Raw genomic sequence first — 57,671 nt, 5'->3', positions numbered from 1 at the left:
CCGAGGTACATCCCGATGGCAGTGTATCAATGATTGATGTCGCCTGATAAAGAGCAGCACGTAAAATCTTCAGAAGAGGTACAGAACCTCTCTGAAGTATCTGAGAATTTGCAGAACAAAAAAATAGGTGCCTTGCAAATTTTCAGTGCCACCTGTGCCGGCCAACGCCGGCACAACGACGATGCCTGTGCAGTGCGGCTACCAAAGGGGATAGAATTCAAGCGCTATGGTGCGCTCGCCGCTGTTGCCGATGGTGTCGCCAGCGCTGAGGCTGGCGGGGAGGCCGCTCGCGCAGCCATCAATGGTTTTTTCTCCGATTATTACAGCACCCCGGAAACCTGGTCTACCCGCCACGCAGTAGCGCGGGTTCTCCACTCCCTCAATAGCTGGCTATATCGGCAAAGCGGAGGCAGTGTAGAAATTCAGCGTGGCTGGCTCACCACTTTCTCTGCCATTATTATTAAAGGTACCAGCGCCCATTTAGTGCATGTTGGGGATACACGCATCTACCGTCTGCGCGACGGCAAACTTGAGTGTCTCAGCCGCGATCATAGCCACCAACTGTCTCCTGGGCGCACTTTTCTCAGCCGGGCACTAGGTATGGATGTCCACATCGATGTGGACTATCGCTGTGAAGCGCTACTACCCGATGATATTTATTTGCTGAGTAGCGATGGGATACACGATTTCTTGCCCGAAACCTCTATCCAGGAAAGACTCGCTAATTTTGACAGGACCACACCGCAACAGCTGGTTGATGCGGCCCTGAAGGCTGGCTCAAGCGATAATCTGAGTGCAGTCGCTGCCAGGGTCAATCGCCTGAACCTCCCCCAGTGCGACGAACTGGCAATGCACGGCCAGAAGCTGCCCTTTGCCCCGGATTTAAATCCCGGTCAAAAACTCGATGGCTTCCTTATTCTGCAAGAACTTTATGCCAGCAAGCGCAGTCACCTGTATTTGGCCCAGGATCTTGAATCCGGTGCACTTCGTGCTCTTAAAACCCCGTCAGTAAATTACTGCGATGACCCGCATTATATCGAGCGCTTTATCGCCGAGGAGTGGACTGGCCGGCGAATCAATCACCCAGGGATTATCAAGTTATATCCCCCAAGGGCAGAGCGCGCTTGCCTTTACCATATCCTCGAATATGTCGAGGGACAGACCTTACGACAGTGGATGCAACTTAATTCCCAGCCGCAAATATCCCAGGTACGGGAGCTGCTGGCGCAGCTGGTAAGTGCCTTGCGCAGCCTGCAACGCCTGGAAATTGTGCATGGAGATCTGAAGCCAGAGAACATCATGATGCGCAGCCATGGGCGTCTGGTCATCATTGATCTGGGAGGGGTTGATGGGCCCGGTCTCCGTGAGCAATTGCATTTCTCAGAAACTGGTGCTCCAGGCAGTAAAAATTATGCGGCTCCCGAATTCTTTTTTGGGGATAGTGCCAGCCACCGTTCAGATATCTTTTCCCTTGGGGTCATCGCCTATGAATTACTTACAGGAAAATACCCTTATCCCGAGCGCCTGGGCAACTTGCACTATCAACTCAAAAGTTATCAACAAATGCGTTATATGAAAGTGTATACGCACCGTAAGGATATTCCCCATTGGGTGGATGGCGCCCTGCAAAAAGCCTGCGCTGCCGACCCCAGACAACGCTACGACAGCCTGTCGGAATTCATTCAAGATTTACAGCACCCCAACCCGGCCTTCAAACCACCCAATAGCCGCCCACTACTGGAAAGGAACCCTGTTTTATTCTGGCAACTGATAGCACTCATCCTGCTGCTTTCTCATCTCCTGTATATTTTCTAATAGCCCATCAGCGGATCTCAGTTTTACCTACCAGCAGCCCGAAAATAAATTCTCCACACCTCCAATATTCCACAGAATTTCATTAAGCACTAATACAGAGCAGAAAATTAGTTTTTCGCACCAACTTGTCGCAAGGTGTCGCAAAAATTGTGGACAATAGGCACAGATTGGCGCCATTCCAGGGCTCAATATTGGCACGGAGATTGAATACATTAAATGACCAACAAAATTCTCCCCCAATTCGAGGCAACGGCGCCTGTACTCTTCGGCAGAAGAGGAGGCGCCCCTGCCATATCAAGCGCTTCCCCTCCTGCCGAAAAAATTGACTTCAGATGGCAGGAATAGCAATGAAGGTAAAGAAAGAAAAGCAAAAGCTGGTTGTGATTGGTAACGGCATGGTCGGGCACCACTTTCTTGAACAGCTGGTAGAAAAAAATAAAAACATCGGTTTTGAAGTCACCGTCTTTTGTGCGGAAGCCAGGCCCGCTTATGACCGCGTACATTTGTCCGATTATTTCTCCGGGTGCAGCGCTGAAGATTTGGCCATGGGCCATATCGAGCAGTACCATGAATGGGGCTTCGAGCTAGAACTCAATAACCCCGTTATTGCCATTGATCGCGAAAAGCAAACCGTTACCGCCCAGAATGGAAACTTATATACATACGATCAGCTAGTACTCGCCACCGGCTCCTATCCTTTTGTACCCCCCATCCCAGGACACCAGCACGAGCGCTGCTTTGTCTACCGTACCCTCGAAGATCTGGATGCTATCCGCACAGCCGCATCTACAGCGCAAAGTGGTGTTGTTGTCGGTGGTGGCCTACTCGGTCTGGAAGCGGCAAATGCTTTAAAGGCCCTTGGACTCGAAGCCCATGTGGTGGAGTTCGCGCCGGGACTTATGGCCACTCAGCTCGACGAGGGCGGCTCCGATTTGCTGCGCAAAAAAATCGAAGCTCTCGGTGTAAAGGTACACACCAGTAGGGCCACTGAACTTATTGCAGAAGTTGATGGCCGCTTGCGCATGCAGTTTAAAGGAGGAGATGAACTGCTTACCGATATGATTGTCTTCTCCGCGGGAATTCGCCCTCAGGATGCGCTGGCAAAATCTTCGGGACTGCAGGTTGGCGAACGTGGTGGGATAGTCATCGATAACTGCTGTCGCACATCAGACCCTAAGATTTTTGCTATTGGAGAGTGCGCACTCTATGAAGGGCGGATCTTTGGTCTGGTAGCTCCGGGCTACAGCATGGCACGCACCGCCGTCGCACAACTTACCGGTGCAGAGATATTTTTTAATGGTGCCGATATGAGCACCAAATTAAAGCTGCTCGGTGTTCAGGTCGGTTCTATTGGCGATGCCCACGGGCGCAGTGAAGGTGCGGCCGCAATTACTTTTGTAGATGAGCAAGGTGGCCTTTACAAACGTATGATAACCGATGCCAAAGGCCAGAAACTGCTCGGGGCAGTGCTGGTGGGTGATACCGGGGATTACGATACTCTACTGCAATATCACCTTAATGATATTGAGCTGCCCGAGCACCCTGAGCAACTTATCCTTCCCTCAGTTGATGGAGCAGGATCTCCTCTCGGTGCCTCGGCTTTACCTGCCAGTGCCACCGTATGTTCCTGTTATAACGTGAGTAAGGGACAGATTATCGATGTGGTACACGGTGGCTGTCATACCCTAGCTGAAGTCAAGGATGTAACCAAGGCCTCCACCGGCTGTGGTGGTTGTGCGGCACTGCTAAAAAATATTGTCGATATTGAGTTAGCGGCACTAGGTATGGAGGTAAACAATCACCTCTGTGCGCATTTCCCCTATAGCCGCCAAGAGCTCTTCCATATTATTCAGGTTGGGGAAATTAAAACCTTTGATGACCTCCTCGATAAACATGGCAGCGGCCAGGGCTGTGAGGTGTGCAAACCCACCGCAGCTTCCATCTTCGCTTCTCTGTGGAATGAACATATTCTGGAACAGGCCCACGTTGGCCTGCAGGATACCAATGACACTTTTATGGCGAATATGCAGAAAAATGGCAGCTACTCTGTAGTACCGCGTATTCCCGGTGGCGAAATCACACCAGAAAAACTCATTGTGATTGGTGATGTTGCCAAACGCTATGACCTCTACACCAAAATTACCGGTGGCCAGCGTATTGATCTTTTTGGTGCTCGCCTCGAGCAGCTACCAGAGATTTGGCGAGAACTGGTTGATGCGGGATTCGAAACCGGCCATGCCTATGGAAAGTCTCTGCGTACTGTTAAGTCTTGTGTAGGCAGTACCTGGTGCCGCTTCGGGGTGCAGGACAGTGTTTCTATGGCCCTGCGCGTGGAAAACCGCTACAAGGGATTGCGCTCGCCCCACAAAATCAAGATGGCCGTATCTGGCTGTACCCGCGAGTGCGCCGAAGCGCAGAGTAAGGATGTGGGAGTTATCGCCACAGAAAAAGGGTGGAACCTATTTGTCGCCGGTAACGGCGGCATGCGCCCACGACACGCTGACCTATTCGCCACTGATCTGGATGACGAAACCCTCATTCGATATATCGATCGCTTCCTGATGTTCTATGTGCGCACCGCCGATAAATTGCAGCGCACCTCGGTCTGGCTGGAAAGCCTTGATGGTGGGCTCGACTATCTACGTGAAGTCATTGTCGATGACAAATTGGGAATCTGTGCCGAACTTGAAGCGCAAATGTCGCGCGTGGTTGATAGCTATCAATGCGAATGGAAGTCCGCCATTAACGACCCGGAAAAGCTGAAGCGTTTTCGTCAGTTTGTTAATAGCAGCGAGGGTGATGACAAAATTGTTTTTGTTAAGGAACGCGGTCAACCCCGCCCGGCGACCACCGAGGAAATATTGGAAGCTGCAGAGTCTGCCTAGTGGCGTATTCCAAAAAGTACTTCCATTTGAATGAACAAGAATTAATTTCAATTTCTGATTTTTTTCACAATCCCGTAAGGAAATTGTTATGTATCAAGCCAGCGCCAAACCAGATCCATTTAATTCTATTGCCATAACCCGCCCCCAATGGCTGCCAATCTGTCGACGCTCAGATCTGGTCAGCAATTCCGGGGTGTGCGCCCTTTGGGGCGATACCTCCTCAGAAAAAGCTGGCAACACGGTTAGATCTGAGAAGAAAAAAGGTATCGCCCTATTTTTTTTACCCGGGCAGGATCGACAGCTTTATGCCGTTGACAACTGGGATCCGATCGCACAAGCTGGGGTTATTTCGCGGGGAATAATTGCGGAGCTGGAGGGTGAATTAACTATTGCTTCACCACTTTATAAACACCATTTTCGCCTTGAAGATGGTGTTTGTATGGAAGACGCTAATATCCAGCTCGCCACTTACCCTTTGGCATTTAATGGAAATACCGTTTATATCGGTTGCAATAAGTAAGAATAATGGCAGTAAAGGAATACCTGAGCACACAGCGCTCCTGCACCACTTGTCCCTATTGCGGGGTAGGCTGCGGAGTAACAATTAACAAGGAAGAGCGGCAAAATACCTCTGTGATTTCCGTCACAGGTGATAAACAGCATCCCTCTAATTTTGGCCGACTGTGTGTAAAAGGTTCTGCCCTAGGGGAAACGCTCGGTGATCATGGGCGGCTCTTACGGCCGCACCTGCATGGCGAAGCCTGTGATTGGGATACTGCCATGTCTTATGTCGCCAGCGAATTCGCCCGCAATATCCGCGAATATGGCCCTGACTCCGTAGCTTTTTACCTTTCTGGGCAGCTGCTGACCGAAGATTATTATGTTGCCAATAAATTAATGAAGGGTTTTATTGGTAGCGCAAATATTGATACCAACTCGCGTCTTTGCATGTCCTCAGCCGTAGCAGGATATAAGCGCGCCCTAGGCGCGGATGCCGTGCCCTGTTGCTATGGAGATCTGGAAGAAGCGGACCTCATTGTTTTAATTGGCTCCAATGCCGCCTGGACCCACCCGATTCTGTTCCAGCGTATGCAGGCGGGCAAGGCCAAGCTGGTGGTGGTTGATCCGCGGGCGAGTGCTACCAGCGAGATGGCCGATCTGCACCTGGCAATAACTCCCGGCAGCGATGCCGCACTGTTTAATGGGCTGCTTAATTTCCTTGCTCAACACAACCGCCTCAATCATCACTATATCCAACAACATACTCAGGGTTTTGAGCAGGCACTGGAAGCCGCCCAGCACTGGTCCCTACAGCAAACCGCACTGAGTTGTGGAGTGCCAGCAGAAAAGTTACTGGCTTTCTTTCGCTTGTTTGCTGAAACAGAAAAAACACTCAGCTTCTATTCCCAAGGTATTAACCAATCCAGTAGTGGCACAGACAAAAATAACGCAATCCTCAACTGTCACTTGGCAACAGGGCGCATAGGCAAGGCTGGGGCGGGGCCATTCTCAATTACTGGCCAGCCCAATGCTATGGGCGGGCGCGAAGTGGGCGGTCTGGCCAATATGCTCGCCGCCCATATGGAATTTAAAGACAGTGATATAGACCGGGTGCAGCGCTTCTGGAATGCACCCAATATGGCACTGAATCCCGGATTAAAAGCCGTGGATATGTTCCGCGCAGTGGAAAGTGGGCAGATCAAAGCAATCTGGATTATGGCCACGAATCCCGCCGTGAGTATGCCGGAAGCGGAGCGTGTGACTGAAGCTCTGCGTAAATGTCCGCTAGTGATTGTTTCCGATTGTATCGCCGATACCGACACCGCCCGCTGTGCCGATGTACTGCTGCCGGCCACTGGCTGGGCCGAGAAAAATGGCACCGTCACCAATGCTGAGCGGCGCATCTCCCGGCAACGCTCCTTTCTAGAGCCCACCGGAGAGGCCCGCCACGACTGGCAGGCAATCTGCGATTTAGCCAGCCGCCTGGGGTTTGGCAAGCACTTTAATTTTGCTCACCCTGCAGAAATATTCCGTGAACATGCGCAATTGTCAGGATTCGAAAACAACAACAGCCGCGCCTTTGATATCTCCTATTTTAGTGATATCGATCGTAACGAATACGATACATTAAAGCCGGTACAGTGGCCGGTTAACCGGGAAAACCCCCAGGGCAGCGCACGACTATTTGGCGACGGAAAATTTTTCACAGAAACTGGCCGAGCCAATTTCATTGCTGTCAAACCTCGCACACCCCAACAGCAAATCGGCAACAGTTATCCCCTTTGGCTAAACAGCGGTCGTATGCGCGACCAATGGCACACCATGACCCGCACCGGCCGTGCGCGCAAATTACTGGACCACAGTGAAACTGCCGAGATTCAAATAAACCCAGTGGATGCACGCAAATATGGCGTAGATGAGGGCGCACTGGTGGAATTGCATAATGCCCAGGGTCGCATGTGTGGACGTGCAGTACTCAATAGTGGACAAAAGCCCGGTGAACTGTTCGCTCCCATTCACTGGAGCCAGACTCTGGCTCAAGAGTCGAAAGTCAGCGCCCTTACCAAAGCAGAGGTAGACCCAATTTCCGGCCAGCCGGAATTCAAACAGGTACCGGTGCAGCTGCAAGCCCTCCCTTGTAAGAGCTTTGCCACCCTTATTTGCCCGGAACCACTTGCACAAAATCTTTGGCACTGGCTGCAGACCCATCGGGAAGAAAATCTGCTGCACTGGTATCGAGTGCCCTGCCAAAACGGATATCGCTTTGAGTTGGCACTGAGCGCGCCATTAAATGGTCGCCAACTGGGCGCACAATTATTACAGGAAAGCTCAGGCGTTCACTGGCAGCAAATAGAAACATTAAACAGCCAACGTTGGCTCGCTTATAGTGAACAAATAGAACTGCTTATTTTTGCCAGTAACGATTGGCAGCTTCTCCCTGACCGGCGCACCCTGGAGCGCTATCTACAACTGGAAGCCCCAGAAAATCCTGCCCAGTTTCTCCAGGCAATTCCTCCAGGTGAACGCATAGTATGTACCTGTATGCAGATTTCCCGCCCCCAGATTGAAAAAGCTATCAGTCAGGGGATTAATTCGGTAGAGGCATTAGGTGAGGCTCTTGGCTGCGGCACCCGCTGTGGCTCTTGTAAACCGGAAATCTCCCAGCTTCTGCGTATTAAACTACAACAAAGCGTACAGAAGCAGGAAGTTGCAGCGATGCTGGAAACGGAGATTGTCAGGCCCGCAAAAGAACTGCATCCCCAAAAGGATTTAGACAAGGTTTATAGTGCTTAAGCCCAATATTGCTCATTGATTCCAAGTTCATTCAAGTGCGGAGTGCCGTTTTTCTCAACCAACACTCCGCGCGAAGTCCTCACTAGATGCCTGAGACGCCCACTTAGCCCTCCAAGCCCGCCTACACTTAGAATCGGTATAACATTGGCGCAAATCTCTAAATCAGCACTTCTTACTGCCGCATCCAACGATCTATAAAACAGTGGCGGTTTTTCCTATAAGATAATTTATTCACCAGATTAATAATCACTAAAATTTCAGGAATTCCTGTGTTTAAGATTCAACACATTGATCATGTGGTGCTGAGGGTCAAATCCCTGGCTGCCATGCGCAATTTTTATGAAGGCGTCCTCGGCTGCACCATGGAGCGAGAGAATCAGGAGTTGGGCCTCTATCAGTTGCGTGCCGGGCACGCCTTAATCGACTTGGTTCCGGTGGATCAAACTATCGGTCGTGAGGGCGGTGTCGCGCCGGGTGTCGAAGGGCGTAACTTGCATCATTTCTGTTTACGTATAGATCCATTCGAACCCGATAAAATTATTGCTTATTTAAAAGAGAAAAAAATCGAACCCTCTAAGCCACAACAGCGTTACGGTGCCGAGGGCATGGGGCCGTCGATCTATATTTCCGACCCCGAACAAAATCTGGTGGAACTCAAAGGCCCGCCAGACAAGCCTGAATAAGACCATCAATTATTCGCCAAAGAGACATGCAACAATGAAAACCGAAGAGATTGATTACGCGGTAGATGGCAAGTCCTACAGTGGTTACCTTGCTTGGGATGACAGCATTCAAGAAAAGCGCCCCGGTGTCATGCTGGTTCACGAATGGTGGGGACACAATGCCTTTGTGCGCAAGCAGGCTGAAAAGCTCGCCAGACAGGGTTACTGTGCCTTTGCGGTGGATATGTTTGGTAGTGGCAAGCAAACGGACGACCCCACCGAAGCGCAGCAGTTTCGCGATGAGGCGCTTGAAAATCCAGTCTCTCTGGAAGCCTGTTTCCGCACCGCACTTACCCTGCTGCAGCAGCACAGTGTAGTCGAGGAAAATCAAATTGCCGCACAGGGTTATTGCTTTGGCGGTGGCGTTGCCTTGACCATGGCGCGCCTCGGTGTGGAATTGCGTGGAGTAGTCAGCTATCACGGAGCCCTGGCCAGCGAGGTCCGCGCTAAAAAAGGGAAAGTCCAGGCGGAACTGCAGGTTTACACCGGCGGTGCCGACAGTATGATTCCGCCACAGCAGGTCGGGGCTTTTGTCGAGGAAATGCAGGAAGCCGGTGCTAAATTCACCCTAGTGAGCTATCCCGGAGTACTGCACGGCTTTACCAATCCCGTCGCCACCGAACGCGGTCAGAAATTTGGCTTGCCGCTGGCCTATAACCAGGAAGCGGCGCAAGATGCATGGCAGGGCACCCTGGATTTTTACCAGAAACTTTTCCAGTAACTTCAAACAATAAAAAATCGTGAGAACTTCATCATTTTCTCAAGCGTGAAGCGCACCATTTGCTTTCCATTAGCTCACCAAGTCAGCTCCCCACATCCAGGTAGCGAGCACCTGCACCCTGCTCCGCGGCTTGATCTCCTGGGTTGCGGAGCGGACAGCTCTCCATAGACAGGCAACCACAGCCAATACAGCCCTCCAAACGGTCGCGCAATTGAGTCAACTGGCGAATACGCTGGTCCAGTTCCTCGCGCCAGCTGGCGGAAAGCTTGGCCCAGTCTTTGGCGGTGGGCGTGCGTCCATCGGGCAGAGTCGCCAGGGCTTCGCGAATTTCGGCGAGGGGAATACCGGTGCTCTGCGCCACCTTGATAATGGCCACACGTCGCAATACATCCCGAGAGTAGCGGCGCTGATTACCGCTGGTGCGCCAGCTGCTGATCAGGCCTTTGCTCTCATAAAAGTGCAGTGCACTCACCGCCACATCACTGCGCTCAGCCACCTCGCCCACGGTCATCTCGCGACGGCACTTCTTATCGCCACAAGAGGACGCTTTCTTTTCACTGGTACCAGGCATCAAAACTCTCCGGCTGCTATTGACCTCAATATTACTTGAGGTTTTACACTGCGCCGCATTCCATTGCAAGCTCAGGGAGACTACCGATGATCAGGAACAGCAAACAAACCTACCCCATTACAGAACCCCCCTCTACTAACACCACTTCTCTTTTAGTGGCTGCACAAAGCCAAAGTATCAGCTTGGCCGTGCAAGAGGGGCTGTGTCTATCGGTAATCCCTTCCTTAACAAAGGTGTGCAAAGGCAAAAAAGGAATTCGCCGATGATCCCTGCCCACATAGCACCACCTCTCAGCGTGGCAAAACCCGCTATCCCGCTACAGATGCGGTTGACACTTTTGTGCCTGGCGGCGCTCACAATAATGTCTGGCGCCACAGTGGCGCCATCACTACCAGCACTGGAGGCACACTTTGCCCAATATGAAGATATTGCCCTGCTCAGCCGATTGATTTTGAGCCTACCGGCCTTAATGATTGCTCTATTCGCCCCTCTCGCCGGGTTTGTATCCGATCGCTATGGACGCAGGCGGCTGCTGTTGCTGGCGGTCACTGTTTATGCCCTGGCCGGCATCTCGGCATTGTTGCAGGACAGCCTGGCAGGACTATTGGCCAGCCGTACCCTGCTGGGTATTGCGGTAGCGGGCACCATGACTTCAGTCACCGCCCTGGTAGGTGACTATTTCAACCCCGATCAAAGGCGTACCTATATGAGTCAGCAGGGGGCCTTTATCAGTCTCGGTGGGGTTATCTTCCTTGTGGCCGGTGGGTTGTTGGCAGATATACATTGGCGCGCACCTTTTGCGATTTACGCGGCGGCACTATTCCTGATTCCAGCAGTAATACGCTACTTGCCAGAGCCTGAACGCAATAATATTGAGCGATCGTCTGACCACTTTAGTGATGAAAAACCCGACTGGATGGCCTTTGCATTATTGCTCGGCGCAGCCCTGCTAAACAGCCTGGTCTTTTTTCTGATCCCCACCCAGCTCCCCTTCCTTCTCAGGGAAATTGAAGTCGACACTCCCAGCCTCGCGGGTATTGCCATCGCCGCCAGTAATTTAATGGGCGCCCTGGCCTCACTGGTGTTCTATCCTCTGGCGCGCAACCACCTGGGGAAAAGTGGCGTTTTTATGTTGGGTTTTGCTGTTATGGCCTGCGGTATGGGGCTAATCGCCGAGGCGGATTCATTTAACGCGATTATGATTGCCACTGCGATTTATGGTTGTGGAATGGGTACCCTGATCCCCCATATCTTCGCCACCGGACTGGAATCCGCCACCCCCAATATTCGTGGGCGAATATCCGGTGCTCTCGCCGCCAGTGTCTTTATCGGACAATTTCTCTCGCCACTCATCAGCCAACCCTGGATAGAACGCTTTGGCCTCGCCAGTAGCTTTTCCGCAGCGAGCGCTGTGCTGCTGTTTTTGGCCACCATGGCGCTTTTCCTACATTGGTTGAAAGCAAAACCATCCAGTGAAATCATTTTGCAGTAGGATATAAACACGCCCAAAAGTATTTAGACCGGCTCGTTTTAGGATTTTACAAGGAGAAGAAGTGGAACCGATTATTTCCGTTAAAGGTCTCGACAAGACTTATAGTGGCGGGTTTAACGCCTTAAAAAGTATCGACTTGAATATTCAACGGGGTGAAATCTTCGCACTGCTTGGCCCTAACGGTGCCGGCAAAACCACACTGATCAGTATTATCTGTGGTATCGTGAACCCCGGTCAGGGCAGCGTTACTGTTAACGGTTACGATATCCAGCGAGATTATCGCCGTGCCCGACGCGAAATTGGCCTGGTCCCCCAGGAAATTGCCACTGATTCCTTTGAGAGCGTGTTGGGCGCAATCAAATTCAGCCGCGGCTTATTTGGCAAACCACCCAACCCATCTTACTTAGAGAAAATCCTGCGGCAGCTTTCCTTGTGGGAAAAAAGGAATAACAAGATTGTCACTCTGTCTGGCGGTATGAAGCGGCGCCTGATGATTGCCAAGGCTCTATCCCATGAACCCAGTGTGCTCTTCCTGGATGAACCCACTGCCGGTGTCGATGTGGAACTGCGCCAGGATATGTGGGAAATGGTACGAGGCCTGCGCGAATCCGGGGTAACCGTCATCCTCACCACTCACTATATTGAGGAAGCGGAAGAAATGGCCGATCGGGTCGGGGTTATTAATCGCGGTGAGTTGGTATTAGTTGAGGATAAAAAAACTCTGATGCAGAAAATGGGGGAAAAAGAGCTTAGCCTGCAACTACCCTCGCCCCTGGAAAGCATTCCCGACAGTCTCTCCGATTTGCCACTGCGTCTCAATGGCGATGGCAGCGAGCTGATTTACCGCTTTGATATTAAGAGTGAAAACACTGGCATTCCGGAATTCCTGCGCCGCCTCAGTTCGGCAAATATTGAATTTCGCGATTTATACACCCGGGAAAGCTCCCTGGAAGAAATTTTTGTCAACCTGGTGCACTCCGCACGTCACGAGGGTGAAGAGCAATTAAGTGGGGAGGCTCAGCCATGAACTGGTACGGTATAGCGGCTATCTACAAGTTTGAAATGTCGCGCACCTGGCGCACGCTGATACAAAGTGTCGCCTCGCCGGTGCTCTCCACATCTTTGTACTTTATTGTATTTGGCGCCGCCATTGGCTCGCGCATGGGGGATATTGAAGGTGTGAGCTATGGAGCCTTTATTATCCCCGGGCTGATAATGTTGGCACTCTTGGGGGAAAGTATTTCCAATGCCGCTTTCGGTATCTTTTTTCCAAAATTCTCCGGCACCATATATGAAGTCTTATCGGCACCGGTATCGCCCTTTGAAATTGTCGCTGGCTATGTGGGGGCTGCAGCCACCAAGTCGATCTTGCTCGGGCTATTAATCCTCGCCACCGCGCGCTTTTTTGTCGACTATGAAATTCTCCATCCTTTCTGGATGATCTCATTTCTGGTGCTGACCGCCGTAAGTTTTAGTTTGTTCGGCTTTATTATCGGCATCTGGGCCGACGACTTCCAAAAACTGCAAATTATTCCATTGATGATTATCACCCCACTGACTTTTCTTGGCGGAGCCTTCTATTCGATCAGTATGCTGCCGGAATTCTGGCAAAAAGTGACCCTATTTAATCCGGTGGTTTACCTAATCAGCGGTTTCCGTTGGGCTTTCTATGGCGTAGCCGATGTCAACATGGGTCTCAGTGTGGGGATGACACTGCTATTCCTCTTTCTCTGCCTGACAACGGTCTGGTGGATTTTTCGCACCGGTTACCGCATCAAAACCTGATCATTGAGGATAGGGGGATGGAGGCAATTCACGAAGGTGGCTGTGTCTGTGGTGCCGTAAGATTTCGCGCCACCGGCCAACCACGCCGGGTGAGCCTCTGTTCCTGCAGCTGGTGCCGGAAGCGCACCGGTAGCTTAATAGGCGTATCGGTGTACTTCGACAAAAACAATGTCCAGTTCATCAATGCAGAACTAAAAACCCACCGGCTTTTATCCGACGCAGGCCGCTGGATTGAGTGCCAGTTCTGTGAGCACTGCGGCAGCGCCCTCACCTGGACGCTGGAATTTCTACCGGAATATCGCGGTATTGCCGGGGGCGCCTTCGACGAGCCAATGTTTATCCAACCAGAGCGCTACGTCTACTACCAAAACAAACCGGAATGGCTGGAAATAAATGGAGATATCCAACGCTGCCCTTTAATGCCGGAAAGCCCAAGACATTAGCCTGTCAGCGGTAACCTGCATAATCAATCAGCGGTAGCTTCGCATAAATAGCGCCACAGCCCTACGCACCCTTTCACGCCGCTCCTCCTCAGCCTGTACCTCACAGCAACCGATCAATACCCGCATATGCCGGCAACCCAGCAAGATGCCCATAAAATCCTCGGCGGCCTCTGCCGGATTGGTTACCTGCAGCTTGCCCATCTCGGTAGCGCGGCGTAGTAACTGTTCAATGTCCCGAAGGATTCGCTGGGGGCCCGCATCAAAAAACAACTGGGCCAGTTTTGACTCCTGCGATTCCTGCGAAGCCAGGGCACACAAAAGCCGTAACAGGCGAATACTATCCTTGCTATCCACCATGCTTAGAAAAGCCTGACCAATGCGCTCCAGTACCTCTGCCACCGAATCGCCCTCTTTCAGGTCGAAAATGGGCAGGGGCATCATCATCTCGCAGCGGGAAGTGATCGCGGCACTGAACAGCGTCTCCTTATCGGAGAAATGACTGTACACCGTCAATTTCGAGACACCCGCAGCAGAGGCCACCGCATCCACACTGGTGGCGGCAAAACCATTGGTCAGAAACAGCTCCTTGGCTGCATCGAGAATGGCCTGGCGTTTGGCCAAGTCCTTGGGACGCCCGCGCTGGGCGGCCGTCTGAGATTGTTCAGACATAGCACTCCATATACTGGACTCACCAGTTTAATAAATTTACTATACTCGCCAGTATAACATTACCGGCCGCCCGGCCATGACTTGTCCACTTCCGGACTTACCTTGTCGCCTCGCCGCCGAGGAAGGGAGCCCCTATGTACCGACCGCTACTCTTCGCCGCACTCTCGTTCAGCCTACTGCTGTCTGCCTGTGCGCCATCGGAGTCCACCGAACAATCAGAAAAACCCCGCCCAGCGGTGATGGTCCAACCTCAGTTGGCCAGCGCCCAACTGGATTTTTATCCCGGCGAGGTACGTGCACGCTTCGAACCCGCCCTGGCCTTTCGTATCAGTGGCAAGCTGCAGCGGCGCCTGGTCAATGTGGGCGACCGCGTTGACCAGGGTCAACCACTGGCCGAGCTGGACACCGAAGACCTACTCCTGCAACTGGATTCCGCACGCGCACGCCTCACCTCTGCCGAGGCCGACCAGCGCCTGGCGCGCAGCGAGTTGGAACGCCACCGCAAACTATTAGAGCGCCAATTAGTCAGCCACTCACAGTTCGATGCGGTGGAAACCCGCTTCGAAGCCAGCGATGCGCGCCTGCAACAGGCAAAAGCACAATTAGATGTGGCCCGCAATCAGGCCGCTTACGCAGAACTGAAAGCCCCGGAGAGTGGGGTTATCGCCCGCCGCATGGCGGAGGCCGGCCAGGTTGTTGCCGCCGGCCAGGGAATTTTCGAGCTCGCCGCTGACGGTGAACGCGAAGTACGTATCGATTTGCCAGAGCAGGCGATTGGCCATTTCCGCGTCGGCCAGCCCCTGACCGTTGAACTCTGGTCACAGCCGGGCAAATCCTTTCCCGCACAGGTGCGCGAGCTCTCCCCCGCTGCGGACCCGGTATCCCGCACCTTCGAAGCGCGCGTGGCTTTTACCAATAAAACCACCGGCATTGAAATAGGCCAGAGTGCCAGAGTCTTTGTACCTAAAGCGACAACCACCGATGTTTTACAAGTGCCCATGTCGGCAGTGAGCGCCGATAACGGCAAAGCCTTTGTCTGGGTTCTCAATCGCGAGCATCAAACCCTGCATAAAACCGAGGTCACTGTGGGCCCCTATGGCCAGGAGTTTGTACCAATTTTCTCTGGCCTGCGCGCAGATGATTGGGTCGTTGCCGCCGGTACCCACCTTTTATTGGAGGGGCAACAGGTTCGCCCTGTGGATCGAATGAACCGCCCGATCGATCCAGACCGCGCCCTCGCCCAGCAGGACTAACTAACGGCTACCCCAAAAATAAGAACTGGACCGAGCGCTAAAAAACGCTCCAATGAAATTGCCGAAGCGCGGCCAGCTCAATCAGCCCGCACTTCAACACAGAGAAATTGCCATGGGTTTTAACCTTTCCGAATGGGCGCTGAAAAACCGCCCGCTGGTACTCTACGCCATGATCGTACTGGGGCTGCTGGGCGCTGCCTCTTACACGCAACTTGGGCAGAGTGAAGATCCGCCCTTCACTTTTAAGGTAATGGTGATCAACACTCTTTGGCCCGGCGCCAGCGCCGAGGAAGTCTCCCGCCAAATTACCGAGCGAGTAGAGAAAAAATTACTGGAGACCGGTGACTACCAACGCATCTCCTCTTTCTCCCGCCCCGGCCAGTCCCAAGTGCTGTTTGTCGCCCGCGACGATATGCATTCGCGGGATATCCCCGATCTGTGGTACCAGGTGCGTAAAAAGGTCAGCGACATTCGCCACACTCTACCACCCGATATCCAGGGCCCATTTTTTAATGACGAATTCGGCACGACTTTCGGCAATATCTATGCCCTGACTGGCAGCGGCTTCGATTACGCCTTAATGAAAGACTATGCCGAGCGTCTACAGCTGGCGTTACAGCGGGTTAAGAATGTGGGCAAGGTGGAATTGCTGGGCCTGCAGGATGAAAAAATTTGGGTGGAGATTTCCAACACCAAACTCGCCTCCCTCGGCATTCCCCTCAGTGCAGTGCAAAGCGCGTTGCAATCGCAAAACCAAGTTGCCGATGCAGGCTTTATTGATACGGTCAGCGACCGTGTACGTATTCGCGTTAGCGGCCAGTTTCACTCGGTCGATGAAATTCGCCGTTTTCCCATCACCGCCGGCGGGCGCACCCAGAGGCTGGGGGATATTGCCGAAGTACACCGCGGCTTCAGCGATCCCGCGCAACCCCGTATGCGCTTTATGGGAGAGGATGCCATCGGCCTGGCTGTTTCCATGAAAGAAGGTGGCGATATCCTCAAGCTGGGCAAAAAGCTGGACGCCACATTTGCCGAGCTGCAGGAAGACCTGCCTATCGGCATGCAGTTACGCAAGGTATCCGACCAACCCGCGGCGGTGAAGCGCGGTGTGGGTGAATTCCTGCAGGTGTTGGCGGAGGCGCTGGGCATTGTCCTGCTGGTGAGCTTTTTCTCCCTCGGCACCCGCCCCGGCTTGATCGTAGCGCTATCGATACCATTGGTGCTGGCCATGACCTTCGCACTGATGAGTTACTTCAATATCGGCCTGCACAAGATTTCCCTGGGCGCATTGGTACTCGCCCTTGGCCTGATGGTGGACGACGCCATTATCGCCGTAGAGATGATGGCCATTAAAATGGAACAGGGGCTCAGCCGGCTAAAAGCAGCCGGCTTCGCCTGGACCAGTACCGCCTTCCCCATGCTCACCGGTACCCTAATTACCGCCGCCGGTTTCCTGCCAATTGCCACAGCCGAGTCCGGCACCGGGGAGTACACCCGCTCGATCTTCCAGGTGGTCACGCTGTCACTGATCGTTTCCTGGATTGCCGCGGTAATATTCGTACCCTACCTTGGGCATTACCTGTTGCCCAATCTGGCGCGCCACGATCACAGTGGTGAGGTTCGAGACCCCTACCAGAAACCCTTCTACCAGCGCTTACGCCGCCTGATCACCTGGTGCCTGCGCCACCGCAAAACCGTCATAGTGGCAACCCTGGCGATCTTTATTGGCTCCCTCGCCTTGTTCCGCCTGGTGCCGCAGCAATTCTTCCCCTCTTCCGGGCGTTTGGAACTGCTGGTAGATCTCAAGCTGGCCGAGGGCGCATCATTGAAATCCACCGAGTTTCAAGCCAGACGCCTGGAGGCACTGCTGGATAAAAATGAGCAGGTAGAAAACTACGTGGTCTATGTGGGCACCGGCTCGCCCCGTTTCTACCTGCCATTGGACCAGCAATTACCGGCAGCTAGCTTTGCCCAGTTTGTGTTGATGACCCGCAGTGTTGAGGAGCGTGAACAGGTGCGCAGCTGGTTGATCGAAACCATGCAGGAGGAGTTCCCCACCCTGCGCAGCCGCATCTCCCGCCTGGAAAACGGACCCCCGGTTGGCTATCCGGTGCAGTTTCGCATCTCTGGTGAGCATATTGGTGAGGTTCGCAGCCTGGCCCGCCAGGTGGCCGAGCGCATTCGTGATAATTCGAAAGTGACCAACGTGCACCTGGACTGGGAGGAACCCAGCAAAACGGTCAACCTGAATATCGATCAGGACCGAGCCCGTGCCATGGGCGTGAACAGCGCCTCGCTCTCCCGTGCCCTGCAAAGCTCTCTCACCGGAATCACCGTAAGTCAGTACCGCGAGGACAATGAGCTGATTGATGTGCGCGTGCGCGGTGATGAACAGGAGCGCTACGCCCTCAGCCAACTGGGCAGCCTGGCAGTACAAACCAGTAGCGGTCGCAGTGTCCCCCTAAACCAGATCGCCACCCTGGAATACGGCTTTGAGGAAGGCATTATCTGGCACCGCGATCGCCTGCCCACGGTGACCGTGCGTGCCGATATCTACGGTGAGGAGCTGCCCGCAACGATAGTGAAAGAAGTCTGGCCGCGCCTGCAGAGTATTCGCGATCAGTTGCCACCCGGCTACTTGCTGGAAGTGGGCGGCACTGTGGAGGAATCCGAACGGGGGCAGAAATCGGTTAACGCCGGCATGCCGCTATTTGTATTGGTGGTGTTCACTCTGCTGATGCTGCAACTGCGCAGCATGTCCCTATCCGCCATGGTGTTCCTCACCGCCCCCTTGGGATTGATCGGGGTCACCTTGTTCCTATTGCTGTTCGGCAAGCCATTCGGCTTTGTCGCCATGCTCGGTACCATCGCCCTGGCCGGCATGATTATGCGTAACTCAGTGATTCTGGTGGACCAGATACAGCAGGACATCAGCCAGGGCCTGAGTGCCTGGGAAGCGATCGTTGAGTCCACTATAAGGCGTTTCCGCCCCATCGTGTTAACCGCCCTCACTGCGGTACTGGCGATGATTCCGTTGTCACGCAGTGACTTCTTCGGCCCCATGGCAGTTGCCATTATGGGCGGGCTGATCGTGGCTACCGGCTTGACCCTGATCTTTCTACCAGCACTGTATGCAGCCTGGTTCCGGGTGCGTGAAGAAAGCACAGAAACAGCAGTAGAAGATTCATCAGATTTAAATGGTGCTGAGCCCCAGGCGTCCTAATAATTTTTGGTATCTTCATTAAAAGACTCAAGCAAACGCCAAAGCAGAAGGCCCGGGTATTTCACTCCGGGCCTTTTTTTATCTCAACAGTTTTTTCCGACTTTAAATAGTCGGCCTCGAAGTATGGTCAGGACTTCTTGGATTTTGCAGCCAGGGAGTCGTAAACAATTCCAGTCCAAATATCCGGGGTCATAAAGCCCTTGCCATACTGCTCATCAAAATCCTTGGTCGGCTTGGCGGCAAGCACTTGGTCGCGGCTTTTACCACTATCGACCAGTTTCTGGATGCGATCCCGTAGGGTCTCCAGCATATCCCGTTGCACTTTTAACTCGGCAGGATTACTCAGAGGACCATGCCCGGGAATAATTTTGGTATTTGGTCCAGATAGCGCCAATGCAGTATCCATAGCTTCAATCACGCCATCCACCGAGCCGCCAGACGACAGATCGATAAATGGATAGGTACCGTTGAAATAGATATCGCCCATATGAATCACGTCAGCTTTGGCAAAATGCACAATGGAATCACCATCGGTATGAGCCGGGCCGACATGCTGCACCTTCACCTCATCATCATTCCAATAAAAAGTAGTGGCATCGGTAAAGGTAATTACCGGCAGTGCTGTCGGCGGTGAGGGCTCAACCTTGCGCTTGAAAGCTTCAATAAATTGCTCTGTATTCATACGCTTGCGCACATTTTCATGGGCGACGATCAGGGCACCGCTTTTACCCAGGTTTTCATTGCCGCCGGTGTGATCACCATGCCAGTGGGTATTGATCACAAAGCGCAACGGCAGATTTGCCAGACCTTCCACCGCTTTCTGTATCTTAGTAGTGAGTGGCGCATACTGGTCATCCACCATAAAGGTACCGTCCTCTCCAACCAGCACTGCGATGTTGCCGCCAGCCCCCTGGAGCATATATACATTACCTGCCACCGGTTCACTGCTGATTTCAACCTTGGCAAAACGGTCCTCCGCCAATATCGGCGTGCCTATTAATGACGCCGCCAGCGCCGCAATAGCTGCGATCTTTTTCATAAAGGTTTCTCTGTTTTTATAGTCATATTGTTATTGTGACAGTGCTCAATTCAGGAGGTCTGCTCGAGCAGCTTAGTCTCTGTTTTCGTCTCCCGGCCGGGCAACATGGCTATTAATAAATCCGGGCGGTCGGTAACAATACCATCCACACCCAGGTCGATATAGCGTTGTAGATCCGCCCGTCCGTTTACGGTCCACACAGAGACATGCAAATTGAGTTTATGGGCTGCCCGCAGGGTACCCCTGGTGACGACATCTAACCCCCAGAAGAACATGGATAATTGCATTGTCTGGTAGCGGGGCGCCAGCAAGCTCTCTGCCCGCAGCAGCTGGGCAAAAAATAAAAGACCCGCCTCCCAGCTAGTAGAACCTGTCGCCGTATCCGGGCTCAAGCGCCGAAATTCTTGAATAACCCTGTGGTTAAAAGAGGAGACAATAACCTGACTCTTCTTACCACTAGATTCCAGCACATCACTCAAAACATGGGCAGCTCGTAGTTGCTCACTTTTTATATCCAAAATTAGCGGTATCGAACCTACTAACTCAAAGGCTTCCTCTAGGGTGAGGATTCTTAAGGGCTTTTGGCGGTAGGGATAGGTCTCATCATCCCTACTCCAGTGGTAAGCGGCATTTAAATTGCGTAAATCAGCCAGGGTTCTATCTTCAATAAAACCACTGCCATCCGTTGAATCTTCCAGATCCGGGTCGTGACGCAACACCAAATGCCCATCGGCACTGAGCCAGAGGTCTATTTCAATGGCATCTACTCCCAATGCCACCATATTCTGCAGATATTCCTGCGTATTCCCTGGAAAAAATCCATTACCGCAGTCATTGCCATGGGCTATGACCATAGGTCCTTTGCACGAGGAAAGTTTTAGTGCAGATTCAGGAGCGACACCGGAGCGTGCATAAAAGAAAAGCACGAGTAACAACACACAGAAAATAAAAAGCATCCACATCTATTTCAGTCACCTAAACTTAATAAAACGGAAAGACCTTAAGCCTATTTATCCAAGCATCACCCCTCAAACATTTAGGCACCAGCGGTTTGCCCGGCAGGTACACTTTCTCCAACCGTTTCCTTATGATTATATCCATTTATCTGCACTTCATTTTGTGCCACCACAGTATCCGGTCTTGATGTATTGCGAGCTTGCCAGTAGGCTCGCTGCAGCCAAAGTGGCAGGAATATAATGAGATCATAGGTACGGTTGAGCAAAATGCCACAATGCATTGAGAGAGTCGCTAAAAGGCGTAAGCCCGTGGCTAATAAATCCAGGAATAACACCCATAAACACCCAAATACGGTACGTGCAGAGTTTATGAACTGCTCCAGTGGTATTGCTATAAAAGCAAGAACCAGAGGAAGAATAAAACCCAGCAGCATTTGTACCAGCCCGAGCGCCCAGTAGCTTCTTGCCCCCTCAAACCTAGGTTCGCTCACCCCAGGTATACCAGTAAGTAACTGATCGCCTTGCAATAATAGGTCCCTTGAGAGTGACAACCCCGCCTCAACACTGGAAAAACACAGCAGTAGGAATAAAGCGGACCATAGTATGCGTTTGCGTATAGGGTCTGCCAGTGAAGCAATAGAGGGAAACAAACGCGAAATCCGCAGAGATTCCATAATTACAAGGCCAACAAGGATTTGCAGGAAAATCAAAATTGAGGCAGCAATATCGGCTGTCGAGTAACTCCCCAGAAAGCCACCACTTCCAATAATCTCTGTCATTGGTCGTGCGATTAATTGATGATTCAGCCAAATCCCTGCTACTGCCACGAACATCACTAGTGAGGAAATTAAAAAGCGACTAAAAGAAGAAACGGATAGAAGGTGTAAGCTGCGGTCGCTCTCCTGCAAAATATCCTCGTAGCGTGACATATGCTCATCCAACACTTTGCTACGGTGAATTACAGACTCCACGCTCCTATTAATTCGCCCCAGGTTTTTTAGCATTGCGCGCCAACCGGGCATCATCCGCTTCAGTAACTGATGGCGTTCCCTTATAGACTCCCGGTAAGCTTCCAGGGCTTTACTTTCAGCCTTACGCATTGAGTGATTGATAGTCTCTAACACATCCGCCACAACCGTATCATCTGGAGTGGGAATTTCCGCGACAGAGCGAATCGCCCTAGCCCAATTTGACGGCTCGGGAGGCACCTCTGCGCTGCGCACATAGTCATCATCAATAACCGCCAACTGCTCACAGAGTTGGCGATGTAGCGAAGGATATTGCGTCAGCTCGCGCCTCAGGGAGTCTTCTATTCGCTCAAACTCCCGCTCAATTTGCCACTCTGTCATCTCGCGGCCTGTGGCAAGTAGCACTTCCCGATTGCGCTCACGCAGGCTCTGTCCGGCTAGCCCCACCGAGTTAGCAGCAAACAATAAAGAGCGGTGACATAACCTTGCAAGTGAGTAAATCGTTCGATGAACAGGTTTTCTAAGGAAAAATAACGAAACAACCGCCAAACCAGCCCACAACCAAAGTGGTAGTAACTCTAATAAGTAACTCATGACATCACTTTTCCTATAGAACCGTGCGATAGGCCATCCTAACAGCTGAAGCAACGACAATCGTCCCAAATGTCACACTTTATGTTGCTTTATTGCGACACTCGTCTACAGCGTTCATTTCACACAACGATGATTTACCCGGAGATAAAGAATTCCAGGCTTTCCTGGTTCAACTTCGGCATACGCTTGGACCATCATCCGAATTAAGCCTTTTGGCAATTTTCATAGCTTTAGTACAACCCTAACCGCCCCACCCAACGCCTAAATACCGAGGCAGCAATCCAATCAAACCCAAATAGAACCAAATATTTACCTTGAAACTCATTAAGAGTGAAATCATGCCTTCGATATAAAAATCCCCAGAATATTTATTTCTGAAAAACAACTCACCATCTAAGGATAAAATGAGCTACCAGACATAAATTTTTCGTCATCCTCATTCCTACAAACACTCGCAATATCAGCAGCAATAGAAATAAGTGACACATATAAAACTGTACAATAAAAGCTGAAAAACCTTGCACGCTCAGTTAACTCAACGAATTAAACAGCTAGACGACACCCGCCCTTGATGAACATTTTTAATACAAAATAAGGCATCTTTTTTTCCAGACGCCCTCACGCCCACGACTACACTCCAAACTAAATTCTCACCAAGTAAGTCATTTTCCCTAAAACAAAGAGGTACTTTGCGTTAGCAGCGATATTTTCTAGAGATCATGAAGATCAACCAGGAAACTTTTACGACAGGAGTCGATAACGGATCCAGCTCTTAGTGATGGGAGCGGTCCATCTGTTTCAAGGAGAGGTACGAGGTATATGCCGGTTCTTTTTTTTAGCAATTCCGGCCTTCAGGGCGATCTTTTATTTTCACTGTTTTCTCAGTCCATTCCCATGCCATGGGAGAAAGCCTGCATAGGAAAACAGAGACACTGTCTACAACACTACGAGGCAATCATAATCGACTGCTGGCAGATAGGCATCAACAGCTGCTCCAAGGATTTTATCTCTGACTTAAAGAAAATCAGGCACCCAAAAGCGATTCTCATCAACTTTCCCGCGGACTTACCAAACCACATCTCAGAAAAACTCCGCCAGAATGGCTTCTACTTGTTGTGTGACAGCAACATCAGCCAGGAAAAACTTATTCAGAGGCTCAACATTGCTATCCACAGCTGTGAAAGTAGCCACTCTGAAGGTATGCAGAACCCCTTACCCCTTACACGAAGAGAACAGGAAATCCTTGGGCAACTAACCACAGGAGAACCCAATAGTGTGATCGCAACCAAATTACATTTGAGTGAGCATACTGTTAAAAATCACATGTATAACATTTTTCGGAAAATCGGCGTAAAGAATCGCTTGCAAGCCAGCAACTGGGCAAAACTCAATCTCCAGGAAGAGCGAATATGAGATTAAGCCCGCTGATTTTCGCCTTCTTTATAGTTGCTGGAGTTGCTCAGGATGACACCACAGTCCCTGAAGCAGACACCGATTCAGGCAGACTGGAAGACGAAATCAGCGGGTTTAACATCGATCGAACAATTACCCGGACAGGTCATGATTTTGCTAGGTATCTCAGTGAATACAGAAATCTAAATTATCCAGATGCAACTTATAACTTAACCATTTATGAGCGTCCCTCAGCTCGCTGGGGGAACCTGATATGGGTTACCTATAACGACAAAATAGTATTTCGACGCTTTATCAGCCCAAGCACCAACAATATCCATCGCTTGGCCGATGAAGCCGCTCAATATATTCATCAGGCGGTGTTAAAAGACCGGGTAAGCAGTGCCTTTATAGATAATTTTGATTTGGGAAAGGACGAATTCTAATGAACCAAAAGTGCCTCATTTATCCGACATTATTGGCGGCCAACTTATTTACCTGTAGTGCTGCGCTTGCAACCGAATTAATTTATGAACCGGTTAACCCGAATTTTGGTGGCAACCCATTAAACGGTACTTACTTATTACAAAATGCTCAGTCGCAAGATGATCATGATGACCCGGATAAGCATGACAGCATTTACGAACAACCTAGCGCCCTGGACCGCTTTACCGACTCCCTAGAGACACGACTACTCAACCAGCTCTTGACGGATGTCGGCGATGGAAACAGTGGAGAATTAATTACCGACGATTTCGTCGTACAGATTGTCGACAATGACGGTGTTCTCACCGTGTTGATTACTGACAGAAACACGGGAGATAAAAGCGAGATTGTTGTTAGTGGGCTCAACCCCACAAACTAGATAAGAATCAACTCTGAAGGAAAACTGGCAATGCGCAATGCAATAAAAAAAGCCCTAGCCTTGCCCGCACTGGCGTTCACACTCACTCTAAGCGGGTGTTCTGCAGTAAAAAGTGTTGGTGATGCGCTCTTTGGTCCTGGGCGGACCGATGCCATGCTAACCCCACGTATGAACACTTTTCGGGATTTGATAAATCTTCCCGAGCCCAAGGGGAAAATCCTGGCTGCTGTATACAGCTTCCGCGATCAGACCGGACAATACAAACCCGCTCCTAACAGCAGTTTCTCCACCGCAGTTACCCAGGGTGGTGCAGCCATGTTGATGGATGTGCTCAACGAGTCTGGCTGGTTTATCGCTTTAGAGCGTGAGGGCTTACAAAACCTGTTAACTGAACGCAAGATTATCCGCGCGGGGCTCAGTAAACCGGATGCGCCAGCCAATAATAGTATTCCGCTGCCAACCCTAATTGCAGCCAACGTACTCCTTGAGGGTGGCATAGTCGCTTACGATCAAAATATCCAAACTGGTGGTGCCGGGGCGAGGTACTTTGGCATCGGTGCTGATGAGCAGTATCGTGTTGATCAGGTAACGGTTAACCTGCGTGCGATAGATATACGTTCGGGCAGAATATTACACTCAGTATTGACATCAAAAACGGTCTATTCCAAAGCAATCAGTGCCGATGTATTTCGCTATGTGAAGTTCCGGCGCCTATTAGAAATGGAAGCTGGAGTAACCTATAACGAGCCCGCTCAGCTTGCTATGCTTTCAGCGATGGAATCTGCGGTGATTCACCTGATCAGCGAGGGCATTGTGCACAACTCCTGGGCATTGGCGAATCCCGATGATATCAACAACCCTATACTGCAATACTATCTAAACGACAGCACAGTTATTATGTAGCCTCGTGATGGGTATCAGTAGTTAACAGTGATAGAGGGAACTATGCCAAGCAGTCATAAATATCCTGTTTTACTCGCAACCGCTTTTTTCAGTTTATTCACAGAGGTGTGTGCCGCCACTGATCTTGATACCAACAGCGAGCTCGCCATAAGTAGCGAATTGAGTTCGGCGAACCTACTGTCCGTTTCCAACCTCACGGTAATAAACCAAGAAGGTGGCGTGAACAATGTTAATGTACGCCAGTCAGGGAGAACCAATTACACATCTGCCCACCAAGATGGCAATAGGAACAATCTTTCGGTGACACAGACCGGTGAAAATAACGTTGTACTTTCACGTCAAGTAGGCGAACAAAACCTTAGCGGGCTAATCCAGGTGGGCTATGAAAACCTGATAGATATTGAACAATATGGTGTAGGTAACTCCGCAGGAATTACCCAGTTCGGTATGCAAAACAGCGCCCATGTGGAGGAAATCGGAATGCTACACAAGGTAAACATCTACCAGAGTGGCCATGGATTACATACCTCAGTCACCGTGATGGGTACAGCAACTACAACTTATATCCGCCAATTCGATTAAGTATACTTAACTTACAAAGGCACGTGGTCTCAAAAAAATCACTGAAGACTTTCCCAGAAAACGTCCCACAAAGATGCCAGGCCTGTCAGCCTGGCTTCTTCTGACAAACCTCAGCAGAATATTCTCTCTACCCACCTATTAGAATTCTTCTCGATTTTCATCATGAAAAGCTTCTAGTAGGTGATCCAATAAAATTGAATTACGTAAAAACGTGGGTATCCAATTTTCACTTCACTTTTATCCAAGCAAACGGCATGAAATCAACTTAAAACCTAACCCGAGCTTCCCACTAAAGAGTCAGTAAAAATAAAAGAACTATATTCCTATTTTTTAGTGACTTATGTCCTATAGCGAACCGCTCTATAAGCAGCAAAACTCTATACATATCTGATCGAATGTTGTTTTACACCTCTTGGACATTTTGTCATGCAGACATTAGGTTGTTTAGAGATCAAAATCTCAAAGCCAAACTGGCCCTCTCTCAAGAGTGGTCCCCAATGCAGTATCTGGGAGACAACTAACCTCCCCCATCGGCAAAAGAGCAGTTAAGCCATCCAAGTAAAGTAAATTGGTAGATTGAAGTACTAATCGCTGATTATTTTATTCAGCAAGAATTCAACGATGCAGCTTTTCCAGGAGTAAAGAAATCCTGCATTGTGAATCCATGACATCTGGAAGATGTCAGTAATTTCAGCACAGTGTGTGCTGAATCTAAAACGTCCAGAGTAAAGGAGTATCGCATGAAGGCGTTAACACCCATCGCAGCCGCTATTCTGATCGCCACAAGTGGCAGTGTATTTGCGGCCAATAATACCACCGTGCAAAATCAAGCTGGCCTGGGCAACCTGGCTGTATCTACACAGGTAGGACCAGGAAATGATGACAACACGGTTCTTCAAACTCAAATAGGGAATTTTAACTTCTCTAATGCACTGCAAACTGGCGGTAGTGATACCAACCTTATCAATCATTTACAAACCGGCAATGCCAACAGTGCAAATTCCTTCCAAATTGGTGGAAGCCTAAATACGGCATCGGTTATTCAGGCAGGTAATGGTAACTTCGCTATTACTACCCAGGCAGCGCCAGCACTTGCATCAGCAGCACTTGTCAATCAAGCCGGGGATGCAAACTTTGGCTCGGTGTTCCAAACAGCCTCCGCCGGTGATGTTGGTACAGTTAATCAATTGGGCACTCTAAACTTTGCAACAGTCACTCAAATACTTAGTGCTGGAAACAGCGCACTTGTCAATCAGGCTGGCACTGCAAACATTGCCAATATGGCTCAGGTTTTAGCCGTTGGGAATACTGCTGTCGCTAATCAGGCTGGCACCCTCAATATTGCAACCCACGCTCAATCAGGACTACTCAATAGCTCTAATTCATCACAGCTTGGCACGCTGAACCTTGCTACAGTCCTCCAGGCCGGTCTGGGCAACGACTCAACCACTCTCCAAGCTGGTTTTGGCAATATCTCAACCCATGCACAGGCAGGCTCATTTAACGATGCACTTACCGCGCAAGCTGGCACAATCAATATTTCCACCATTGCGCAAGCCGGTTTTGGACACAGTGCACAAACCTCACAGGCTGGACTGCTGAATGTGCATACCACTACCCAACTCGGGTCCAACGAAACAGCTATAGCAAATCAAGCTGGAGCATTTAACGTCGGTTTCATTTTCCAGTAGCTCTTACTGTAGCTTCTTAGAGAGAGAATATCTTGCGGCGGTCATCATTTGACCGCCTTTTTTTGTACAAAATATCTTGCCAGTAAGAAAACTTCTTGTGACTCTATTAAAGCCAGTGGTCCAGAAAGATGGACAACCACCAATTATTTTCACCAAATCCATTGCCCTATAGCTCGCTGCTATTTAAGTAAAAACTCTGTGACACTCGATTACCTGCCTGGATGAAAAACACACTTTCTTCCTAGGTGATCGAAACTTATCTCCTATGGCTGTTTCGTGCTTTCCCCACAAGACTCTACTCAGCATCAAGCTGAATTCCACGAGGTACCCATGCTTTTTCCTAGAACTCAATACGGTGCTAGCGCCCAATTGAAACTCTTGGAAAAAACCCTCAACGATTTTTCCCCATACCAGGAAAAGCAATTTTCACGCAAGCTTCCGATGCTGTTTTGATAGTCTCTATAGCAAAAAAGTTTTCAAGCTAAACCTGATATCTCTAAGGAGTAACCGATGAAAAAGTACACCCCGATTGCTGCAGGTGTTTTCCTGGCAATTGCCGCCAGTGGCGCCATGGCCAATACCATAATTCTCAATCAGATTGGTACTGGAAACATGGCAACCCCAACTCAGGAACCCGGTGTTACCAATAGCAATATTGTGATCAACCAGACTGGTGATTTTAATAAATCCAATCCCGATCAAACAAACGGCACAAGCTTCGGCACAATTAATCATAACCAGATCGGCGACATGAATATGGCAGACTCTTTACAGAGTGCCTCTGTTGCTTCAGTTGCAACGATTACTCAGGTGGGCGACAATCACGATGCTGCCACCAGCCAGTTTCTCTCTGGTGCATCATCGGCTGTAATTTCACAAAGTGGCCCATCAGCACAGTCTGCATCAATTAATCAGTTTGTGACTCTCTTAAATTTTGCCACTGTGAACCAAGAAGGAGCTTCAAACTTTGCTAGTGTGAACCAGTCTTTCGGGGCAGGTAATACGGCTCTTGTCAACCAGTCCTCAAGCTTCGTTCTTGGCAATACAGCCACAACGGTGCAGATCGGTGGTTCCTTAAATTCAATTGAAGCTTATCAGGAAGGCCGGGAAAATAGCGCATTTGTTTCGCAGGTATCAGGATCAGGGAACACTTCTGTTACAACGCAGGATGGAAAGTATAACGACTTAAACGTCGCTCAATCAGGTGATGGCAACACCAGTAGAGTCCAACAATATTGGGAAAGCAATTCAGCCACACATAACCAGAGCGGTAATGATAATTGGGCCAGAACCATACAATCGTTTCGTCATAATACTGTGGGGGTGTCTCAGACTGGCGATATGAATACGTCTGATATACTTCAAAACGGTGGCACTCAAAACCTAGCATTTATCACTCAAAGCGGAAATAATAATACATTTGAAGCAGAGCAGATTGGTAATTCAAACCTAATCTCAGTGATACAAGCGGGTAATGGAGATGTACAAATGATCAGCCAGATTGGCGATAATAACATGTATATTTTCCCTTAGATTCTTCATCTAGATATCTGCGGCTGACCCTATTGGGGTCAGCCCTGCCATTAGGAATCCACTATTTTTACTGATATATTTATTTATCACACTCTAACCCCATAAAATCTGAAAAAAACAATAGTAGACGCCTATGAAAAATGTAAGACCACTTCGACCTACAGGATCAACAAACCCCACCCAACCAATAAACATTTAAAAAATTAATATTTGATTAAAGCTTTTAATGTCACCACACATTTTTCCAGAATAATTCAACTAAAATTATACCAGCAGACTAAAAAACCCTTAACCGAGGCATTACATCAAGCTCTCGGATTTCACTAAAACATGATGGACACAGCAGTAAAAAGGAGTTAAACGTGAGGAAGATTACCATTCTGACACTGGCAATTATGGTGTCTGGCAGCGGACTCACATATGCGGCAGGAAATACAACAACACTAGAGCAAAACGGCAACAACAATCATGCCTCCATTGATCAAACTGACAGCAGTACTATCGACAGCTCTGTAGAAATTTCACAGAGTGGTAATCTCAATAATGCCGAAGCCGCTCAGAAAAATGAAACTGATAGTCTTATATACCAAGTTCAAGAAGACAAATTAAACGAAGCTTACAGCTTGCAGATGGGAGGGATCGGAAATGAATCCTTGATTTTCCAGGCGGGCATGGATAATCACGCTAATTCTTTCCAGATTTCTGCGCAAAATAGCCAGGCCAAGATACTCCAGAATGGCATGGGCAACGAAGCTGAAATTCAACAGCATCTAGGCAGTGATAATATTTCTGTCATCGAGCAAATAGGCAATATTCACGGCGCCTTAGTAGGACAGTATGCCAGCTTTAATTCAAAGGCATATATCTTCCAAGACGGCTCTTACCACGAGGCAATGATCAGCCAGAAGGGAACAGGTCACTATGCCAATATCTCTCAGTCTGGCATATCGCATCATGCCGAGATTTCCCAGTCCGATATGTATAACGAAGCAGATACATTACAAAAAGGCGAAAATAACCACAGCACGATTGTTCAAGTCTCTTGGTACAACAGCGCCTTTGTTACTCAGGATGGTTATCTGAACCAAGCTACGATTATGCAGTCAGGCAATGGTGGTTTGGGTGGTGGACACATGGCAGTTGTTAATCAATCAGGCGGCATGAACACAGCCACAGTGACACAAAGTGGTTTTTCACAATCGACAAATATTACCCAAACCGGCTACGGTAACACTGCCGTAGTGAACCAATAAATAGCTTACCTTCGAAAAGATGCCATAGATTGATACTAATCTTTGGCATCTTTACTTATTTATCACGCTAAAAGAAAACTTTTTTAACGCTCCCTATAAGCACCTACTTAAAAATATTTTCTTCATTTATAAGACCCTAAAGTGCCTTTTGCTGAGAGTTAAGTCCCAGAAGTTACCCACCTTTCTCTCATGGTGGCACTTATTTTTTGTAACAAGAATTAATAAGTACCCAAGCCTCCCATTTATGCAGTTGTGGAGAAACCTATGACACACTTTAGCAAGCTACTTTTAGCCACCACCCTATTAACCAGCTACTCTCTTTCAGCTCAAGCTGATGACCAAACTGTTCGTCAGGTTCAAGTCGGAATTGGGAACAATGCAACTGCTATTCAGCAATCTCCCCTCAACCAGAGTAATTTAATTATCCAGGAGCAGATTGGCTTCTATAACGACGCCATAGCAAATCAGGTAGGAGAAGTCGGTAGTACGGCCGCACAATATCAGACGGGACAACAACATTCATCTGAGGTCAGCCAGGCTTTCGGGAGTGGCAATGCTGGTCAAAGCGTGCAGATTGGCTCCAATAGTCAATCAATAACCTTTCAGATCAATCAGGTTCAAGGCTTCTCTTTACACACCCAGGATGGACAAAATCACTTTGCTTTAACCATTCAAAGACTAGGGTTCAACAACAGTATTCAAATTCAGCAAAATGATCGCCTGAATATAGCAACGGCAAGCCAGATAACAAACTTTAATGGTGATATCAATATTATGCAGACAGGCCTATTAAATAGAGTTGAAAGTCACCAGCAAGGGTTTTCTCATGAGGCCTCTATAGTTCAGAGCGGAGGATTCAATAAAACCGATGCTATTCAGCTAGGCAGCAATCATTGTGCAACGACGATGCAAACCGGAGTAGATAACCTGATTGATCTTGCTCAATCAGGAGACAGTAATCTTGGATCAGTCACTCAGTTAGGCATCAGCAACGAAGCTTATGTGCTTCAATCTGGCATCAATCTCAAGGTAAACGCTGAGCAATTTGGCGGCTTTAATCACGTATCAATTTCGCAATCCGGTATTAATCAGAGTAGTGACACTCTACAAGTAGGATTTAATAATCAAAGCTATATTGTTCAATAGGTCTTACCAATATCAATTTCATTCAATGCCAGTTTCTACTGGCATTTTCTAATTGTTTTTTATCTTTGATTTTATCTTGGCTAAAACTTCCCTCCCAGCTAAATAGTACTTCTCTCCTATGGCTTTTCTTTATCACTGAAGCAACACTAAAAGGGACGGAACGAAATTATGGACCCCTAAGTAGTATCAGGGATGTCAACCAAAATGCGCCAGATTTACCCCCTCTTCGACTTTCTATCAACTCGATCTTTTTACCTAAGCACTTTGCGTGCAAGTTTTCCTAAACAGTTTACAGTGGCGCTGCCAAAAAAATTTTAGCGCCACATTGTAACAGCTCACGCTAACTACACAGCATGCCCGTTAAGCAGATTTAAACTGCCCTCTATCGTGATGCTCTTTTTTTAAGCAGTAATGGAGATACTCATGAAAATTTTGACCCCAATTCCTGCCACTATGGTTTTAATTCTAAGCGGTACCGCTTTTGCCGATAACAATACTACTTACCAGGATCAAAACGGCTTTGGTAACAACGCCTATGTTGATCAGGCGGGACCCGGCAGCCATCACAATTACGTTAATCAGGAACAGCATCAGGGGTTCAATACTGCCGTTAGTATCCAGGTCTATGAACACCACAGTACGGTTCTTCAATTCCAGGATGGGACTAGTAACTACGCGAATGCTTTTCAGAAAGGCGGGGCTGAAAATACAGCAATGAGTGAGCAGCTTGGCATAGACAATAGCTCTCTAACCTTCCAGTTTGGTGAGGAAAGCAGCTTTTCTATCCATATACAGGAAGGACATGGTAATACCGCTTGGACCTACCAACAATCGGGTAGTAGTAACCAGGCAACCATCCTGCAAAACAGTGATTTCAGTAACGCGACTGTAACTCAGGTAGGTAGCCATGGCAGTGAGGCCATGCTCTCGCAAGGTGGTGAAATGAATCAGGGAGATATTTTACAAATTGGAGAGTTTCACAAGGCCCACTTAATTCAAGGGGATGGCGGTAACAACGACGCGGATATTCGCCAGCTGGGCCACAGCCATGAAGCCAAAGTGTATCAGGAAGGCTGGTATAACGAGGCGGATATTTCCCAGGCTGGTAGCAACCATTTTGGTAAGACCATGCAGTTTGGCCACGGTAATGATGTGTACCTGGGCCAAATCGGTGAAAATCATCACGCAGAAGCCATCCAGAATGGTTCGAATAACAACAGCCTCGTCGCCCAGTTTGGTTTCAATGAAACCGCCAAGGTTCACCAACACGGTGAAAACAATCAAAGTTTCGTTTCCCAGTAAAGCTGCTCCTGCCCCAAAGAAAAAAGGCGGCCTTTGGCCGCCCTTTTTCTTACTAAGAGATCTTTTATAGATGCTCTACAGTATCGATTTCATATTCCACTGCGCCGGAGGGCGTGTGTACAACAACGACTTCCCCCACTTCCTTACCAATAAGTGCGCGGGCAATCGGCGAATTCACTGAGATTTTTTGTTTTTTCACATCCGCTTCATCGTCACCCACGATTTTATAAGTCACTTCAGCATCGTCATCCAGGTGAATGATCGTTACCGTGGTGCCGAAAATTACCTTATCGCTGGGCTCAATCGACTTCACATCGATTACTTGGGCGTGAGATAACTTGGCTTCAATCTCTTGAATGCGCCCCTCAATAAAGCCCTGTTTTTCACGCGCCGCATGGTATTCGGCATTTTCCTTCAAATCACCGTGTTCGCGAGCCTCGGCAATGGCTTCCACCACCGCTGGGCGCTCGACTTTTTTCAGATTTTCCAATTCTGAACGCAGCGCTTCTGCGCCTTCGACGGTCATTGGTACCCGGTTCAATGTGGGACCTCCATTATTGTTACTACGCAACCGGGCCCTGTGTTGCCACAAGGCCCGGTCGGAAATGACGGTTTGTTTTTAGATGATTAAGACAGCTTTACCACACGCTGGTGCAGGTCCTGCAGGCGGCGTACCTGTAGCGGCTGCTCCTGGCGCATGGCCATCGCCATGGCCTGGGCTGCCGCCAGGGTGGTTGTGTAACACACCTGGTGGTTCTCGGCACTGCGACGGATATCCGCGGAATCGCGGATCGCCTGGCGACCTTCAGTGGTATTCACCACCAACGCAATCTCGTCGTTCTTAATCATATCGACGATATGCGGGCGACCTTCACTCATCTTGTTGACGGTTGTAACGGGAATATCGTTATCTTGCAAGACCTTGGCGGTGCCTCGGCTGGCAATCACCTCGAAGCCAAGCTCCACCAGATCGCGAGCTACGCCTACGGCATCGGCCTTGTCGAAGTCGCGCACAGAGATAAACACGCGGCCGGATTCCGGCAGGCGATCGCCAGCGGCAACCAGACCTTTGTCGAAGGCTTCTGCGAAGGTCGCGCCCACGCCCATCACTTCGCCGGTGGATTTCATCTCGGGGCCGAGGATCGGGTCCACTTTCGGGAACTTGTTGAACGGGAATACTGACTCTTTAACGGAGTAGTAGTCCGGTACGATCTCTTCGGTAAAGCCCTGTTCTTGCAGGCTGATACCGGCCTGACAGCGCGCAGCCACTTTCGCCAGTGAAGTGCCGATGCACTTGGAAACGAAAGGTACGGTACGGGAAGCGCGCGGGTTCACCTCGATCACGTAGATCTCGCCGTCCTGGTAGGCCAGCTGGGTATTCATTAGACCAACTACGCCAAGCTCGCGGGCCATGGCTTTCACTTCTTCGCGCATACGGTCCTGCACATCCGCCGGCAGGCTGTAGGGCGGCAGGGAGCAGGCGGAATCACCGGAGTGAACACCACACTGTTCAATGTGCTGCATAATGGCGCCGATCACAACGTCCTGGCCATCGGATACCGCATCGATATCCACCTCAATGGCGGCGTTGAGGAAGTGGTCCAGCAGTACCGGCGCTTCGTCAGAAACCTGCACCGCTTCTTTCATATAAGTGAGCAGCTCGTCTTCTTTGTAGACGATCTCCATCGCGCGGCCGCCCAGTACGTAAGACGGGCGGACAACCAGCGGATAGCCCACGTCTTTCGCCGCCTGGATGGCTTCGGAGACAGAGCGCACGATAGCGTTCTTCGGCTGCTTGAGGCCGAGACGCATAATCATCTGCTGGAAACGCTCGCGGTCTTCGGCGCGGTCGATCTGTTCTGGGGTAGTACCGATAATCGGCACACCTTCGTTGGCCAGGTAGCGCGCCAGGTTCAGCGGAGTCTGGCCGCCGAACTGTACGATCACGCCTTCCGGCTTCTCTTTGGCAACGATCTCCAGCACGTCTTCCAGGGTTACCGGCTCGAAGTAGAGGCGGTCGGAAGTGTCGTAGTCGGTGGAAACGGTCTCCGGGTTACAGTTGACCATGATGGTCTCGTAACCGTCTTCGCGCATCGCCAGAGCCGCGTGTACACAGCAGTAATCGAACTCGATGCCCTGGCCGATACGGTTGGGGCCACCGCCGAGTACCATGATTTTCTTCTTATCGGACGGCTGCGCTTCGCACTCCTCGTCGTAGGTGGAGTACATGTAGGCAGTGGAGGTGCTGAATTCAGCGGCACAAGTATCCACGCGTTTGTAAGAGGGGAATACGCCCAGCTTGTGGCGGAATTCGCGCACGGTCTTCTGGCTCACCCCCAGCAGATCCGCCAAGCGGCGATCGGAGAAGCCTTTGCGCTTCAGGAAGCGCATATGCTCGGCAGTCAGCGCCGAGGTGGGCAGGGACTTGAGCGGCTCTTCGATTTTGATCAGCTCTTCGATCTGCACCAGGAACCAGGGATCGATACCGGACAGGTCGTAAACTTCACCGACGCTCATACCCATACGGAAGGCATCGCCCACGTACCAGATGCGCTCGGCACCCGGAACGGAAAGCTCTCGGCGCACACGGTTCTCGGCACCGTCTTTTTTCGGGTTGACCTTGCTTTCCAAGCCAAAGCTGCCCACTTCCAGGCCGCGCAGGGCTTTCTGCATGGATTCCTGGAATGTGCGGCCAATCGCCATCACTTCACCCACTGATTTCATCTGGGTGGTCAAACGCGCATCCGCTTCACCGAATTTCTCGAAGGTAAAGCGCGGAATCTTGGTGACAACGTAATCGATGGATGGCTCGAAAGACGCCGGGGTCGCACCGCCGGTGATGTCGTTTTGCAGCTCATCCAGGGTGTAACCCACTGCCAGCTTGGCCGCGACCTTGGCGATCGGGAAGCCGGTGGCCTTGGAGGCCAGTGCGGAGGAGCGGGATACCCGCGGGTTCATCTCGATCACCACCACGCGGCCAGTCTTCGGGCAGACGCCGAACTGTACGTTGGAGCCGCCGGTCTCCACGCCGATCTCGCGCAGTACCGCGATAGAGGCGTTGCGCATCAGCTGGTATTCCTTGTCGGTCAACGTCTGCGCCGGAGCGACAGTGATGGAGTCACCGGTGTGTACACCCATCGGGTCGAAGTTCTCGATGGAACATACGATGATGCAGTTGTCGTTCTTATCGCGAACCACTTCCATCTCGTACTCTTTCCAGCCGAGCAGGGATTCATCGATCAGCAGTTCGTTGGTGGGGGAGAGATCGAGACCGCGCTTACAAATCTCTTCAAACTCAGGCCAGTTATAGGCCACACCGCCACCGGAACCACCCATGGTGAAGGACGGACGGATAATCACCGGGAAGCCGAACTCTTCCGGTACCTTCTTCGCCTCTTCCATGGAGTGCACGATCTTGGCACGCGGGGTTTCCAGGCCGATCGCTTTCATCGCCTTGTCGAACAGGTCGCGGTCTTCCGCTTTTTCGATGGCGTCTTTGTCCGCACCGATCAGCTCGACATCGAACTCCTTTAGGACACCGTGCTTGTCCAGGTCCAGGGCGCAGTTCAGTGCCGTCTGGCCGCCCATGGTGGGCAGGATGGCGTCGGGGCGCTCCTTCTCGATAATTTTGGCAACGGTGCGCCACTCCACCGGCTCGATGTAGGTGGCATCGGCCATGGCCGGATCGGTCATGATGGTGGCCGGGTTGGAGTTCACCAGGATCACCCGGTAGCCCTCTTCGCGCAGCGCCTTACAGGCCTGGGCACCGGAGTAGTCAAATTCGCACGCCTGGCCGATCACGATGGGGCCTGCGCCGATAATCAGAATGCTTTGGATATCTGTGCGTTTTGGCATCTTTCTTCCGTTCTACTACCGGCTAAGGCCGGCTGCGCTAAATTTCATTCGTATCTTGTCAAGGAGACTCTAAACAACTCCGTGATGCCTCTGGCTTGCAGAGCGGTTCACAATCAAGGCGCGGCTTCGCAGGAATGTCTAGACCTTTCAAGAAGTCGCAACGCGGAGTGTGAATCGCTCTGCAAGCCCCGAAGGGCGGGTCTTGAAGGCCACAGCTGCTGCGTTGCAGCTCTTGCAAAGGGCTACGGCCATTTGCGGCAAGCTGCGCCTAACATCTGCAGCCTTCAAGGACCCGCAGAGGTATTACGGCGTTATTCAGAGTCTCCTTATAACCGCCGCAAAAGCGGCGGTTATTTGCCCAACCCTGGGCGGCTGCACCCTTAGGCGCGCTCTTTCATCAAATCGATAAAGTGGTCGAACAGCGGCGCCACATCGTGTGGGCCCGGGCTCGCTTCCGGGTGCCCCTGGAAGCTGAAGGCCGGCTTGTCTGTCAGGCGAATGCCCTGCAGGGTGCCGTCGAACAGAGACTTGTGGGTAACTTCCACATTGTCCGGCAGGCTGTCGGCGTCCACTTCGAAACCGTGGTTCTGCGCGGTAATCATCACCTTAGTGCTGCTCAGGTCCTGTACCGGGTGGTTACCACCGTGGTGACCGAACTTCATCTTGGCAGTTTTGCCACCTACCGCCAGGCCCAACAACTGGTGGCCCAGGCAGATGCCGTAGGTGGGGATACCGGCGTCGAGGATTTCGCGAATAGCGGTGATCGCGTACTCACAGGGCTCGGGGTCACCGGGACCATTGGACAGGAATACGCCGTTGGGATTCATCGCCAGGACTTCGGAAGCCGGGGTCTCTGCCGGTACTACCGTGATGTCGCAGCCGCGATCCACCAGCATGCGCAGGATATTGCGCTTCACACCGAAGTCGTAAGCCACCACTTTGAAGGGCTGTTCCGGTGCGGCCTTGTGGCCTTCGCCCAGTTCCCAGGTACCTTCGCTAAAGGGGTAGGCTTCCTTGGTGCTCACCACCTTGGCCAGGTCCATCCCTTTCAGGCCGGCAAATGCCTTGGCCTTTGCCAGGGCTTCTTCGCGATCAATATTGTCACCGGCAACGATGCAACCGCTCTGGGCGCCTTTATCGCGCAGCAGGCGAGTCAAGCGACGAGTGTCGATATCGGCGATACCGACGATATTGCGATCGCGCAGATAGTCTTCCAGAGACTGCTCACTGCGGAAGCTACTGGCCATCAGCGGCAGGTCGCGAATTACCAGGCCGGCGGCCCAGATATCGGCGCACTCCTCGTCTTCCTGGTTGGTGCCAGTGTTGCCGATGTGCGGATAGGTCAGAGTCACAATCTGGCGGGCGTAGGAGGGGTCGGTAAGGATCTCCTGGTAGCCGGTCATTGAGGTGTTGAACACCACCTCGCCAACAGAACTGCCGTGGGCGCCGATCGCACGTCCTTCAAAGACGCTACCATCTGCGAGCACCAGCAGGGCGGGAGTTGTACTCTGCATAAAGTTGTGGGGCATGAAGGCCTCCGACGTAGGGACAGCTTTAGTCAAATTGAACTCCAATCTTCAGAACTGCTTCCGGGCGGGGTTTTCGGGCTTTGGAGCATACAAGCTCCTGACTGGCGCGCGCATAAAAAAGCGAGATGAAACATCGCAGCTTCATCTCGCTTTAAAAATCTATTCACGCGCGGCTCTCACAAATTGGCCGATGCTTGCCACCGGCTTTTAGCGGGCTCGCGCTGTGCGATTTAGCTTCGCGACACCAGCCCAAATTCGGGCGCAGATTCTACGCGAATTCCCCTCTGAACGCTAGTGCAAAAATACGCCAAACGCGGCAGGAAACTTTCCTCAGTCTGGTTTCTGCCCAAGACGGAACAAGCTGTTGCCCATTTTTAACTCCGCCTTCTCCAACATGGTTTTATTCATGCGCAGTGCCACTTCGCCACCGGAGTCGGCAAACTCAATCATTCCGCCCGTTGCGGCAAAGCGATCGGCATCGCTCACCGTAAGAACCGGGAAGAATTCTACAGTAACCAGCGCTTTCAGCAGATTGGCGCGATCCATAGAGCCGAGAATCACGATCTGGCATTTGCGCGCGCGCAGTATATCCTTGAAGTCAATTTTCTCCAGCGCCACCTTGCGCCCGTCAATACGCTGGTTTCGGAAGCGCTCCGCCAGCGTCTCCCCCAGAGAATCCCCTCCCATCAGACACACCTTGAATGGGGCTGTGTAGTTATCAAACGCATTGACCGGCCACTGCAGGTTGTAGGCGAAATGCACGATGTAATCCACCATCACACGCCGCCCCAGGGGGGTATCGGAGAGGTGTACCGCGGCCTGAGTCAAAGGCGCAATCAGCAAGCTCAGTAATAGGGTAAAAATCAGGGATAGGCGGGGAGCAGAAGGTCTGCGGCAGTGTGTCTTCACGGTCAGTAAAACCCTGCGGTTTACACCAGCTGCCGGCAACAGGGGCGGCCCCGGCAGAGAGTGTCTATCGGCGGATACCAGGGCAAACTATTTGCCGAGGCTTGATGAGCGCGCCAGCGAAAAGCCCGGCCACCTCTGAAGGTTAGCCCACTGGACTTAGTGCCGCCGGCGCCCCAATCAACATCGACTATTCAGACGTACTCTTCTCCAGGTCGACATTGCTCTCACTGGATTTTGTCGCCGGACGCCATTTGAGCGCCTTTTCAATCGACATAATCATAGACCCAGCAATATCTTTACGGGTTGCGCTCTCGATGCCCTCCAGGCCGGGGGAGGAGTTCACCTCAAGCAGTAGCGGCCCCTTGCGCGAGCGGATAATATCCACACCCGCCACTTTCAAACCCAGCGCTTTTGCCGCTTTAATGGCTATGCGCTTTTCATCTGCCGTGACCTTGACCACTGAAGCGGTTCCGCCCTGGTGGATATTGGCCCGGAATTCACCCGGCGCCGCCTCCCGCTGAATAGAGGCCACCACCCGCCCATCGATCACGAACAGACGCAGGTCTTTGCCCTGAGCTTCGCGGATAAACTCCTGTACCAACAGGTTGGCCTTCAGGGATTTAAACGCGTTAATGACCGACTCCGCCGCTTTGCGGGTTTCCGCCAGCACGACACCGCGCCCCTGGGTTCCCTCCAACAGTTTCACGATCAGTGGCGCGCCGCCGACCATCTCGATCAGCTCATTGGTATCCACCGGCGAGTTGGCGAAACCGGAGGTGGGGATACTCAAACCGCTCTGCTGCAAAAGCTGCAGGGAAAACAGCTTATCCCGCGACTGACTGATCGCCGCAGAACCATTCAGGGCAAACACTTCCAGACTCTCAAAGTGGCGAGTCAGAGCACAGCCGTAAAAGGTCTGGCTGGGGCGAATTCGCGGGATAATGGCATCCAGATTGTTGAGAATTCTGCCATCGCGGTAATGCACCTCGGGCTCATCCGCATCCAGCTTCATATAACACTGGCGAACATCCAGGAAGGTCATACGGTGGCCGCGCTCGGCACCGGCTTCCATTATGCGGCGGTTGCTATAAAGGTCCGGATTGGAAGCCAGCAAACCGATTCGCAGGCCTGTGCCGGCGATATGGTGCTCGTCCCGATAAAATTCATCCAGCTGGCTTTTTGGCAAATCACCCAGACAGAAACCCTCCGAAGGGTCCACCATCATGCGCCCAAGCATCGCTTCACGCCCGAGCAGCATGCGGTAACCCATACTGTCACGGTTGGTCAGGGTCAGCTCGATATCCCAAACGCTGCCGCCGATGGAAAGTGCGGTACGAATGACCGGGCGCCGCTCCGATTCACCGGAGGAGCTGCGCACCACACGCTTATCCAGCATTCGGGCCTCGCAGCGCACCGTCGGGCGGCGCTGGTGCTGCAATGGATGCGCCTCAAAGCTTACCCAGGGCTCACCGTCGCGCTTAAACGTCTGAATATTGTAGGCATGCAGGCAAGAAGTCTTAGCCCCGGAGTCGACCCGAGCCTTAATCGCAGGAATTCCCAGACCGGGAAAAGCACACCACTCTTCGCTACCGACAATCAGCTTTTTTTCCAAACGAAAAAATCCTCAAAATATTTTTTGGTTTATCGAGCGAGTAAACGCCCCGAATTACTGTCATCCCTTGCGAGGCCAGGCCTCGCCAATTTACAGCATTGATTTAACCCATATTGCCGATCAGCTTATGGGTAGAGTCTACGAAGTTAACCCGAGGCTAACCCACTAATAAAACTATTGCAGAGGAAAAATTATTTTAATCCCAGCACATCGCGCATATCGTAGTGGCCAGGGGCGCGTTGCGAGTAATCATCGCCGCTCAGCCACAGTGCGGCACGCACCGCGCCGCGGGCAAAAGAAAGACGGCTGCTGGCGCGATGGCTGATTTCAACTCGCTCGCCTTCGGCGAGAAACATCACCGAATGCTCACCGACCACATCCCCTCCTCGCACGGTGGCAAAGCCGATGGTATCGCGCTCCCGTGCACCAGTCTGCCCCTCGCGACCGTAGATCGCCACTTTGTCGAGATCACGCCCCAGGGTCTCGGCCACCACTTCACCCATACTGAGAGCCGTGCCCGAGGGGGCATCTACTTTGTGACGGTGATGGGCCTCGACGATTTCAATATCCGCATCCTCACCCATTACCCTTGCAGCGGTCTCCAGCAATTTAAAACACAGGTTTACACCTGTGGAAAAATTACTAGCCAGGCACAGTGGGATTTTTTTAGCGTGTGCGAGTACTTCGCTTTTCTGTTCCGCGGTAAATCCTGTAGTGCCTATCACTATGGGGCGACCGTGAGTGGCGCAATAAGCAGTATTTGATAGGGTCGCGAGAGGCGCGGAAAAGTCGATCAACACATCAAACTCGGCTTTTTCTAGGTTATCCACAATGGCGACACCATTACGGCCCAAGCCCGCTACTTCACCGGCATCGGCCCCCACCAGGCTGGAACCAGGCCGGACAACAGCGGCGCTGAGTTCCGCTTCCCCAGTGAGCGTCAGTGCCTCCGCCAGAGCCCGGCCCATTCGCCCACCAAATCCGCTGATCGCTATCTTTACCGCCACAACAACACTCCTGTCTACGCCCATAAGGTTGCGAATCTTACCCCGCTCTTCCTGAGGGCAGCTACAAAAACAACGCCTTTAAAAGTGATCACTTATACCTGATCTTAATCTGGCCATGAGTTTGCTGCATGAAGAAATAACAAGGCACAACTTTATTACCAACTAACTGCAACTCAGTGAAAGCGATGACAAACCGCGATGCTAGGCTTAATCCAGAGGGGTAAATGGAGCGCCAACATGCGACTTATGATTCGATCAAACCACCTGCCACATTTATTGGTGGTGGTTATCTCTTTAACCCTGGCCTTTGGCAGTGCGCCCGTATCCGCACAACAGCAAAGTACAAACCCAGACTTTTGGGAGAAGTATGACGACATAACAGATTGGGTGACGCTGCGTCTGCAGCTCACCCCTGGCCAGGAAAAAGTAGTGCTGCCCATCATGCAAAAGAGCCTTGCAGAAAAAAAGGCCGTACTGGAACGCTATGGCGTATTGAACAACCCTAAACTGACTTTGACTCCTAAGCAGCGCGGGGAAATCGGTGCGCAATTGGCCACGATCACCGGCCAAACAAACAAAGAGCTGGAAGGGATACTAAAACAACAACAAATGAAGGAACTGGGAAAGATTCAGCACGAATTTTTGATGGAGCTGGCTGCTCGCCTGAGGGCTCGATCTGCCCAAGGCAACTAACCCGGCAGGGACACCGGGCTAGCTTTCGCTATTCTTCCTACTTTTGACCTCTCACAACCTCTCAAAGGCGCTCGTCAGTAAAGCAACGACAAGCTTTAGGTTGCCGATAGTCGAATAGCGATTAGGGATACGCGCTTAGAATTAAAGCTTCATATCGCCAAAGAAGTTCTTCACCCCTTCGAACCAACCGGTCTGACGAGGCGCATTTTTCTTCTCACTGAGGGTGTTGGCGAACTCCTGCAGCAGCTCTTTTTGCTTGCTGGAGAGGTTCACTGGTGTTTCCACAACAACCCGACACAGCAGATCGCCAGTGGCGCCACCGCGCACAGGGGTTACCCCTTTGCCACGCAGACGGAATAGCTTGCCGGTCTGACTCTCAGCGGGGATTTTCAGTTTTACCTTGCCATCGAGCGTCGGTACTTCCAGCTCGCCACCGAGCGCAGCGGCGGAGAAGCTGATTGGCACTTCACAGTAGAGGTTCTTGCCATCGCGCTGGAACAGCTCATGTTCCTTCACCACGACCTGCACATACAGATCGCCAGCGGGGCCGCCATCGGGACCGGCTTCACCCTCACCAGACAGGCGAATACGATCACCAGTATCCACACCGGGCGGCACTTTCACCGACAGAGTTTTGGTTTCCTCTACTCGACCGCGACCGTGACAGCTGCCACAGGGGTCGGAAATAATAGAGCCGCGCCCACGACAATTCGGGCAGGTCTGCTGAACGGAGAAGAAACCCTGCTGCATACGCACCTGGCCAGCACCGCCACAGGTACCACAGGTCTGCGGTGAAGAACCGGGCTTGGCACCAGAACCATGGCAGGTATCACAGGAAGCCAGAGTCGGTACGCGAATCTTGACCGTGGTGCCACGCACCGCATCTTCCAGGTCTAGTTCCAGGTCATAGCGCAAATCGGAACCACGCGCAGGGCCGCCGCGACGGCCGCCACCGCCCCCACCGAAAATATCGCCAAATACGTCGCCGAAGATGTCGGAGAAGCCGCCAAAACCACCGGCGCCGCCACCACCCATCTGGCCTTCCACACCGGCGTGGCCAAACTGGTCGTAGGCCGCACGCTTCTGTGAGTCGGACAGTATCTCGTAGGCCTCATTGGCCTCCTTGAATTTGTTTTCGGCTTCCGCATCATCGGGGTTGCGGTCCGGGTGAAACTTCATCGCCACCCGGCGGTAGGCTTTCTTCAGCTCTGCATCCGAGGCGCCGCGCTCGACGCCGAGGACTTCGTAATAATCGCGTTTCGACATAAAACTATGTTCTCTGGTCCGGCATCAAGAACGGCCAAACTCTTTCTACTTCTCGGTTTCTAACTAAACTCCGCGTGCGGAGCACCGCCAAACTGCACAATCACAGCAAATTTTGACGGATACCTGAAACAACACAGGGCGCGGGCCTCTGAAAGTAAGGCGCCGCGCCCCTGAAGTTCTCCGGCAGCTACTGTAAAAGTTGCCGCCGGAAATGCAAGCGAACGCTTACTTACCTTCTTTCTTGTCGTCCTTCACTTCTTCGAACTCGGCGTCAACCGCGTCGTCGCCAGCGGAGGACTGCTGCTGTTCACCTTGAGCGCCTGCACCAGCGGCACCTTCAGCGCCAGCGGCCTGGGCCTGCTCGGCGTACATCTTCTGCGCAACCGGGCCGGAAGCTTCGGTCAGCTTGGTGGTAGCGGCTTCCATAGCAGCCTTGTCGTTACCTTTCACCGCCTCTTCCGCTTCTTTGATCGCCGCTTCGATCGCAGACTTTTCTTCAGCGGTGGCTTTGTCACCAGCTTCTTCCAGGGTCTTCTTGGTGGCAGAGATCAGGCCGTCAAGGGTGTTGCGGGTCTGCACCAGCTCCTCGAACTGCTTGTCCGCTTCGGCATTCGCCTCGGCGTCCTGAACCATCTTATCGATCTCATCCTCGGACAGACCGGAGGAGGCCTTGATCACGATGGACTGCTCTTTGCCAGTCGCCTTGTCCTTCGCGTGTACATGCAGGATGCCGTTGGCATCGATATCGAAGGTCACTTCGATCTGAGGTACACCGCGGGGGGACGGCGGGATATCGGCCAGGTCAAAACGACCCAGAGATTTGTTCTGGGAAGCCTGCTTGCGCTCACCCTGCACCACGTGAATGGTTACCGCAGTCTGGTTATCTTCCGCAGTAGAGAACACCTGGGACTTTTTGGTCGGGATAGTGGTGTTCTTGTCGATCAGCGGAGTCGCAACGCCACCCATGGTTTCGATACCCAGAGTCAGCGGGGTTACGTCCAGCAGCAGTACGTCTTTCACGTCACCGGACAATACCGCGCCCTGAATAGCAGCGCCCATGGCAACGGCTTCGTCGGGGTTAACGTCTTTGCGTGGCTCTTTGCCGAAGAACTCGGTGACTTTTTGCTGAACCAGCGGCATACGAGTCTGACCACCAACCAGGATCACTTCGTCTACGCCAGAGGCGGACAGGTCGGCGTCCTGCAGGGCAATTTTCACCGGCTCCAGAGAGCGGGTTACCAGCTCTTCCACCAGGCTTTCCAGCTTGGCGCGGGTCAGCTTAACCACCAAGTGCTTGGGACCGGTGGCGTCTGCAGTGATGTACGGCAGGTTCACTTCGGTCTGCTGGCTGGAGGACAGCTCGATCTTGGCTTTTTCTGCAGCTTCTTTCAGACGCTGCATTGCCAGGGGGTCGCCTTTCAGGTCGATGCCTTGGTCTTTCTTGAACTCGTCTGCGAGGTATTCGATCAGGCGCAGGTCGAAGTCTTCACCACCGAGGAAGGTGTCACCGTTGGTGGACAGTACTTCAAACTGCTTCTCACCATCGACGTCCGCAATTTCGATAATGGAGATATCGAAAGTACCACCGCCCAGGTCGTATACCGCTACGGTGCGGTCGCCACCCTGCTTGTCCAGGCCGTAGGCCAGTGCAGCGGCAGTCGGCTCGTTGATAATACGCTTCACATCCAGGCCAGCGATGCGGCCGGCGTCTTTGGTGGCCTGACGCTGGGAGTCATTAAAGTAAGCCGGTACGGTAATTACTGCAGCTTCAACTTTCTCGCCGAGGAAATCTTCCGCGGTTTTCTTCATTTTTTTCAGGACTTCGGCAGAGATCTGCGGCGGAGCTTTTTTATCGCCTTTCACTTCTACCCAAGCGTCGCCGTTGTCGGCTTCGGTGATGGTGTAGGGCACCATCTTAATATCTTTCTGGACAACGTCGTCCTTGAATTTACGGCCAATCAAACGCTTAACCGCAAACAGGGTATTCTGGGGATTGGTCACCGCCTGACGCTTGGCGGACTGGCCCACCAGGATTTCGTTGTCGTCAGTGAAGGCAACAATAGAAGGTGTAGTACGATCGCCTTCGGCGTTCTCGATTACACGCGCTTTGTCACCATCCAGTACCGCCACACAGCTGTTGGTGGTACCCAGGTCGATGCCGATAATTTTTCCCATTTGTAAAATCCTCGATTGATGCGCGCTGCCAGATTTGTTCTGTCTACAACGCGCGAATAATTCTTCTGTTGTCAGCTATATTGGTGCCGGCCGATAAAATTCAAGGCCGTTTTCCACACCTGCCGTTACGGCGCTTTGCTAACCACCACCATGGCCGGGCGCACCAGGCGACCGTTGAGGCGATACCCTTTTTGAAACACGTCCATCACCGTATTTGGCTCCACCTCCCCGTTCGGCACCTGGGTCATAGCCTGATGCAATTCCGGGTCGAAGGGCTCGCCGGCCGGATCGACAACTTCCACGGAATTTTTCGTCAAGGTATCGACGAAAGATTTGTGGGTTAGCTCGATACCTTCCACCAGCGCTTTGTTGGCTTCATCTTTGGTATCGATAGTGGCGAGGGCACGCTCCAGGTTGTCTACAACCGGCAGTAAATCTTGCAGTAGTTTTTCTACTGCAAATTTGCGTGCGCGCTCCACATCTTGCTGAGCACGACGGCGAGCATTCTGCTCCTCGGCCTGGGCGCGCAGGGCGAGGTCTTTCTGCACCGTTAACTGCTCTTGCAGTTTGATAATTTCATCGTGCAGCGCATCTGCACTTTCAGCTTCTTCGTGCAAGGCTTCTTCAGCCTGCTCTCGCTCGGCTGCGGAGGGGTCTTCAATCTCCGCGGAAACCGCCTCGTCTGCCCTTGTCAGGTGCTCATCAGCCAGGGCTTCCGGCTGCACCCCCTCGGTAATCTGATCTTCTTCGCTGCGCTCTCTGGCCACTGCTTTCTCCGTCGCGTCGACTCTGTCAGTAATGAGTTGGGCCCGTCCCGCGGGCTCTGGGGGCTATATGGGGCCATCCCCGCACAGTTCAAGTGGTTTTTAGCGCCCAGGCATTCCGGCAGGGTAATGTGGCCCAGCCCCTATAGCTAACCGGATGGGGATACTGTATAAATAACCACTACAAAGTGGGCCGCGAGCCTATCGATACAATAAGGACATAAAAGCGATACCTATGTTGCTGCACCTGTCTATCAGCCAATTCACCCTGGTGGACCAACTGGAGTTGGAGTTCGGTCCCGGAACCAGCACGCTCACCGGCGAGACCGGCGCGGGAAAATCCATCACATTGGATGCCCTAGGGCTCGCCCTGGGCGGCCGCGGCAGCGCCGAACTGGTGCGCGCAGGTGCCCGGCGCGCCGATATCTGTGCCACCTTCGATATCTCCAGCTACCCCAGTGCGAGCGATTGGCTCCAATCCCAGGAGCTGGATAGCGGGCAGGAAGTCATACTGCGGCGCACTCTCGGTGCCGATGGCCGCTCACGGGCATACATCAACGGCCAGCCAGTCACCCTGCTGCAGCTGCGCGCCCTAGGCGAGCAGTTGATTGATATCCACAGCCAGCACGAACACCAATCCCTACTTAAAAAAGAAACCCACCGCCGCCTGCTCGACGAGTTCGCCCAAGCCCAAGAGCTGACCGCCGAAACCCGCAGCCGCTATAAGACCTGGCAGGACCAGTACCGCCGCTACCGCAATCTGGCCGACAGCGCCGAGGAGGCCGAGGCCCGACGAACCCTGTTACAGTACCAACTGCGTGAACTGGAGCAGTTGGATCTGAGTGAAGGAGAGATAGAAGCGCTGGAGAGTGAGCAACGGCAGCTGGCTAATGCCGGCGACATTCTTAATGGCAGCTATCAACTCGCCGCACTTTTGTCCGGTGGTGAGGGGGATATTGCCGAACAACTGCACCGCGCCCTGCAACTGCTTTCCGCCATGCCCGAGCAGGCGCCGGCCTTAGTTGAAGTGGCGCAAATGCTCGATAGCGCTCGCATCCAGATTGATGAAGCGGCCGGCACCCTATCCCGGCATATCGACCGTTTCGAGATGGACCCTGAGCGGCTCGCCGAAGTTGAAGAGCGCCTCAGCGCAATTTATCAATCTGCGCGCAAGCACCGCGTGCAGCCCAGTGAGCTGCCTGCTCTTCAGCGACAATTGCAAGAGGAGCTGGACGATATCGGCACCGAGGACACCCTGGAGCGCCTCGCCGACACCTGCAGCAAGTTAGAAAAGGAATTTCGCACTGTCGCCACAAAGCTGAGCAAGTTGCGGCAACAGGCGGCGTTAACACTCGCCGAGTCGGTAAACCGACAGCTGGTGGATCTGGCTATGCCCCACGCCAAGGTCGAACTTGCCCTACAGGCTCTGGATAAACCCTGCAGCCACGGCTTGGAAGAGGTGGAAATACTGATTTCCACCAACCCCGGCCAGCCACCGCGCCCCCTGGGTAAAATTGCCTCTGGTGGTGAGCTTTCCCGGGTGAGTCTCGCCATTCAGGTGGTCACGGCACAGACCTCGCGCACCCCCACCCTGGTTTTTGATGAGGTGGACGTGGGCATTGGTGGTGCCACCGGTGATGTGGTTGGCCGTCTGCTGCGCCAGCTTGGTGAGACCCGCAATGGCTGCAGCGGCCAGGTGATTTGTGTCACCCATCTGGCACAGGTGGCGGCGCGGGCCCACCGCCAATATCTGGTAGAGAAGCACAGCGATGGAGAACAGGCGTTTGTCGCCCTGCGTGAGCTAAAAAATGAGGAGCGCCGCGAGGAAATCGCGCGCATGCTGGGCGGACAACCCAGCCCCCAGTCACTGGCTCACGCGGAAGAGATGTTGACCAGGGCGCTATGAGCTGAACCCAACGTCCATTACAAGCCATCGAGACAAACCACCAAGACAAGCCACCGAACGCATTATCGAACTGACCAGCAAGACAGCCCACCTCTCCCACTGAGGAGGTGGGCAATCATTGCGTGTAGATCAATAAATAACCGCCAACAATCCGGCAAAATAGCCGGCCAGCCGGTGATAAATGCCGTTTTAGGACAAATAGACCAAATATGACTGGGTGTGGCAGCGAAAGTCACCATATACTGGGCCGCTTGTTTGACTTTGTTTGAGTAGTATCGGCCGAGTTTATGCAGAGAACGATTTTTAATACCCCGATTGTCACACCGATGCTGCGCCAAGTAGCCAAGCTACTGCTGAAGCTGCACGGTTGGCGCGTCAAAGGCGATCAGCAATCCCTGAAGCTGAAAAAATATGTCTTGATCGGGGCTCCTCACACCACGAATTGGGACGGCTATTACTTTATTCTGGCCGCACTTAAACTGAAGATGACTCCGCAGTGGATGGGTAAGGACAAACTGTTCCAATTCCCCCTCGGAGGCCCCATGCGCTGGTTTGGCGGTATCGCCGTGGACCGCAGCAAGGCCAACAACCTGGTGGATGCCACCGTCCGCCAGTTCAAGCTGCGCAAGGAACTGATCATCGCCATTCCTCCCGAAGGCACCCGCGGCTTGAGCGAGCGCTGGAAATCCGGCTTTTACCATATTGCACGCAGCGCCAAGGTGCCGCTGGTATTGGGCTTTATCAACTTTTCCAAAAAAGAAGTGGGCATTGGCCCTATTGCGCAACTGGGGGAAAACCTGGAAGCGGAACTGAATAAACTCAGGGAGTTTTACGCGGATAAAGTCGGGAAATTCCCGGAACTTTATACTCCGCCCTGCCAACCTCAGCAGTAAGCGGGCATGTAATGGGTGCGGCGGCCGCCGCACCCGATAGGCTTACTTCTCTTTCGCCTTCACATACAGCACCAAGCTGTGACCTGTCAGCTCATAGCCATGCTCTTCGGCGATCTGGCGCTGTAACTCTTCGATTTCCTCATTGTGAAACTCGATGACCTTTCCGGTATCAGTGCACACCATATGATCGTGATGATCTCCGCGATCCAGCTCGAATACGGAATGGCCGCCATCGAAGTTGTGACGAACAACCAGGCCCGCGCTCTCAAACTGGGTCAGCACCCGGTAGACGGTAGCCAGCCCGACATCCTCCCCCGCTTCCAACAGTAGCTTATACACATCTTCAGCACTCAGGTGCTGCTCACTGGTGCTTTCAAGCAACTGCAGAATCTTAACCCGCGGCAGAGTGACCTTCAGACCGGCCTTGCGCAATTCCTGGTTTTCGTTCGACATGAATAGATATTTCCCGACAGGATTTATGAATTGTCTTTACTTGCATCAGCCCACTGAAGAGGTCTATACCCGAATAAGACCACAGATTCCCGCCTGTCAGCGAGCCGACTCTTCGGGTATTATCCCATGCCGAACGGAGTCAGCGGAACCCCAGCTACCCAGACAAGGGGAAATCGCAGCGGGAGGGAACTTTCCCTGTATACAGGGGCCTATTCCGGTTAGCCGTTAAATATCGGTGCCAGAGATGCCGTATGAAAGAACATAATGGAGCAATGAATGCCGCCTAGCCTGAAATTTATCGCCATTGCCAGCCTGTGCGCCCTTCTCGGAGCCTGCACACTGGTTAAGTTTCCCGGTGTGCACCGCATTGAGGTACAGCAGGGCAATATCATTACCCAGGAGATGGTCGACCAGCTGAAGCCCGGTATGACCCGCCGCCAGGTACAATTTGTTCTCGGCACTCCGCTGCTGGAAGACACTTACAATCCCAACCGCTGGGACTATATCAACCGCGTTCGCGACAAGAAGGGCAAAATCATTCAGAAACGCTTTAGCGTTTATTTTGAAGAGGATTCCCTGGTGGCCACCAGTGGCGACTGGCAGCCGGCAGGCTGGCCTTAAGCCTCCGGGCCCTCAGCGTCTTTCTTTTTTTCGGCCAATCGCTTGGCCTTCTCGGCGCGCTGCTTGCGCGCCTCCTTCGGGTCAGCGATCAGCGGGCGATACACCTCAACACGGTCGCCCGGTTGCAGCTCATAGCTTTCCGCCGGCGCCAAACCCTTACTACCCAACACCTGACCAAAAATACCCATTTTGGCCGTGTCCGGGTCTACTTCCGGGTACTCTTTGGGAATACCCGAGCGAATCAGAGCCTCTCTCGCGGTGGTCCCCTCTTTTACCAGCAAGCGCATCAAGCGCTGCTCGTGTGGCAACGCGTACACCACCTCCACCGAAATCGTTTTTTCTTCCGTCATTGGGGCTTCCCATAAATTTCCTCAGCGCGCGTACACATCACCGCCACCATTTGATTGGCCAGATCGCTAAACAATTTGCCCGCAGCCGCGGCGATTAAGCGGCTTTTCATAGAGAAAGACAGAGAGAAAGTCACCTTGCAGGCACTTTCCGCCAAGGGAGTAAATGTCCAGTGCCCGGTAAAATTCTCAAAAGGCCCATCCACCAGGGTCAGAGTCATACTGGTTGGACGCATCAATTGGTTGCGTGTAGTAAAACTCTGGCGAATACCCGCGCGCGATAAATCCAGACGCGCCTCCAGGGTTTCTTCATCCCGGTAGAGGATTTCGGCACCGCGGCACCCCGGTAAAAACTGCGGGTAACTGGCCACATCATTGACCAGATCAAACATTTGTTCCGCGCTGTACATCACCAGCGCGCTGCGCTCTATTTCAGTCATTCCTGTTGTCTAATCCAGTCCGCCAGGCTAAATCGCCTGGGATTGTCGTTCGGCCGCTAATTTTGCCAGTCGGCGCTACTCAAGCAAGACAATTCCTGTAACAATCGCATTTTTTGCCGGCGGGACAAACCCGACCCCGTCGGAATAACAAAAATGACAAGCTGTATCTGATAAAAAATAATAGCGAGAGTACTATGACCGCAGTGAGAGAGCATTTTGGGTCAAGGCTGGGCTTTATCCTAGCCGCAGCTGGTTCCGCAGTTGGCATTGGTAATCTGGTGGCATTCCCCGTAGCGGCCACCAAGAGCGGAGGCGGTGCTTTCCTGCTGGTCTATGCGCTCTTCGTTTTCCTGATCTGTCTGCCAGTCATGATGGCGGAGCTGGCTCTGGGGCGCCGCTCTGATAAAGACCCGGTTGGCGCCTATCGCCAGCTCTCCAACGGTTCACATCTGTGGCGCATTCCCGGCTGGTTTGCCCTAATCACGCCTTTTATGATTGCCGTATTTTATTTGGTGGTCACCGTATGGGTACTCGGGTACCTAGTTGAAACCGTCACTGGCAACCTCAACCTGCTCGCCACGCCCGATTTCTTTATCCACTTTATCAACACCCCCAAGGTATTTATTTACCTGGTGGTATTAATGCTGATTATTAATGCCATTCTCGCTATGGGCGTAAAAGACGGTATTGAGCGCGCGGCAAAAACCCTGATGCCGATGCTTTTTGTGATGCTGCTGGGCTTGGTCATTTTTGTTCTGACCCTGGACAACGCCCTCTTGGGAGTGAAGTACTACCTGGTACCAGATTTCAGCAAGATTGATGGCAATGTAGTGAGCAAAGCCATGGCCCAGGCCTTCTTCTCGCTTTCCCTGGGTATGGGCATCATGATCACCTACGGCTCTTATATGAAGAAGCGGGACTCTATCCCCGGCTCCTCCCGCGCCGTTGCCATCACTGATACTCTGGTGGCATTTACCGCGGGCCTGTTGATTCTGCCCAGTATTTTCCACTTCAACCCGCAGATTGATCCCTCCGAGCTGAGCGAATCCTCCGCCGGTATGATCTTCCTGTTTTTGCCGAAGATCTTCCTCGCCCTGCAGGACAGCATCGGTTATACCGGAGCCAGCGCAGTGGCCGCCGTGTTCTTCTTTTTGGTACTAGTGGCCGCGATCACTTCGCTGGTTTCCATTATCGAAGTACCCATCGCCACCCTGCGCGACGAGCGCGATATGGAGCGTAAAACAGCCATTTACTGGGTTGCCGGAGTACAGTTTGTACTGGCCATCGCTTGCGCCGTCTCCTTTGGCATGGTCAACTGGTTCACTGAATTTGTACAGTTGGCCGGCGTCAACAAGTCCTTCTTCGATCTGGTAGAGATCATTTTCTACGACACCATCCTGCCCTTAAACGGCCTGCTGGTATGTCTGTTTGTGATCTACAAGTGGAAGAAAGCCAACTTTGACAAAGAGCTACAGGAAGGCGACCCCGCCTTTGCCGGCTCTTTCTCACAAAAATACGTAAACTTCTCCCTGGGCACCTTTATCCCGTTGATACTGCTGTTGATCTTTATCAACACCGTGGCCCTGAAGTTTTTTGGACACAGTTTTATCTAGTCATTAGAAGTTTTCATGGCCAAGAAAAAGAAAGCGCAAACATCCAATACCATCGCCCTCAACAAGAAGGCCCGTCACGACTACTTCATCGAGGAGAAGTTTGAGGCGGGCGTTGAGATGCAGGGCTGGGAAGTGAAAAGCTGTCGTGAGGGCAAAGCCCAGCTCACCGACAGCTATGTCATTTTCAAAAATGGCGAAGCCTGGCTGCTGGGTTCCAATATCCAGCCGCTCGCCAGCGCCTCCACGCACTATGTGACCGAGCCCGACCGCACCCGCCGCCTGCTGCTCACCAAGCGTGAGCTGTCCAAGCTGATCGCCGCCGTGGAGCAAAAAGGCCACACCGTGGTTGCCACCGCGCTGTATTGGAAAGGGCATCTGGTTAAGTGCGAAATCTGCCTGGCCAAGGGTAAGGCCATGCACGATAAACGGGAAACCGAGAAGAAACGTGACTGGAACCGCGAGAAGCAGCGCCTGATGCGCGCCACGCACAAGTAGTGCACAAAAACCATTAGAAGAATAATTACGGGATTTAGTATGAGTGCACCCCGAGGACAATTCAGCTCGAATATTGGCTTTTTGATGGCCGCCGCCGGGTCCGCCGTAGGCCTCGGCAACATTTGGGGCTTCCCCACTAAAGCCGCCAGCAACGGCGGCGCCGCCTTTGTCGTGGCCTATCTGTTTTTGGCCTTCGCCCTCGCCTACCCGGCGTTGATGGCCGAACTTACCATTGGCCGCTACGCACGGCGCAATATGGTACAGGCACTGCGCGCCATCTCCATTGGCCCTGTCAGCCGCTTCTTCGGCAGCCTTACCGGCTTTGTCGGCATCTTGGTAGCCTCCCTGATTCTGAGCTTTTACGCCATTGTGGCCGGCTGGATGGTGGCTCACCTGGCCGAGCCTTTCGCCGCCCTGTTTGGCGCTCAGGAAGCCGTCCAATGGCTCACTGAAAACAGTACCCAACGCAATCTGATCTTTACCGCAATTTTCAGTGGTCTCACCATGCTGATTATTGCCAGTGGTGTGGAGAAGGGCATCGAGCGCTGGTCCACCCTGTTGATGCCCTCGCTGATTATCCTGCTGCTGCTTTTGATCGCCTATGTACTCACCCAGCCCGGCGCCTTTACCGGCCTGGAGGTGTACTTGATGCCAGACTTCAGTCACTTCACCCCGAAGCTGCTGATCTCTGCCATGGGCCAGGCCTTCTTCTCCCTTTCCCTGGGTGTTGGCACCATGCTGATCTACGGCTCTTACCTGAGCCAGCAGGAGAGCCTGCCGCGCCTCGGCGCTCTGGTGACCCTGATCGACGTAGGCATCGCCTTCACCGCCGGCCTGCTGATCCTGCCCGCCATGTATGTGGCCCAGGAAGCCGGCACCCAGATCTTCGCTGCCGACGGCGCCCTGATCGCAGGGCCCAACCTGATCCTGCAGGTACTACCAGCCCTATTCGATACCATGGGTGAAGCCGGTGTGTTCGTCGCCATTGCCTTCTTTGCCCTGATGGTGATCGCCTCCCTCACCTCCTCTATCTCTATGTTGGAAGTACCGGTGGCTTTCTCTATCGAGAACCTGGGCATCCCCCGCCGTATTGCCACTCCGGTGGTGGGCCTGGTGATCTTTGCCATCAGCAGCACCATCATTTACAACTTCGACAGCCTGTTTGGACTGGCAGTCAGCATCAGTACCGAATACGGTCAGCCTCTACTCGGTATTGCCCTGTGTATTTTTGCCGGCTGGATCTGGCGCCGTGACCAGCTGCTGAGCGAACTGAAGAAAGGCCACGAAGGCATTGAACACACCCTGTTCTGGAAAATCTGGCCCTGGTATGTGCGCATCGTATGCCCACTGCTGATCCTGGTAGCCTTCGCCCAATCGATACTGTAAGGCCTTTTCTTACAGTCCCGGCGGCCACCGCTGCCGGGACTCCCCACTCGCCCCCCTGCCCCCTCATCAAAGCTCCCAAAAAATCCCTGGCGCATAAAAATTTATTGCAATGCCCAAGTTTGAGGTATACTTAGATGACACACGAAAGTGTTTCTTATCGGGGATGACTTGGATTCGACGCCGGTGACGAAACCTTGGGTGCATGCCGTGATGGCAGCGAATCACGTAAATCCAAAGCTGTATTTTATTAGTTGCCAACGACGACAACTACGGTGCCCAACTCGCTGCGTAAGCAGCTTGTGAAGCACTAACTAAGGGTTCGTCCCTTAGCAGTCTTCAGCAAGGTTCCAGTATCGCGCTGTAGACTGTTATACAGAACTGGATCGCCGCAAGCCATGTCCGTGGGCAAGCGGTTAAACAACTTACGGGATCGCCCTATACGTCCTGACCGCCGGGCTGTAATGGGTTAAATCAATTGACGGAGCTAAGCATGTAGAGCCTCTGGCAGAGTGCTGACGGACGCGGGTTCGACTCCCGCCATCTCCACCAAATCGCTGTCTCAGACAGCCCACAAAAGCCCCGCAAACCTAGTGTTTCTGGGGCTTTTGCTTATCTGGACCATCCTACGAGCAGGTTTGCGCCACTGCCCCCATCAAATTGCCGGAAGGCAAGTAGGTACGCGGGATTGACCCGGCGCACTCACCGCCACCAGGAAAAAGCACCTGGTAGCAATTACAGACCCTGCTGAAGTTGGGCGCCTACTAACTGCCATAGATGAATACCAGGGCACCCCAGTAGTAAGAGCAGCCCTAAAACTACCCCCTCTCCTATTCTGCCGCCCTGGAGAATTGCGAAAACTTGAGCGGACGGATATCAGTTGAGATGCCAAGCACATAGAACTGCCCATCGAAAAAATGAAAATGGGCCAGCTGCACATTATCCCTCTTGCTGAACAAGCTCTAGCCTTACGGCAAGAACTGGAGCCGCTAACAGGCCATGGCAAATATATTTTCCCATCAGCTCGATGGCCAGAGCCGTCCACTGTCTGATACCGGTGTGAGGACTGCGCTCAGGTCACTGGGCTATGACAGCGAAACCATGACCGTCCGCGACTTCCGTGCAATGGCCCGTACTCTATTCGACCACGACACTCGGCAGATTTGATTTAGAATTCGCGTATTCATCAAGGAAAAAAATGAATGTGGCACATGCATCTCAAATCAGAGAGGTAGAACACATTCTTCAATGGATATACGAGGATAAAAGGATATGTCTATCAACGAACATGCAACCAAGATACAGGTGAGTCGACTGGTTAACACCGCGCTGGTAGCGATTAAGAATAAAGATCCAAGATTTGATCAGACTCTGGTTCACACCTTGGATCAACTCAACTTAATTAGCCGCAACCTAAATACCGCCAAGCATAACGTACAGCACTTTGGTGGAATAATGGCGAGCGGCGCTCATGGACAAAACGCCTACCGAGCCAATCAATCCATGAACTCGAAACTTAGGACACTCTCATCACTTGAAGCCTTCCTCGCAGAAGAATGGAAAAAGCTTGGTAAAGCAGTTGACGCATATAGGAAACAGCTACCATGGGATGGCAAAACCGAATTGGAACTCCTGGACATGCTTGCGGGAGAAATCGAGTCGTTCGATAAATTACTTCAGAAAAACGTCATCCAGATTTCAAAGCACCAGTCCAATCCACATCAAACAATGACCATTCAAAGAGAAGTCACCCAATTAAAGGCAATGCCCGCTCATACAGCACCAAGTATGCTTGTCTTAATTACCATCGGCCTTCGGTTATTTGCGATGTACGTCGGCTCTAAAAAGTGACTAGCAATAGATAGTCTCGATTTCTCTTTTAGCAGCACGCTAGGCGCTGGACGTTTTTCACCCGACAGGCTCAATGCCTGTCGGAGCCTTCAAAATAAGTGGGGGCAGATCAATACTGTGTTAGGAATACCCACATTTATGGTTAAGCCATACGCGGGCGGCCCAGTAGCTTTTTCGTCACCCGCCGGGCAAACTGTTTCTCGATAGATTGGACCAAACAGGATTTGTATCGCCCCCACCACAGAATTCCCGAGCACCGATACTCCCGATTGAAGTAACGCACATAAAAGGCGTAACGGGACACCCACAGAAGCTAAAGCATTCTACGCCACACACTTGCAAATCTCATCACCCTATACAGAACTCTGATTATATATACAGTAAAGACGCAGGTGTGACTAAACCAAGATCAAGCCTGATCGATCCATGCACAACGCCCTACTATCACTGCGTTTCCCGTTGTGTACGCCGCACTTTTTTGTGTGGACGCGACGAGCGTATCGGCCAGGGCTTTGAGCATCGTCGGCAGTGGATAGAAAATCGTATTCTGGAACTCGTGGAAATATTCGCCTTGGACGTTTGTGCCTATGCAGTAATGAGCAATTACTACCATATTGTGCTGTTTATACACCAGCAACAGGCGTATGACTGGGATCTAAAAGAAGTGGTGTCTCGTTAACATCGATTATGTAAACATTCCACCAAAAATTGGACAACCAAACATCAATGCAAAATATTGGCAGGCCATTCGATGCTTAGCAT

The 57,671-nt window shown here is 52.1% G+C and carries 50 protein-coding genes, 1 other RNA gene and 1 pseudogene (1 of these 52 running past the window's edge); 34 read left to right on the top strand and 18 right to left on the bottom strand.

The genetic code is table 11. The features are described from left to right. The 7 genes from ACXAFI_RS02695 to ACXAFI_RS02665 form a co-directional block, all read left to right on the top strand. Positions 1-47, top strand: the 3' portion of a protein-coding gene (locus ACXAFI_RS02695) for a NarK family nitrate/nitrite MFS transporter (RefSeq protein ID WP_475107583.1). 1,417 nt of this gene lie to the left of the window's left edge; only the last 47 of its 1,464 coding nucleotides appear in the window; its start codon lies off the left edge, out of view; it ends in the stop codon at positions 45-47. Beyond that, on the top strand, positions 37-1,815 hold the full coding sequence (locus ACXAFI_RS02690; protein WP_475107582.1) for a bifunctional protein-serine/threonine kinase/phosphatase: 1,779 nt from the start codon (positions 37-39) through the stop codon (positions 1,813-1,815). Before ACXAFI_RS02695 ends, ACXAFI_RS02690 begins: the two co-directional genes overlap by 11 nt. Before the next feature lie 347 nt (positions 1,816-2,162). Further along, positions 2,163-4,700 carry a nitrite reductase large subunit NirB gene (gene nirB, locus ACXAFI_RS02685; protein WP_475107581.1) on the top strand — a complete coding sequence of 846 codons (2,538 nt, stop codon included), beginning with the start codon at positions 2,163-2,165 and terminating at the stop codon, positions 4,698-4,700. Between the two features lie 88 nt (positions 4,701-4,788). Then, complete coding sequence (gene nirD, locus ACXAFI_RS02680) at positions 4,789-5,220, top strand: nitrite reductase small subunit NirD (RefSeq protein WP_475107580.1); 432 nt, start codon at positions 4,789-4,791, stop codon at positions 5,218-5,220. A gap of 5 nt (positions 5,221-5,225) precedes the next feature. Next, complete coding sequence (locus tag ACXAFI_RS02675; protein ID WP_475107579.1) at positions 5,226-7,994, top strand: nitrate reductase; 2,769 nt, start codon at positions 5,226-5,228, stop codon at positions 7,992-7,994. 269 nt (positions 7,995-8,263) lie between these two features. Beyond that, positions 8,264-8,677 (top strand): VOC family protein, encoded by a 414-nt coding sequence (locus ACXAFI_RS02670; protein ID WP_475107578.1) that lies wholly within the window; start codon positions 8,264-8,266, stop codon positions 8,675-8,677. Between the two features lie 34 nt (positions 8,678-8,711). Continuing rightward, entirely contained in the window at positions 8,712-9,437 is a 726-nt protein-coding gene (locus tag ACXAFI_RS02665) for a dienelactone hydrolase family protein (protein WP_475107577.1), read from the top strand. An 82-nt stretch (positions 9,438-9,519) separates the two neighbouring features. Here ACXAFI_RS02665 and soxR read toward each other — a convergent pair whose 3' ends face one another. Beyond that, the gene (soxR, locus tag ACXAFI_RS02660; protein WP_475107576.1) at positions 9,520-10,008 is read right to left on the bottom strand and encodes a redox-sensitive transcriptional activator SoxR; all 489 of its coding nucleotides are present in this window, start codon (positions 10,006-10,008) and stop codon (positions 9,520-9,522) included. Positions 10,009-10,270: 262 nt separating this feature from the next. Here soxR and ACXAFI_RS02655 point away from each other — a divergent pair, with 262 nt between their 5' ends. The 4 genes from ACXAFI_RS02655 (at position 10,271) to ACXAFI_RS02640 (ending at position 13,728) form a co-directional block, all read left to right on the top strand. Beyond that, positions 10,271-11,500, top strand: coding sequence for an MFS transporter (locus ACXAFI_RS02655; protein WP_475107575.1), 1,230 nt, complete (start codon positions 10,271-10,273; stop codon positions 11,498-11,500). 61 nt (positions 11,501-11,561) lie between these two features. Then, the gene (locus ACXAFI_RS02650) at positions 11,562-12,527 is read left to right on the top strand and encodes an ABC transporter ATP-binding protein (RefSeq protein ID WP_475107574.1); all 966 of its coding nucleotides are present in this window, start codon (positions 11,562-11,564) and stop codon (positions 12,525-12,527) included. Next, positions 12,524-13,285 (top strand): ABC transporter permease, encoded by a 762-nt coding sequence (locus ACXAFI_RS02645; protein ID WP_444919956.1) that lies wholly within the window; start codon positions 12,524-12,526, stop codon positions 13,283-13,285. Before ACXAFI_RS02650 ends, ACXAFI_RS02645 begins: the two co-directional genes overlap by 4 nt. Before the next feature lie 17 nt (positions 13,286-13,302). After that, positions 13,303-13,728, top strand: a complete 426-nt coding sequence (locus tag ACXAFI_RS02640) for a GFA family protein (RefSeq protein WP_475107573.1) — start codon at positions 13,303-13,305, stop codon at positions 13,726-13,728. 27 nt (positions 13,729-13,755) lie between these two features. Here ACXAFI_RS02640 and ACXAFI_RS02635 read toward each other — a convergent pair whose 3' ends face one another. Continuing rightward, entirely contained in the window at positions 13,756-14,397 is a 642-nt protein-coding gene (locus ACXAFI_RS02635) for a TetR/AcrR family transcriptional regulator (protein ID WP_475107572.1), read from the bottom strand. Positions 14,398-14,531: 134 nt separating this feature from the next. Between ACXAFI_RS02635 and ACXAFI_RS02630 the strand changes: the two genes are divergently transcribed. Both ACXAFI_RS02630 and ACXAFI_RS02625 read left to right on the top strand, forming a co-directional pair. Beyond that, entirely contained in the window at positions 14,532-15,650 is a 1,119-nt protein-coding gene (locus ACXAFI_RS02630) for an efflux RND transporter periplasmic adaptor subunit (RefSeq protein ID WP_475107571.1), read from the top strand. A 52-nt stretch (positions 15,651-15,702) separates the two neighbouring features. Further along, on the top strand, positions 15,703-18,873 hold the full coding sequence (locus tag ACXAFI_RS02625) for an efflux RND transporter permease subunit (protein WP_475107570.1): 3,171 nt from the start codon (positions 15,703-15,705) through the stop codon (positions 18,871-18,873). 127 nt (positions 18,874-19,000) lie between these two features. Here ACXAFI_RS02625 and ACXAFI_RS02620 read toward each other — a convergent pair whose 3' ends face one another. From ACXAFI_RS02620 to ACXAFI_RS02610, 3 genes are all read right to left on the bottom strand, one after another. Beyond that, positions 19,001-19,912 (bottom strand): MBL fold metallo-hydrolase, encoded by a 912-nt coding sequence (locus ACXAFI_RS02620; RefSeq protein WP_475107569.1) that lies wholly within the window; start codon positions 19,910-19,912, stop codon positions 19,001-19,003. A gap of 50 nt (positions 19,913-19,962) precedes the next feature. After that, positions 19,963-20,874: a glycerophosphodiester phosphodiesterase family protein gene (locus ACXAFI_RS02615; protein ID WP_475107568.1), complete on the bottom strand. Its 912-nt coding sequence runs from the start codon at positions 20,872-20,874 to the stop codon at positions 19,963-19,965. A gap of 74 nt (positions 20,875-20,948) precedes the next feature. Then, the gene (locus ACXAFI_RS02610; RefSeq protein WP_475107567.1) at positions 20,949-22,430 is read right to left on the bottom strand and encodes a hypothetical protein; all 1,482 of its coding nucleotides are present in this window, start codon (positions 22,428-22,430) and stop codon (positions 20,949-20,951) included. Between the two features lie 819 nt (positions 22,431-23,249). Here ACXAFI_RS02610 and ACXAFI_RS02605 point away from each other — a divergent pair. From ACXAFI_RS02605 to ACXAFI_RS02560, 10 genes are all read left to right on the top strand, one after another. Beyond that, positions 23,250-23,843 carry a helix-turn-helix transcriptional regulator gene (locus tag ACXAFI_RS02605; protein ID WP_475107566.1) on the top strand — a complete coding sequence of 198 codons (594 nt, stop codon included), beginning with the start codon at positions 23,250-23,252 and terminating at the stop codon, positions 23,841-23,843. After that, positions 23,840-24,268 (top strand): CsgE family curli-type amyloid fiber assembly protein, encoded by a 429-nt coding sequence (locus tag ACXAFI_RS02600; RefSeq protein WP_444919964.1) that lies wholly within the window; start codon positions 23,840-23,842, stop codon positions 24,266-24,268. The genes ACXAFI_RS02605 and ACXAFI_RS02600 overlap by 4 nt, the downstream gene beginning before the upstream one ends. Continuing rightward, positions 24,268-24,687, top strand: a complete 420-nt coding sequence (locus tag ACXAFI_RS02595; protein ID WP_444919965.1) for a curli assembly protein CsgF — start codon at positions 24,268-24,270, stop codon at positions 24,685-24,687. Before ACXAFI_RS02600 ends, ACXAFI_RS02595 begins: the two co-directional genes overlap by 1 nt. 30 nt (positions 24,688-24,717) lie before the next feature. Then, positions 24,718-25,590 (top strand): CsgG/HfaB family protein, encoded by an 873-nt coding sequence (locus ACXAFI_RS02590; RefSeq protein ID WP_152454798.1) that lies wholly within the window; start codon positions 24,718-24,720, stop codon positions 25,588-25,590. A 42-nt stretch (positions 25,591-25,632) separates the two neighbouring features. Next, a complete protein-coding gene (locus tag ACXAFI_RS02585) occupies positions 25,633-26,172 on the top strand; it encodes a hypothetical protein (RefSeq protein WP_475107565.1) in 540 nt (179 codons plus the stop codon). A 740-nt stretch (positions 26,173-26,912) separates the two neighbouring features. After that, entirely contained in the window at positions 26,913-27,863 is a 951-nt protein-coding gene (locus ACXAFI_RS02580; RefSeq protein ID WP_475107564.1) for a hypothetical protein, read from the top strand. A gap of 510 nt (positions 27,864-28,373) precedes the next feature. Further along, a complete protein-coding gene (locus tag ACXAFI_RS02575; RefSeq protein ID WP_475107563.1) occupies positions 28,374-29,396 on the top strand; it encodes a hypothetical protein in 1,023 nt (340 codons plus the stop codon). A 362-nt stretch (positions 29,397-29,758) separates the two neighbouring features. After that, positions 29,759-30,649, top strand: a complete 891-nt coding sequence (locus ACXAFI_RS02570) for a hypothetical protein (protein ID WP_475107562.1) — start codon at positions 29,759-29,761, stop codon at positions 30,647-30,649. 264 nt (positions 30,650-30,913) lie between these two features. Then, positions 30,914-31,795 (top strand): hypothetical protein, encoded by an 882-nt coding sequence (locus ACXAFI_RS02565; protein ID WP_475107561.1) that lies wholly within the window; start codon positions 30,914-30,916, stop codon positions 31,793-31,795. Between the two features lie 423 nt (positions 31,796-32,218). Further along, positions 32,219-33,097 (top strand): hypothetical protein, encoded by an 879-nt coding sequence (locus ACXAFI_RS02560; protein WP_475107560.1) that lies wholly within the window; start codon positions 32,219-32,221, stop codon positions 33,095-33,097. 64 nt (positions 33,098-33,161) lie between these two features. On the opposite strand, the gene greA is transcribed toward ACXAFI_RS02560, so the two are convergent. From greA to dapB, 7 genes and pseudogenes are all read right to left on the bottom strand, one after another. Next, positions 33,162-33,638 (bottom strand): transcription elongation factor GreA, encoded by a 477-nt coding sequence (gene greA, locus ACXAFI_RS02555; RefSeq protein ID WP_152454806.1) that lies wholly within the window; start codon positions 33,636-33,638, stop codon positions 33,162-33,164. Positions 33,639-33,724: 86 nt separating this feature from the next. Next, a complete protein-coding gene (gene carB, locus ACXAFI_RS02550; protein WP_475107559.1) occupies positions 33,725-36,952 on the bottom strand; it encodes a carbamoyl-phosphate synthase large subunit in 3,228 nt (1,075 codons plus the stop codon). A 380-nt stretch (positions 36,953-37,332) separates the two neighbouring features. Beyond that, positions 37,333-38,481: a glutamine-hydrolyzing carbamoyl-phosphate synthase small subunit gene (gene carA / locus ACXAFI_RS02545; RefSeq protein ID WP_475107558.1), complete on the bottom strand. Its 1,149-nt coding sequence runs from the start codon at positions 38,479-38,481 to the stop codon at positions 37,333-37,335. Positions 38,482-38,811: 330 nt separating this feature from the next. Then, a complete protein-coding gene (locus ACXAFI_RS02540) occupies positions 38,812-39,390 on the bottom strand; it encodes a YfiR family protein (RefSeq protein ID WP_475107557.1) in 579 nt (192 codons plus the stop codon). Between the two features lie 187 nt (positions 39,391-39,577). Then, positions 39,578-40,516: a 30S ribosomal protein S6--L-glutamate ligase gene (rimK, locus tag ACXAFI_RS02535; protein ID WP_475109791.1), complete on the bottom strand. Its 939-nt coding sequence runs from the start codon at positions 40,514-40,516 to the stop codon at positions 39,578-39,580. A gap of 84 nt (positions 40,517-40,600) precedes the next feature. Then, positions 40,601-41,002, bottom strand: a pseudogene (locus ACXAFI_RS02530) (ATP-dependent zinc protease family protein); the annotation flags it as partial. 191 nt (positions 41,003-41,193) lie between these two features. Further along, positions 41,194-42,009: a 4-hydroxy-tetrahydrodipicolinate reductase gene (gene dapB / locus ACXAFI_RS02525; protein WP_475107556.1), complete on the bottom strand. Its 816-nt coding sequence runs from the start codon at positions 42,007-42,009 to the stop codon at positions 41,194-41,196. Positions 42,010-42,246: 237 nt separating this feature from the next. Between dapB and ACXAFI_RS02520 the strand changes: the two genes are divergently transcribed. Further along, entirely contained in the window at positions 42,247-42,702 is a 456-nt protein-coding gene (locus tag ACXAFI_RS02520; protein ID WP_475107555.1) for a hypothetical protein, read from the top strand. A gap of 141 nt (positions 42,703-42,843) precedes the next feature. Here the strand turns inward: ACXAFI_RS02520 and dnaJ are convergent, their stop codons facing one another. The 3 genes from dnaJ to grpE all read right to left on the bottom strand — a co-directional run bounded on the left by dnaJ (position 42,844) and on the right by grpE (position 46,910). Further along, positions 42,844-43,968 (bottom strand): molecular chaperone DnaJ, encoded by a 1,125-nt coding sequence (gene dnaJ, locus ACXAFI_RS02515; protein WP_152454811.1) that lies wholly within the window; start codon positions 43,966-43,968, stop codon positions 42,844-42,846. Between the two features lie 225 nt (positions 43,969-44,193). Beyond that, positions 44,194-46,143 (bottom strand): molecular chaperone DnaK, encoded by a 1,950-nt coding sequence (dnaK, locus tag ACXAFI_RS02510; protein WP_475107554.1) that lies wholly within the window; start codon positions 46,141-46,143, stop codon positions 44,194-44,196. A gap of 125 nt (positions 46,144-46,268) precedes the next feature. Further along, positions 46,269-46,910, bottom strand: a complete 642-nt coding sequence (gene grpE, locus ACXAFI_RS02505) for a nucleotide exchange factor GrpE (protein ID WP_475107553.1) — start codon at positions 46,908-46,910, stop codon at positions 46,269-46,271. 232 nt (positions 46,911-47,142) lie between these two features. On the opposite strand from grpE, the gene recN reads away from it, so the two are divergent. Both recN and ACXAFI_RS02495 read left to right on the top strand, forming a co-directional pair. After that, positions 47,143-48,813 carry a DNA repair protein RecN gene (gene recN, locus ACXAFI_RS02500; RefSeq protein ID WP_475107552.1) on the top strand — a complete coding sequence of 557 codons (1,671 nt, stop codon included), beginning with the start codon at positions 47,143-47,145 and terminating at the stop codon, positions 48,811-48,813. A gap of 287 nt (positions 48,814-49,100) precedes the next feature. Continuing rightward, positions 49,101-49,706, top strand: coding sequence for a 1-acyl-sn-glycerol-3-phosphate acyltransferase (locus ACXAFI_RS02495; RefSeq protein WP_444919981.1), 606 nt, complete (start codon positions 49,101-49,103; stop codon positions 49,704-49,706). A 42-nt stretch (positions 49,707-49,748) separates the two neighbouring features. On the opposite strand, the gene fur is transcribed toward ACXAFI_RS02495, so the two are convergent. Next, complete coding sequence (fur, locus tag ACXAFI_RS02490; protein WP_020414626.1) at positions 49,749-50,159, bottom strand: ferric iron uptake transcriptional regulator; 411 nt, start codon at positions 50,157-50,159, stop codon at positions 49,749-49,751. Between the two features lie 276 nt (positions 50,160-50,435). On the opposite strand from fur, the gene ACXAFI_RS02485 reads away from it, so the two are divergent. After that, positions 50,436-50,780, top strand: a complete 345-nt coding sequence (locus ACXAFI_RS02485; protein ID WP_475107551.1) for an outer membrane protein assembly factor BamE — start codon at positions 50,436-50,438, stop codon at positions 50,778-50,780. Here the strand turns inward: ACXAFI_RS02485 and ACXAFI_RS02480 are convergent. Both ACXAFI_RS02480 and ACXAFI_RS02475 read right to left on the bottom strand, forming a co-directional pair. Further along, positions 50,777-51,130, bottom strand: a complete 354-nt coding sequence (locus ACXAFI_RS02480) for an RnfH family protein (RefSeq protein WP_152454817.1) — start codon at positions 51,128-51,130, stop codon at positions 50,777-50,779. The genes ACXAFI_RS02485 and ACXAFI_RS02480 overlap by 4 nt on opposite strands. Continuing rightward, complete coding sequence (locus tag ACXAFI_RS02475) at positions 51,127-51,567, bottom strand: type II toxin-antitoxin system RatA family toxin (RefSeq protein ID WP_475107550.1); 441 nt, start codon at positions 51,565-51,567, stop codon at positions 51,127-51,129. The genes ACXAFI_RS02480 and ACXAFI_RS02475 overlap by 4 nt, the downstream gene beginning before the upstream one ends. Before the next feature lie 194 nt (positions 51,568-51,761). Here ACXAFI_RS02475 and ACXAFI_RS02470 point away from each other — a divergent pair, with 194 nt between their 5' ends. The 7 genes from ACXAFI_RS02470 to ACXAFI_RS02440 all read left to right on the top strand — a co-directional run bounded on the left by ACXAFI_RS02470 (position 51,762) and on the right by ACXAFI_RS02440 (position 57,588). After that, positions 51,762-53,180: a sodium-dependent transporter gene (locus ACXAFI_RS02470; RefSeq protein WP_475107549.1), complete on the top strand. Its 1,419-nt coding sequence runs from the start codon at positions 51,762-51,764 to the stop codon at positions 53,178-53,180. 15 nt (positions 53,181-53,195) lie between these two features. After that, the gene (gene smpB / locus ACXAFI_RS02465) at positions 53,196-53,675 is read left to right on the top strand and encodes an SsrA-binding protein SmpB (protein ID WP_152454820.1); all 480 of its coding nucleotides are present in this window, start codon (positions 53,196-53,198) and stop codon (positions 53,673-53,675) included. Positions 53,676-53,714: 39 nt separating this feature from the next. Continuing rightward, positions 53,715-55,061: a sodium-dependent transporter gene (locus ACXAFI_RS02460; RefSeq protein WP_475107548.1), complete on the top strand. Its 1,347-nt coding sequence runs from the start codon at positions 53,715-53,717 to the stop codon at positions 55,059-55,061. Positions 55,062-55,220: 159 nt separating this feature from the next. Beyond that, positions 55,221-55,610: a transfer-messenger RNA gene (gene ssrA / locus ACXAFI_RS02455) on the top strand. A 447-nt stretch (positions 55,611-56,057) separates the two neighbouring features. After that, complete coding sequence (locus ACXAFI_RS02450) at positions 56,058-56,225, top strand: hypothetical protein (protein WP_475107547.1); 168 nt, start codon at positions 56,058-56,060, stop codon at positions 56,223-56,225. Between the two features lie 105 nt (positions 56,226-56,330). Continuing rightward, complete coding sequence (locus tag ACXAFI_RS02445; RefSeq protein WP_475107546.1) at positions 56,331-56,909, top strand: hypothetical protein; 579 nt, start codon at positions 56,331-56,333, stop codon at positions 56,907-56,909. A gap of 394 nt (positions 56,910-57,303) precedes the next feature. Continuing rightward, a complete protein-coding gene (locus ACXAFI_RS02440; protein ID WP_475107545.1) occupies positions 57,304-57,588 on the top strand; it encodes a transposase in 285 nt (94 codons plus the stop codon). The last annotated feature ends 83 nt before the right edge of the window (positions 57,589-57,671 follow it).

The sequence above is a fragment of the Microbulbifer sp. ABH2_005 genome (genome assembly GCF_056160005.1).
This window is presented reverse-complemented; position numbering and strand designations above follow the sequence as displayed.

Coding starts and splice junctions, on each gene's coding strand:
- ACXAFI_RS02690 (WP_475107582.1), top strand. CDS start 37: ATGTCGCCTGATAAAGAGCAGCACGTAAAATCTTCAGAAGAGGTACAG.
- nirB (WP_475107581.1), top strand. CDS start 2,163: ATGAAGGTAAAGAAAGAAAAGCAAAAGCTGGTTGTGATTGGTAACGGC.
- nirD (WP_475107580.1), top strand. CDS start 4,789: ATGTATCAAGCCAGCGCCAAACCAGATCCATTTAATTCTATTGCCATA.
- ACXAFI_RS02675 (WP_475107579.1), top strand. CDS start 5,226: ATGGCAGTAAAGGAATACCTGAGCACACAGCGCTCCTGCACCACTTGT.
- ACXAFI_RS02665 (WP_475107577.1), top strand. CDS start 8,712: ATGAAAACCGAAGAGATTGATTACGCGGTAGATGGCAAGTCCTACAGT.
- soxR (WP_475107576.1), bottom strand. CDS start 10,008: ATGCCTGGTACCAGTGAAAAGAAAGCGTCCTCTTGTGGCGATAAGAAG.
- ACXAFI_RS02655 (WP_475107575.1), top strand. CDS start 10,271: ATGATCCCTGCCCACATAGCACCACCTCTCAGCGTGGCAAAACCCGCT.
- ACXAFI_RS02645 (WP_444919956.1), top strand. CDS start 12,524: ATGAACTGGTACGGTATAGCGGCTATCTACAAGTTTGAAATGTCGCGC.
- ACXAFI_RS02640 (WP_475107573.1), top strand. CDS start 13,303: ATGGAGGCAATTCACGAAGGTGGCTGTGTCTGTGGTGCCGTAAGATTT.
- ACXAFI_RS02635 (WP_475107572.1), bottom strand. CDS start 14,397: ATGTCTGAACAATCTCAGACGGCCGCCCAGCGCGGGCGTCCCAAGGAC.
- ACXAFI_RS02630 (WP_475107571.1), top strand. CDS start 14,532: ATGTACCGACCGCTACTCTTCGCCGCACTCTCGTTCAGCCTACTGCTG.
- ACXAFI_RS02625 (WP_475107570.1), top strand. CDS start 15,703: ATGAAATTGCCGAAGCGCGGCCAGCTCAATCAGCCCGCACTTCAACAC.
- ACXAFI_RS02620 (WP_475107569.1), bottom strand. CDS start 19,912: ATGAAAAAGATCGCAGCTATTGCGGCGCTGGCGGCGTCATTAATAGGC.
- ACXAFI_RS02615 (WP_475107568.1), bottom strand. CDS start 20,874: ATGTGGATGCTTTTTATTTTCTGTGTGTTGTTACTCGTGCTTTTCTTT.
- ACXAFI_RS02610 (WP_475107567.1), bottom strand. CDS start 22,430: ATGAGTTACTTATTAGAGTTACTACCACTTTGGTTGTGGGCTGGTTTG.
- ACXAFI_RS02605 (WP_475107566.1), top strand. CDS start 23,250: ATGCCGGTTCTTTTTTTTAGCAATTCCGGCCTTCAGGGCGATCTTTTA.
- ACXAFI_RS02600 (WP_444919964.1), top strand. CDS start 23,840: ATGAGATTAAGCCCGCTGATTTTCGCCTTCTTTATAGTTGCTGGAGTT.
- ACXAFI_RS02595 (WP_444919965.1), top strand. CDS start 24,268: ATGAACCAAAAGTGCCTCATTTATCCGACATTATTGGCGGCCAACTTA.
- ACXAFI_RS02590 (WP_152454798.1), top strand. CDS start 24,718: ATGCGCAATGCAATAAAAAAAGCCCTAGCCTTGCCCGCACTGGCGTTC.
- ACXAFI_RS02585 (WP_475107565.1), top strand. CDS start 25,633: ATGCCAAGCAGTCATAAATATCCTGTTTTACTCGCAACCGCTTTTTTC.
- ACXAFI_RS02580 (WP_475107564.1), top strand. CDS start 26,913: ATGAAGGCGTTAACACCCATCGCAGCCGCTATTCTGATCGCCACAAGT.
- ACXAFI_RS02575 (WP_475107563.1), top strand. CDS start 28,374: ATGAAAAAGTACACCCCGATTGCTGCAGGTGTTTTCCTGGCAATTGCC.
- ACXAFI_RS02565 (WP_475107561.1), top strand. CDS start 30,914: ATGACACACTTTAGCAAGCTACTTTTAGCCACCACCCTATTAACCAGC.
- ACXAFI_RS02560 (WP_475107560.1), top strand. CDS start 32,219: ATGAAAATTTTGACCCCAATTCCTGCCACTATGGTTTTAATTCTAAGC.
- carB (WP_475107559.1), bottom strand. CDS start 36,952: ATGCCAAAACGCACAGATATCCAAAGCATTCTGATTATCGGCGCAGGC.
- carA (WP_475107558.1), bottom strand. CDS start 38,481: ATGCCCCACAACTTTATGCAGAGTACAACTCCCGCCCTGCTGGTGCTC.
- ACXAFI_RS02520 (WP_475107555.1), top strand. CDS start 42,247: ATGCGACTTATGATTCGATCAAACCACCTGCCACATTTATTGGTGGTG.
- dnaJ (WP_152454811.1), bottom strand. CDS start 43,968: ATGTCGAAACGCGATTATTACGAAGTCCTCGGCGTCGAGCGCGGCGCC.
- dnaK (WP_475107554.1), bottom strand. CDS start 46,143: ATGGGAAAAATTATCGGCATCGACCTGGGTACCACCAACAGCTGTGTG.
- recN (WP_475107552.1), top strand. CDS start 47,143: ATGTTGCTGCACCTGTCTATCAGCCAATTCACCCTGGTGGACCAACTG.
- ACXAFI_RS02495 (WP_444919981.1), top strand. CDS start 49,101: ATGCAGAGAACGATTTTTAATACCCCGATTGTCACACCGATGCTGCGC.
- fur (WP_020414626.1), bottom strand. CDS start 50,159: ATGTCGAACGAAAACCAGGAATTGCGCAAGGCCGGTCTGAAGGTCACT.
- ACXAFI_RS02485 (WP_475107551.1), top strand. CDS start 50,436: ATGCCGCCTAGCCTGAAATTTATCGCCATTGCCAGCCTGTGCGCCCTT.
- ACXAFI_RS02480 (WP_152454817.1), bottom strand. CDS start 51,130: ATGACGGAAGAAAAAACGATTTCGGTGGAGGTGGTGTACGCGTTGCCA.
- ACXAFI_RS02475 (WP_475107550.1), bottom strand. CDS start 51,567: ATGACTGAAATAGAGCGCAGCGCGCTGGTGATGTACAGCGCGGAACAA.
- ACXAFI_RS02470 (WP_475107549.1), top strand. CDS start 51,762: ATGACCGCAGTGAGAGAGCATTTTGGGTCAAGGCTGGGCTTTATCCTA.
- smpB (WP_152454820.1), top strand. CDS start 53,196: ATGGCCAAGAAAAAGAAAGCGCAAACATCCAATACCATCGCCCTCAAC.
- ACXAFI_RS02460 (WP_475107548.1), top strand. CDS start 53,715: ATGAGTGCACCCCGAGGACAATTCAGCTCGAATATTGGCTTTTTGATG.
- ACXAFI_RS02450 (WP_475107547.1), top strand. CDS start 56,058: ATGGCAAATATATTTTCCCATCAGCTCGATGGCCAGAGCCGTCCACTG.
- ACXAFI_RS02445 (WP_475107546.1), top strand. CDS start 56,331: ATGTCTATCAACGAACATGCAACCAAGATACAGGTGAGTCGACTGGTT.